The sequence below is a fragment of the Blautia wexlerae genome (assembly GCF_013300825.1).
GTDB lineage: Bacteria > Bacillota > Clostridia > Lachnospirales > Lachnospiraceae > Blautia_A > Blautia_A wexlerae_B.
This window is the reverse complement of sequence record NZ_JAAIMY010000008.1, coordinates 1-57,671: the sequence shown is the minus strand read 5'-3', so window position 1 is coordinate 57,671 and position 57,671 is coordinate 1. Positions and strand designations below refer to the sequence as shown.

The following is a 57,671-nucleotide window of genomic DNA, read 5'->3' as shown; positions in this document are numbered from 1 at the left end:
CCATTACCCTGTGGTCTTCCTCCCTGACGGTTTCCATCGCCCTGTGGTCTTCCCTGACCGAAACGTCCTCCCTGACGATTTCCATCGCCCTGGAATCTTCCGCCCGGACGGCTCTGGCCATCGCCCTGGGATCTTCCCTGACCGAAACGTCCTCCCTGACGGTTATCGCCCTGAGATCTTCCTTCACCCTGAGGTCTTCCCTGACGGTTCTGTCCGTCCGTTCTTCTGTTGCCTGTACCTGGGCGGTCATTATTATTTCTTCTTGGTCTGTCACCGTCTGTTCTTGAACTGTCGGAATTTCTTCCTTCTGTATTTCTTGGTGAACCTGTTCTCTCGCCTTCAGCTTTCACAGGTTTCTTTCTTGGTTTTCCTCCGTCACTTGCATTCTGTGCATGAAAAACGCGGATAATATTTTTTTTCTTTTTAGGTGTTTCAGTTTTATCTCCTTCAGATTTTGCTGTTACAACCTTTTCTTCTGTCTTGGGAGTATCCAATTTCGCAATATGCTCCTTTCCCCTGTTATTATTGTCTTTTCTGAATCTATTCTTTACTTCCGAAACCGCAGACTCATCCACCATACTCATATGGCTTCTCACATCAACGCCTTTTGATTTCAGAAACTCGATCACTTCTCTGTTCTGTCGTCCAAGCTCTCTGGCCAGCTCATGTACTCTTAATTTTGACAATCGCTATACCTCCTTCATGATTGCTTTCGCAAAGTTCTCATCCTGGACAGCCAGACAGGCACGGTACTCCTTTCCCATTGCTCTGCCTAAGCTCTCTTTATCTGAGAAGAAGAAAATCGGAACTTCATAAAAACTGCACATATTCCTGAATTTCTTCTTTGTATTTTCGGAAGCGTCCTCGGCCACGATCACAAGCAGTCCTTTTCTGGTCTTTACAGATTTCTCTGTGGAAAATTCTCCGCTTACGGTCTTTCCTGCTTTGGTAGCCAGCCCTATCAGCGACAGTACTCTGTTATTTTTCAATATCTTCCAGCTCCTTCTTAAGTCGTTCGTATACCTCATCCGGAACTGCAGTTTTCAGTGAACGCTCAAGTCCATGATTTTTGATTGCTTTATCCAGACATTCTCTGGAAAAACACAGATACGCGCCTCTGCCGTTTTTCTTACCGGTAGTATCAAGCACGATCTCATCTTCTGTAGTCTTAAGAACTCTGAGCATCTCTTTCTTGCTTTTCATTTCCCTGCAGCCGGTACACTGGCGCATGGGAATCTTATTCTTCGTCTTCATTCTCTCCTGCTTCCTGAGCCTGCGGCTCTTCTTCTACAGGAACTTCCTCTGAAGCTTCTTCTGCTTCGGTTTCTTCTGTCAGGGAATCTTCTGCTGAAGTTTCCTTTGCTGATGCCTCAGCTGCATCTTCTGCAGTCTCGTCATCATCATAATCATAGAAATCACCGGCTTCTTTTGCCTGAGTCTCACTCTTGATGTCAATCTTAAATCCTGTAAGTCTTGCAGCAAGACGTGCGTTCTGACCTTCTTTACCGATTGCAAGGGACAGCTGATAATCAGGAACAACTACCAGAGCTGTCTTCTCATCAGGATCTGCCATAACTGCGATAACCTTTGCAGGGCTCAATGCATTCTCAATCAGGATCGCCGGATTCTCATCCCAGTTGATGATATCGATTTTTTCACCGCGAAGTTCCTCAACTACTGCATTGACACGTGCGCCGTTCATACCTACGCATGCACCAACTGCATCTACATCCGGATCGTTGCTCCATACAGCGATCTTTGTACGGGAACCTGCTTCTCGTGCGATACTCTTAATCTCAACGGTTCCGTCTTTTACTTCTGCAACTTCTGACTCAAAGAGACGTTTCACAAGTCCCGGATGAGTTCTGGATACCAGGATACGAGGTCCTTTCGGTGTATCCTTGACTTCAAGAATATATACCTTGATTCTCTCAGTCGGCTGGAAAGTTTCCCCTTTCACCTGCTCATTCTCACTTAATACTGCATCTGCCTTACCAAGATTGATGCTTACATTCTTACCCATCACACGCTGTACAATACCGGTTACTACTTCTTTCTCTTTTCCGTAATATTCATCAAACAGCACCTTACGTTCTTCCTCGCGGATTTTCTGCAGGATAACGTTCTTTGCATTCTGTGTCGCAATACGTCCGAATTCCTTAGACTGGATTGGAACCTGTATCATGCCGCCGATCTCAGCTCTTGATGTGATCTTCAAAGCATCTGCCAGAGAAATCTCCATTGCAGGATCCTCTACGTACTCTACAATACTTCTGTCTGCATACACTGAAAAATCGCAAGTTTCCGGATTAATAGTTACATGTACATTGTCAGCTTTTCCAAAATGGTTTTTGCAGGCCTGGATCAGAGACTGCTCAATTGCCTCAAGCAGAGTATCTTTGCTGATACTCTTCTCCTTTTCAAGGATATCCAGTGCCTCCTTTAACTCTCTGCTCATTTTTTTCTTATCCTCCCGAATTAACTAAAACTCTATTGCGAGGCGTATCAGGGCTGTGTCTTTCTTATCAAAAACACGCTCGGTTCCATCCTCATCGATTGTCACACTGTTACTATCATATGCGGTCAAAATCCCGCAGAACTCTTTTTGCTTCTCGATTGGCCGGTAGGTACGGATTTCCACCAGTTTTCCCATGTTTCTCTCAAAGTCTTTGTCTTTCTTCAGCGGTCTGTCCAGTCCCGGTGAACTGATTTCCATAATATAACTGTCTTCAATAAAATCATTCTCATCCAGTTTGTCACTGAAAGCTCTGCTGACTGTCTCACAGTCATTTACTGTAATTCCGCCTGGTTTGTCAATGTATCCTCTCAGATACCAGTTTCCTGCTTCCTTTACATATTCTACATCAACCAGTTCAAAGCCGTTAAGTTCTACGATCGGTGCCAGAAGTTCCTCTGCGCGCTTTTCATATTCTTCCCGTCTGCTCATTTTCCCACCTGCCTTTCCATGCAACAAATAAGAGTGGGCTCACGCCCACTCCTTTGTCAACAAGTTCTAATTTAGATGTATTGTAACACCAATTTCCGGCAATTGCAAGGCTTTTCCTGCAAAAACCTTGATTTTAGCGGATTTGTTGGTTTTATATACGTGGTTTTGTTCCTTTACTGTCCCGTTTGGACAGTTTTACCCTGTTGAGAACATAAGGTTTATCATGGTAAGTAATGGTATATTCCTGACGGCTTTCCAGAAGATATGCATGATCCAGCTTATCTCCTTCTGCCAGTTTCATTCCACGCACCCCGATAGATGTTTTCTTCATAGTAGAAATATCCTGTTTCTGAAATCTCAAGAAATATCCTCCCTCACTCTGGAATACCACCTGTTCCATTTCATCTGCTGAACCCACAAAGATCAGAGAATCCTCTTCAGCAAGTTTGGTAGACACGATCGTTCTCTTCGCCACATCAAACTCTGCACCGCTCACCAGCTTACACATGGATGCAGCAGTGACAAACAGAAGTGTATTTTCTTTTATAGATGCCAGCGGTGCTACATAAAGCATACGTTCCTGTGCACTGTCATAATTGCTCAGGTTATCTGCCGGTGTCCCCTTATCCCTGAAACGAACCAGCGGAATATCTGCCACCTTGATGCTGTGCATCTTTCCATTATCTGTAAAGATACAGATCTTATCTGTATTCATACAATTAAACACATATTTGTTCTCTGCATTGGCAGCGTCTTTATTTCTCTCATATGCAGACTTATCAATGGTCCGCATATATCCGAAGCGATCCATAAGGAAGGTGACTTCCATCTCCTCCATCTTCTTTTCTTCATAGACAACTTCTTCTGCATTTTCGATCACTGTGCGGCGTTTCGTACCGTACTCTTTCTTGATCTGATCCAGTTCTTTCATGATCACTTCTGCCATGGAATCATAATTATTCAGGATATCTTCATAAATGGCAATGTTCTTCATTGTTTCTGCATAATCCGCCTGAAGTGCCTCGATTTCCAGACCGATCAGTTTGTACAGACGCATATCCAGGATCGCAGCTGCCTGTTTTTCTGAGAAATGCAGCTTCTGCGCAGCTTTATCGCTTGATTTGCTCTTGAATCTGATTCCTTCTGTCACACCGTCAACCAGGCATTTCTTTACCTGTTCTCTATTCTTGCTTCCGCGCAGGATCTCGATGATCAGGTCAATCACATCACATGCCTTGATCAGACCTTCCTGGATTTCTTTCTTCTCCTGCTCTTTATTCAGAAGTGTGGTGTACTTTCTGGTCGTGACATCGAATACGAAATCCACGTGATGCTCGATCACCTGCTTCAGGCTCAGGGTCTCCGGTCTGCCATCCGCAACTGCCAGCATATTCACGCCAAAAGTATCTTCCAGCTTTGTCTTCTTATAGAGCATATTTGTAAGGTTCTCTACATCTGCGTCACGCTTCAGGTCAAGAACAATGCGGATTCCCTCTTTGGAAGACTGGTTGGAGATATCCACGATATCTGTTGTCTTCTTGTTTTCCACAAGAGACGCAATATCATTCAGGAATTTTCCAATATTTGCACCGATCATTGTGTAAGGAATCTCTGTGATCACAAGCTGCTGTCTGCCGCCTTTGAGCTTCACTGTCTCCACTTTACCTCTGACACGCAGCTTACCTGTTCCTGTCTCGTAAATCCTGAGCAGGTCATCTTTATTTACTACCAGACCACCTGTCGGAAAGTCTGGTCCCTTTAGATAGCGCATCAGCCCTTTAACACTGATGTCGTTATTCTTCATATATGCCTTTACCGCATCTACAACCTCTCCCAGATTGTGAGGCGGAATACTGGTTGCCATGCCGACAGCGATACCATCCGCCCCGTTTACCAGCAGATTCGGGATTCTGACAGGAAGTACCACCGGCTCCTTCTCTGTCTCATCAAAGTTTGGCATAAAATCTACTACATTCTTATCCAGATCTTCGAGGAATACATCCTGCGTCAGTTTCTCCAGTCTGGCTTCTGTATATCGCATGGCAGCTGCACCGTCACCCTCGATAGAACCGAAGTTTCCATGTCCGTCGACCAGTGTTTTGCCTTTCTTAAAATCCTGAGCCATTACCACAAGTGCTTCGTAGATAGAACTGTCACCATGAGGGTGATATTTACCCATGGTATCACCTACAATACGGGCACATTTTCTGTATGGCCTGTCATAACGGATGCCCAGTTCATACATATCATACAGGGTTCTTCTCTGTACGGGCTTCAATCCGTCACGCACATCCGGCAGGGCTCTGGAAATAATAACACTCATGGCATAATCTATATAGGATTTCTGCATGACCTCCGCATAGTCGGTAGGAATCACATTCTCCTGTTTTGTTTCCATTTAATTTCTTTCCTCCATCTCAGACACATATCCATGTATCTGTCTTAATTTCCACATAACACTCCGGCAAAATCAGATGTCCAGCTCTGCATCCTGTGCATGCTCATAGATAAACTTCTTTCTCGGCGGAACATCGCTTCCCATCAGGATCTCTGTCACGCTTGATGCAAGTCTCGCATCCTCAATCTCCACTCGCTTCATCATTCTTGTCTCCGGATTCAGAGTAGTCTCCCAGAGCTGCTCCGCATCCATCTCGCCCAGACCTTTATATCTCTGAAGAGTAAAGCTTCCCGGTTTATGGGCACGTCTGTATCTCTCCAGTGCCTTATCATCATACAGGTATTCCTCCTGCCCCTTCTTAGGCATGACTTTATATAATGGCGGCATGGCAATATACACATGTCCCTCAGTGATCAGATCCGGCATGAAACGGTAGAATAAAGTCAGGAGCAGTGTGGAAATATGTGCCCCATCCACATCGGCATCAGCCATAATCACAATCTTGTCGTAACGAAGCTTCGTAATATCAAAGTCATTTCCGTATCCTTCGGAAAATCCACATCCAAATGCATTGATCATGGTCTTGATCTCCGCATTGGCAAGCACTTTATCAATGGTTGCTTTCTCCACATTCAGGATCTTGCCTCTGATAGGAAGGATTGCCTGATAATTACGATTACGGGCAGTCTTTGCGGAACCTCCCGCAGAATCTCCCTCTACGATAAAGATCTCACACTGGGACGGATCCTTTTTCTCACAGTTTGCCAGCTTTCCGTTAGAGTCAAAGGAATATTTCTGCTTTGTCAGAAGATTGGTCTTGGCTCTCTCCTCTGTCTTGCGGATTTTGGCAGCTTTCTCCGCGCAGGAAAGGATTGTCTTAAGAGTCTCCAGATTTCTGTCAAAATAAAGTACCATCTGCTCTCCTACAACCTTTCCGGTTGCGCGTGATGCATCCTGATTATCCAGCTTTGTCTTGGTCTGTCCCTCGAAACGAGGTTCCGGATGCTTGATGGAAACAACTGCTGTCATTCCGTTACGGATATCTGCACCTGTGAAGTTCGGATCCTTGTCTTTAAGAACACCAATCTCTCTCGCATAAGTATTCATGACTGTAGTAAATGTAGTCTTAAATCCGGTCAGATGAGTACCGCCCTCTGCATTGTAAATGTTATTACAGAAGCCCAGTACATTCTCACGAAATTCATTGGTAAACTGAAATGCCACCTCTACCTGAATACCGTCTGCTTCCCCTTTCAGGTAAACCGGATCATGCAGGACTTCCGCGCTGTGGTTCAGATCCTTGATAAATCCAATGATACCGTCCGGCTCATGATAGGTAATATCCTCGACCTCTGCACCTCTTTTATCCTCAAAATGAATGGTCAGTTCCGGATTCAGATATGCAGTCTCATGAAGTCTGCTCTTTACTTCTGTTGCAGAAAATCTTGTCTTTTCAAAAATCTCCGGGTCAGGAAGGAAATTGATACTTGTTCCGGTCTGTCTGGTCTTACCCAGCTTCGGCAGCAACCCTTCCTCAAGTTCAATGGTCGGGATTCCCCGTTCATAGTGATCATGATGCACATATCCGTCACGACTGATCTTAATGTCCAGATATGTAGACAGGGCATTCACAACCGAAGAGCCTACTCCATGAAGTCCTCCGCTGGTCTTATAGGCAGAATTATCAAATTTACCGCCTGCATGAAGAGTTGTAAATACAAGTCTCTCTGCCGACACTCCTTTCTCATGCATATCTACCGGAATTCCTCTTCCATTATCCGTAACCGTACAGGAACCATCCTTCTCCAGAATCACATGGATCAGACTGCAGTATCCTGCCAGATGTTCATCTACTGCGTTATCTACGATCTCATAAATGAGATGATTTAATCCTTTTCGTGAAACACTTCCGATGTACATTCCCGGACGCTTACGAACCGCCTCCAGACCTTCCAGGACAGAAATGCTCCCTGCATCATAGGTGTTTTTCTTTGCCATGTCTGTTACATTTCCTTTCTTTCTATATATCAACATCAACCAGATTGCTTACTGCAAATCAGGAAATAAATTTTATATTGCAAACATTTGTTCGTATTATAACCGAATTTTTATTTTTTTTCAAGCCTAAACCTTCCTTGTCAATGGAATAAAACACAAAAAAATAATCAGAACCGAAATTCTGATCCTTTTCTGCCTGTAAGCCTGTTCTGTTATAATTTGAGTGCATTTATCTTATCATTGGTTTTTTCAACTGTCAACTTTTTCTTTCTATTCAGCTATAAATCTTCTGAGCGCAAAAAATAACCAGAGCCTATGCTCTGGTTATTTTCTCACTATTTTGTTAGCAGCCAGTACGGGAATCGAACCCGTGTTTTCGCCGTGAGAGGGCGACGTCTTAACCCCTTGACCAACTGGCCATTTGTTTGTTTGTCGTTTGCTCTTCGCTGTCGACTCGTTTAATATACACCATCTTTTTCTAAAATGCAAGTACTTTTTTAAAAAAATTTCAATTTTTTTATTTTTCGCGAATTTTTCGTTCAAAAAGCCCTGTATTTATGCGGCTTTTGCCACAAAAAGGAGTTTATTTTTTAGAGAAGAAATGCCATGGCAGTTCCACCGCTTTCCATGGCATTTCCCAGTTATTTATTTCTGTTTCTGACTGTTTCTTATTCCTCTATATCCTCCGCAGGCTCTGCCGGAATGAATACGCGAGATTTCTTTTCTTCGTGTTTATGAAGTGCTGCTTTCTCAGTTGCCTCAATACAGAATTCCATCTGAGAGTTAATCTGGGCTTTGCCTCGTTTATCCGGCTTCACATAAGTTCCATCCGGCTGCAGGATATGAGCTTTTACATTATCCTTAAATTCCAGATCAAGTACGTGTTCCAGCTCTTTCTTAATCTTCTCATCTTCCACAGGGAAAACAATCTCTACCCTGCGGTCAAGGTTACGCGGCATCCAATCCGCACTTCCCATATAGATTTCCGGGTTTCCGCCGTTTTCAAAATAGAAAATACGGCTATGCTCCAGAAATTCCCCTACAATAGAACGGACATGAATATTCTCACTGATTCCCGGCACTCCTACTTTCAGACAGCAGATCCCCCTTACCAGAAGCTCCACCTGAACTCCGCAGGAAGATGCATAATACAATCCTGCAATAATCTTCGGATCACAGAGGGAATTCATCTTTGCGCGGATCAACGCCGGAAGTCCTTTCTTTGCATTCTCCGCCTCACGTTCGATCAGGCTTAAGAATCTGTCTTTCATCCAGATTGGTGCTACGATCAGCTTATTCCAGCTTTTTGGTTCTGAATACCCGGAGAGCATGTTAAATACTGCTGTTGCATCTTCACCGAAACGTTCATCGCAGGTAAAGATACCGCAGTCTGTATAGAGTTTTGCAGTGGAATCATTGTAGTTTCCGGTCGCCAGATGCACATAACGGCGGATTCCTGTCTCTTCCCTGCGCACAACCAGCGTGATCTTGCTGTGTGTCTTAAGACCTACCAGACCATAGATTACATGACATCCTGCCTTCTCCAGCTTCTTCGCCCATACAATATTATTTTCTTCATCAAAACGTGCTTTCAGCTCTACCAGTACGGAAACCTGTTTGCCGTTTTCTGCTGCCTGCGCAAGGGCAGCAATAATCGGTGAATTGCCGCTGACGCGATACAGAGTCTGTTTAATAGCCAGAACATCCGGATCTTTTGCTGCCTGACGTACAAAATTTACAACAGGATCGAAGCTCATATAAGGATGATGCAGGAATACATCGCCCTCACGTATCACCTGGAAAATATCCTTCTCATTCTGAAATTCCGGTACAGGTGCCGGCTGATATCTCGGTGTCTTGTAAGCATCAAAGCCCTCCGCACCATATACTTTCATCAGCATGGTAAGATCCAGAGGTCCGTTTATCTCAAAAACATCTGCCTCTTTGATGTCAAATTCCGTTTTCAGAATCTTCAGCAGGCGTTCATCCATGTTATCCTCTACTTCCAGACGGATAACCTCACCCCACTGACGTTTCTTTAACTGGCGCTGGATCTCCACCAGCAGATCCTCTGCCTCATCTTCATCGATGGTAAGATCCGCATTACGCATAATACGGTAAGGATGGGCACATATCACATCATAACTCAGGAAAAGTTTGTCAATATTTCTTTCAATAATCTCTTCCAGCAGGATCACTGTGGTATCTCCATCCTTCTTTGACGGAATCTGCACCACCCTTGGAAGCACAGACGGAACCTGCACTGTAGCAAACAGAAGTTCTCCTGTTTTATCCTTTTTGCTGAGTTTATCACTCTTCTCCTTCTTGGAGATCAGAGCACCAATATTTAATGTCTTGTTTCTGATCAGCGGAAACGGTCTGGAAGAATCCATCGCCATCGGTGTAAGTACCGGATATACATTATCCTCAAAGTATCTGTCTACAAATACACTCTGTGCTTCTGTAAGATTCTCATGGGCTGCCACCAGGTGCATTCCGGCTTTCTCAAGCGCAGGGATCAGAGAACGGTTCAGTGTATTATACTGTACATGAACCAGTTCATGGGTACGGACACTGATTTCTTTTAACTGCTCCTTGGCTGTCATTCCTGCAATGTCTGTTTTATGATATCCTGCATGTACCTGATCCTTAAGAGACGCCACACGCACCATAAAGAATTCATCCAGATTGGATGCGGTAATACTTAAGAACTTCAGTCTGTCAAACAAAGGAAGATTTTTATCTCTTGCTTCACTCAGAACACGCTCATCAAATTTGAGCCAGCTCAGCTCGCGATTCACGAAATATTCTTTCTTTTCAAATTTTTCAAAGTCCATAAGTTCATCCTCCTTTACGCTCTGCCCTTGCGTCTGAGAACCAGACGAATGCCAAATACTTCTTCAAAAAATGCCTCTTTATCTTTCAGCAGTCCCAGTTCCAGGGAAATGTCCTGTGCAGAATCCACGATCATCTGCAGTTCTCTGTCTTTGAGCACTGCTTTGATTCCTTTTACTTTCTGATAATGACTTCTGTCCATGGCATTCGCCAGACGAAGGATTGCAGTCATCTTTACCACCTTGATATAGCTCTCTCTGTCTATAGCGATTCCCATACTGTAAAGTTCATCGTAATAAACAAACGCAGAATTATTGAATCTGACCGCACATGCGATCATCTGGCGCTCCATAGAGGACAGACCAATAATATCTGTAGACATAATGATCTGATAGGAACACTCAGAACCCTTTTCCATACTGATATATTTGCCACAGTCATGAAGCAGTGCCGCGATCTGCAATAACAGACGTTCTCTTGCTCCCATGCCATGAACTTTCTTCATACTGTCAAAGATATTCAGGCAAAGATTCATAGTTCCCTGGATATGGCTCTTACTGCTGGAATAGCGTTTTGCAATGTTCTTTGATGTAACCAGAATGTCATTCTCAAAATTGTGGACACTTTTGAGAAATTTTTTCTTCTCTGCAAAATCATAGGCAATTCCATCCAGCAGGGAAACACCTGGTGCCCAGAGAGACTCTGCATTGAAAATATCAATAAAATTTCTGCACACTACCATAGTCGGCACAACAAGGGATGCATATTCTGGATCAATCTCCATCTCCTGTGCCAATAAGTCAACAGATTTTCCAACTGTATCCTCATAGCGTTTCATAAATTCTTCCCTTGTAATGATCCTGTCTTCCATTTCCTCCTGGAAGATCATATCTGTAATAAAATCTCCCATCAGGATCACATTCCTGATATCCTTATCCTTCAGATACAGACGCTGAAAGCTCATCAGGTCATTTCGGATAAATTCCTCAACCAACTTGTCATAATGAATGGTTGTTTTCTCCAGTTCCTGCAGACGCTGGCGGATTCTTAAACTTCCCATTTTAAGTCCCTGGGTAGTGACCAGTGCATCCTTGTCAAAGAGGGAAACCTGAAGGCTGCCGCCGCCCACATCCAGGATCGCGGTGCCTTTCTGGATCATCTTTTTGAATCCCTTTTCTATGGCAGCGATTGATTTATATCCAAGGAAATGCTGTTCTGCACTGCTTAATATTTCAATTTTCATTCCTGTACGCTGATAGATCTGTTCAATGATCAGCAGCGGATTCACAAGTTCTCTGAATGCACTGGTGCCGCAGGCACGATACTCTTCCACCCCAAAGTCCTGCATCAGCCTCTTAAAGTCGTTCAGCACCTCACATAAAACATTCAGCATTTCTGAGTCAATCTTTCCGTCAGAATAGACACCCTTTCCAATTTCCAGACTGTATCTGACATCATTCAGTTCACGAAAACCAATTCTTTTTGACATCTCAAAGATCTTCATGCTGACTTCATAAGATCCGATGTCAATGGCTGCAAATGTCATGACTGCCATATGCGTTCCCCCTTTACCATTCATCTATTTGCTTTTTTATTCCTTCTCCACACCCAGCAGATGGTCGATAAACTGCTGTGCAGTTCGTCCTGTAAGTCCTCCATGGGAAAGCTCCCACTTATTTGCTTCCAGAAGCAGTTCGTCCTCCGGCATGGTAATTCCGTTTCTCTCTGCGAGAGCTTTCACAATTGTCTGGAATTCTTTTTTGCTCGGTGCGCCATAGTAAATACGGACACCAAAACGATAAACCAGTGAAAGCTTCTCCTGCACTGTATCGGAGGAATGCAGATCGTCATCATCCATGATTTCCAGTTTGTCACTGGACTTCTCTCTTACCAGATGTCTTCTGTTACTTGTTGCATAGATCAGGATATTGTCCGGTTTCTTCTCCAGACCGCCTTCGATCACTGCCTTCAGATATTTATATTCGATTTCAAATTCCTCAAATGACAGGTCATCCATATAAATAATAAATTTGTAGTTTCGATTCTTGATCTGGGCGATCACATCATTCAGATCCTGAAACTGATGCTTATACACCTCGATAATACGAAGTCCCTCATCATAATAACGGTTCAGGATTCCCTTGATACTTGAGGATTTACCTGTACCTGCATCACCAAAAAGCAGACAGTTGTTTGCCTTTCTGCCTCTTACGAAAGCTTCTGTATTCTCGATCAGTTTCTGCTTCGGGATTTCATATCCGACCAGGTCCTCCAGTTTCACATGAGCGATCCTTGTAATCGGCTGGATCTCCACATTATCATTCTCATCATGGCCTACACGAAAGGCCTTATGTAATCCCAGCTTACCCACACCAAAATCCTTATAAAACTGTACCATATCCTTCATGAATTCCTCTGTGGACTCCGCTGCTGCCAGCGTTTTGCTCAGATCACAGATACGGTCTCTGATACGGGAATTAAACATCTTGCTGTTACTTCCGGTGTTGGTATAATCACCGAGAACCTTACAGCAGGAAATTCCAAATGCCTCATCCAGTACAGTCAGGTCAAAATCATACAGTTCTTTAAACACACCGAAATCATTCAGTGCCAGTTCATTAATACTTCCGTTGACAGCCCCTCTGATCTCACAGGCTGTACTAAATGCATTTTCATTATTTACCAGAAGAAATGTCAGATAACAGTGCCATAAATTTCCGGAAAAGCCATAAGCGCCGGCAGTTTCCACCAGTCCGTTGGCACACTCAAAAAACAGCCCTTCCTTTTCTTTCAGATCAGGTGCTTTCTGTTCCCAGGCATTCATCAGTTCTGCCATTTTATCAAGGATTTCTCCATGTTCAAAGTTACGGTATAAGATGCATTCATTTAATCTAGCCATTTTTATTACTTCCTTCTTACCTTGTTGTTTTATCTTATTGTTCTGCTGTGAGTGGTATAATTATTTCGAAAACGATGTACCAGAGTGTGTTTGAAAAATGCTTTACGCAAAATATGCCGCAAAGTGGGACGTGCAGATTGTGGAAATGATTTTTCAAACACGCTCTGGCATTATGGAAATGATTTTTAATAATTTCCCAAAATTCTCATTCTGTCAGCTTCTGCCTCAATTCCTCTCAGGGCATTCTTCACGGCACTGTCCTTTAAATTCCCTTCAAAATCAACAAAAAAACGGTACTGCCAGTTCTTCCCTGTGATCGGGCGGGATTCTATCTTCGTCATATTCAGTCCATTATAAATAATGTGAGACAGCATATTGTAAAGAGTTCCGCTCTCATGATGCAGTTCAAAGAAAATGCTGATCTTATGTGCATCCTTCACATAGATTGGTTTCTTACTCACAATCACAAAACGTGTGGCATTCTGTCCGTTATAGCAGATATTCTCAGCCAGGATCTTCAGTCCGTAAAGATCTCCTGCCTGTCTGCTGGCAATAGCAGCCTGCGTCTTGTCATTGTCTTCTTTTATCTTCTTGGCAGAACCGGCAGTATTTTCCATCTCTTTCTTCTTCCAGTCCGGATGAGATTCCAGATATTTTCCACACTGGGAAAGCGCCTGAGGATGAGAACATACCTGTCTGATATCCTCCAGTTCAGCATCCGGCAGTCCCAGAAGTACATGCTCCGGACGGATGATCTGTTCTCCTACAATACTCAGCTCATACTCTGTAAGAAGATCATAAATATCAGCCACAATACCGGCAGTTGTATTCTCAATGGGAAGTACCGCATAGTCTGCTCTTCCCTCCACAACTGCTTCCATTGCATCGCGCCAGGTTTTTACATGAAAACTCTCAATATCGTCCTGGAAATATTCCCTCATTGCAGCATAGCTGTATGCACCTTCCACACCCTGAAAGACAACTCTTACATCTTTCAACGGAAGTGCATCTACCATTTCCAGTTTCTCATCATCCTCGATTCCATGCTCTGTGAGAAGCTGATACTGTCTCTTACGGCTGATCGCCATGATCTGCTGAAAAAGCTCCTGCGCACCAAGCTGATTAAATTCTCCATGCGCCTTACCTCTCAGGACCTCCAGCTTCTGTCTTTCTCTTTCCGGATCCAGAACCTTCTTTCCTGTACGTATCTTATATTCTGCAACATCCTCACACACCTTCATTCTCTGTTCAAAAAGACGTATGATATCGCTGTCAATCTTATCTATTTCATTTCTGCATTCCTGTAAATCTATCATTTATGTTATACCTTTTTACTTTCACAAATTCTCTACAATGTCAGTCATCTCTCCGATAAAGGAAAGAGAGCCAAAAGCAATGATCACATCCTGTTCCCCGGCAAGTGAAAAAGCCTCCTCCACTGCATCTTTAATCGTATCCATTGCCTGTACATTGGGATTGTATTCACTGACAGTCTTCGCCAGCTCTCCGGCAGGCAGCGCCCTTATATTATCCGGAGTCTGGATCGTAAGTATCCGGTCTGCAAAGTGCGCAGTTTTCTGAATGACACTTCTGTAATCCTTATCTGCAAACACTCCCATAATATAGATGATCCGTTTTCCCTTAAAATAATGCTCTATTGAAGCTGCCATCATATCCGCAGCAGCAGGATTATGAGCACCATCTACCACAAACAGCGGTTTTTTACAGATAACTGTAAACCGTCCGTTCCAGTTTACTGTGCGAAGCCCTTCTTTTTTCTGCTCCGCAGCAGTGGAAAAGCCCAGCTCATCCAATACTTTTAAAGCATTCAGTGCAACTACTGCATTTTCCTTCTGATAAACACCTGCCAGCGGAATCTCATACTCTTCACCCCTGTATCGGATTGTCTGTCCAAGGCAGCTTTCCTTTAACATCTCTGCCTCAGAAGCATCTGCTATGGTACATTTTGCACCGTGTTCTCTGCTGATCCTCTCGATCACCTGCATTGCTTCCGGCTTCTGTCTGGCAGTCACCACTCTGCAGCCGTCTTTGATGATCCCGGCTTTCTTCTCTGCGATCTGTGCCAGAGTATTTCCAAGAAAAGACATATGATCCATACTGATTGATACCAGCACTGCCAGCAGCGTATTCTTAATAATATTTGTGGCGTCCAGATTTCCGCCCATTCCCACTTCCAGCAAAACGAGATCACAATTCTCTTTTTTAAAGAACAGAAATGCCACCGCAGTCTCTATTTCAAATGCAGTGGGATGAGGATAACCATCCTTTGTCATAGCAGCAATAACATCAGACACCTGTGTAATATAAGCAGCAAAGTCCTCTCTGCTGATCCTGCTTCCCGAAACTTCCATCCTGCCTCTGTAGGAATACAGGGTAGGCGAAACATATCTTCCAATGCGATATCCCGCACCGGATAAAACAGAATACAAAAAAGCAATGACAGAACCCTTGCCATTGGTACCGGCTATATGCACATATTTCAGATCATCCTGTGGATTTCCAAGACGTTTCATCAGCTCACGCATATGATCCAGTCCCAGGACACTGGGAATTTCCCGGGTGATTTTATCTATGTACTCCCGGCTTTCCTGATAATTCATAATAAACTCCTCTTATTTCCATGAGATCCCCTCCACACGTTCCTTTTGCGCATAAGGCACCTCATTGCTATAGTGTAATAACGTGTTCTCATTATATCCTACGTGTATGTTTTTTTCAAGGCAGGCAATACTAGAATCATAGAAATTTATACAGGAGCGTTACCTATGAAAAAAGCTTTTATTCTCTGCGGTCTGACGGGCTGGTGCATGGAAATCCTCTGGACCGGACTGCATTCCATCCTTTTAGGAGAACTTACCATGACAGGAAAAACTTCCCTTTTAATGTTTCCCATTTACGGATGCGGTGCCATCATCCGCCCGCTCTCCGGTAAACTTTCTGCTGTCCCGCTTTTTGTCCGCGGCTGCATTTATACTGTCGGATTTTTTTTCGTGGAATTTATCAGCGGTACTCTTTTACGCTGTTTCCATATGTGTCCCTGGGACTACAGCAACACTCCTCTGAATTACCGGGGACTGATAAGACCGGACTACGCTCCCCTCTGGTTCGGAGCCGGACTTTTTTTTGAGAAAATACTTGGAAAACTCTCTTGAAAAAAGCACCTGATTATTATATGATATTAAGAAGGATTACGTAAACAATTCCTGAACCAGTAAAATATGGAGGTATGAAATGAGACACTTAATGAGTCCGCTGGATCTGTCTGTTGATGAGTTAAATACTCTTCTTGACTTGGCCAGCGATATTGAGAAACACCCTGATAAATACGCACATGTCTGCGATGATAAAAGACTGGCAACTTTATTCTATGAGCCAAGCACCCGTACCCGTCTCAGCTTTGAAGCTGCTATGATGAACCTTGGCGGTAAAGTTCTTGGTTTTTCATCAGCTGATTCCAGTTCCGCTTCAAAGGGTGAAAGTGTTGCCGATACAATCCGCGTTGTATCCTGTTACGCTGACATCTGTGCTATGCGCCACCCGAAAGAAGGTGCTCCGTTAGTAGCTTCTATGGCTTCTTCTATTCCTGTTATCAACGCCGGCGACGGTGGTCATCAACATCCTACCCAGACATTAACCGACTTACTTACCATCCGTTCCCTGAAAGGACGTCTGGACAATCTGACCATTGGTCTGTGCGGCGACCTGAAATTCGGACGTACAGTTCACTCCCTGATCGAAGCACTTGTACGTTACACAAATGTAAAATTCATTCTGATTTCACCGGAAGAGCTTCGCATCCCAAGCTATATCCGCGAGGACGTTCTGAAAAAGAACAATATCGAATTTCAGGAAGTAGAGAGACTGGAAGATGCCTTACCGGATCTTGATATCCTCTACATGACACGTGTACAGAAAGAACGTTTCTTCAACGAAGAAGACTATGTCCGCATGAAGGATTTCTACATTCTGGACAAACAGAAAATGGAACTTGCCAAAAAAGACATGTACGTTCTTCATCCGCTTCCACGTGTAAATGAAATCTCAACAGAGGTGGATGCAGACCCGAGAGCAGCTTATTTCAAACAGGTACAGTACGGTGTATATGTACGTATGGCCCTGATTCTCACATTACTGGAGGTAAAATTACCATGTTAAATGTTGGAGCACTTCGCGAAGGTTATGTATTAGACCATATCAAAGCAGGCAAGGCCATGACTATCTATCATGATCTGAAGCTTGATAAACTTGACTGCACCGTTGCCATCATCAAGAACGCACGCAGCAACAAAATGGGTAAGAAAGATATCATCAAGGTTGAATGCCCGGTTGAGAATCTCGATCTTGACATTCTCGGCTTTATCGATCATAACATTACTGTAAACGTAATCAAGGACGAGAAGATCGTTGCCAAAAAAGAACTGAAACTTCCGAATCAGGTTGTCAACGTGATCAAATGCAAGAATCCACGCTGCATCACTTCCATTGAACAGGGACTCGACCAGATCTTTGTTCTTGCAGATAAAGAGAAAGAAGTTTACAGATGTAAATACTGCGAAGAGAAATATACAGGTAAACGCAATAAATAATAAAACAAATATCAAAAAACAGAACGGAAGAAATCCGTTCTGTTTTTTTGTACGCAATCAGACCGATAAGCCGGGTTATGTCATTGGGTAATCATCTGTCTAGGCCTTACGTTGCCATAAGGCTCAAGCGACCCACCTGAAAGCACGACGGGCAGCCGTATCGCTTTCTATTCGGTCTTGCTTCGAATGGAGTTTACATGTGCCCGGCCTGTTACCAGGACGGCGGTAGTCTCTTACACTGCCTTTCCACCCTTACCTCAGCAAGTGAGGCGGTTTATTTCTGTTGCACTGGTCTGGGAGTCACCTCCACCGGACGTTATCCGGCATCCTGCCCTGCGAAGCCCGGACTTTCCTCGTCTGAACCCTTTCGTCTGTTCAGCCGCGATTACCTGGCCTGGTTGCGCAAGTGCTATTCTAGCACGTTTTTTTGCACTTGTAAAGAAATTTCATTCTACTATTTTACACATTAAAGCAGCTTCCACCGATAAATTCTCTTAAAATCGAATTATTCGGCACTGCCTCGCTTGGCACCGGAACAAAATATTCAAAGAACTTCAGCAGCCTCTTCGCCTCTGTATACTCCGGTTCGTCCTTGGCAATCCCAAACAAAAGCGGTTCCGCATATACTTTCAGGCATGCCAGTTCATAGATCAGCGCAGAATTAAACATTACATCTGCATCCTCCTGGAAGGGAAAGATATTCTGTTCTTCACCTCTGCGCACAGACGGCCATCTTGCAATTGTCTCTTTCGCGGAAGTCCCTCTGGTGCGGGCATCTCTTACAATTCTGCGGATCAGACGGCCATCCGTAGTAGGAATCCTGTTATGTTCATCAATATTCAGCTGAGTCAGAGCGCTTAGATAAATCTTAAATTTGCTCTCCTTTGGCAGCGCATAGCTGAGCCTGTCATTCAATCCATGAATTCCCTCGATCACCAGAATATCGTCTTTATCCAGCTGCAGAAAATCACCTTTATATTCTCTGGTTCCTGTTTTGAAATTGAAAACCGGCATCTCTACCCTTTTTCCTTCCAAAAGCTCAAGCATATCTTTATTAAACTGCTCCACATCAATCGCTTCCAGACACTCAAAATTCTTTTCCCCAAACTCATCTACAGGAGTCAGATGCCTGTCAATGAAATAATTATCCACTGCGATCGGATGCGGTTTCATTCCATGGGCAGCTAGCTGAATGGACAGCCTGTGTGAAAACGTAGTCTTTCCGGAAGAAGACGGACCTGCGATCATAACAAACTTCTTGTTTCCGGCAGCGGCAATCTCAGATGCGATTTCCGAAATCTTTGCCTCCTGCATAGCCTCCTGGATCAGCAAAATATCCTGGATACCGCCTCTGGTAACCTTTTCATTCAGATCACCGACTGTCGCAATATCCAGTTTATCTCCCCATTCCTGCGATTCCTTCTGCACACGAAAAATCTTCTCCCTCGGTTTAAATTCAGGTATCCGGTCCGGTTCATTCTGAGTCGGAAGCTGCAGTACGAAACCGCCCTCATACAAAAACAGATCAAACGTCTTAATATATCCCGTATGGTTCGCCATAAAACCGTAGAAATAATCCTCAAAACTTCCAATACTGTAAAGATTCACCGCAGAGCTTCTGCGGTAATTAAACAGTTTCTCTTTGTCATACATATGATGCTTATGAAAAAGTGCAACTGCCTCACTGGTGCTTACGCTTCGCTTTACAATTGGAAGATTCTCGTCCACGATCCTGTGCATCTGCGCCTTTACCTTATCAATAAATTCCTGATCCAGCGCCATAGGTCCTTTCATTGTAAAATAATAGCCGCTGCCCACAGAATAATGGATCACTACACTGTCTATATTTTCCTGCCCTGCCACATCATAAATTGCTTTCAGAAGAATCAGACTTGCACTTCTGCAATAAGTTTTGTGTCCGATCGGATCTTTGGATGTCACAAATTCAATCTCACAGTCTGCCTTGAGATGCTTATGCAGTTCTCTCAGCCTGCCATTTACGATCACCAGCATTACAGGTGCATCCGTACTTCCTTCGTATTCCTTTACAATCTCGCTGTAAGGAATCTTCTCAGGATATTGTTTTGTTATTCCCTGTATCGTAACGTTATACATTTTCTGTCCCATAAATCCTGCCTCCATTTCTGCTATACCGACAAGTAAATACAGTTATCGGCTCCGCTGCCAACAGGCAGATCAGCCAATTTTCATTTATAATTTCATTATTATATGGTAAGAACCCGTATCACAGAATCGTGTACGGGCTCTTTACCTCTGCACAGGAGATTTTCAGTTTCGGAAATGCCTGTGTCAGTTCTTTTTTCATTGCATCCATAAAAATATATTCTGTTCCGTAGTGTCCGGCATCGATCAGCGCCAGTCCCTGCGCAACCGTATCAATTCCTGTATGGTGGTCGATATCACCGGTCACATACACATCCGCACCGGCCTTAATGACATCCTTGATCATGCTCTTGCCTGATCCTGTACATACAGCAGCACATTTTACCATGCTGTCCAGATTCCCATAAACCTTTACATCATTTAACTTCAGAGACTCTTTGACAAGCTGTGCATACTCTCTCAGCGTCATTTCCCGAGAAAGTTTCCCAACTCTGCCAAAGCCCTGTACTTCCCCATCTCTCTCTTCAGTTACGGAAAGGACTGTGGTATCATGCATCTTCGTATAGTCTGCACTCAGATCTGCCATACCCAGCACATCATAATTGGTATGCATCGCATAATAAACAATTCCTTTTTGTATCAGCGTAAGGATCTTTCTTCCTGTAAAGCTGTGATTATTGATCTTCTTAATTCCGGAAAAGATCATGGGATGATGGGTAATGATCATATCTGCCCCATCCTCTATGGCCTCAGCCAGTGTTTCCTCTGTCAGATCCAGAGCCAGAAATACATGGCTGATCTCATTTGTATCATCTCCTGCGAGAAGTCCTACGTTATCCCAGTCCTCTGCTGCATCTGACGGGTACTTCTTCTCCAGCCAGGAGGTCAGTTCATATGCCTTCATATTCCTCTAAAGCAGCAATAACTGCCTGCTTTTCCTCCTCTATCTCGCCCGCACGCTTCTCTGCATTGGGCGCATTCTTTAATCTGTCAAGAATCTCATTGCGGATGCGAAGCTCTCTTTCCAGATACTCCCGCAGAACAGGATGCTTTCTTTCCAGAAGCATTCTTCCAAACCACTCATCTAAAGTATAAGGAGTATCTTCTGAAATATGCATCTTTTCTCCATGAATTACCTTCATCATAGGATAAAACTTGCCATCCTCCAGAACCATCTCCTCCTCTGTGATCTGCCAGCCGATTTTTCTGACAAATCTGCGGAAATGGGGGATATCTGACTGAGGCTGCAGGATCATTTCCCGAAAGCTCTCCCTGACTTCTGCCCCGTCAGTAAGAATCCTCTCCATGAGAGGGCCGCCCATTCCTGCGATCACAAGAGTGTCGCCCTCTCCCGGTTTCAAAGCCTCAAGTCCGTCTGAAAGCCGGGTTTCTATGTATGCGTCCAGTCCATACTGAGAAATATGTTCTTGCGCTCTGGACAACGGGCCTTTTCTTACATCCATGGCAATCGCACCCGGAATCTTTCCATCCAGATAAAGCGAAACCGGCAGGTATCCATGATCGCATCCCACATCCACAAGTCTGTTTCCCCTGGTCACCAGGCCTGCTATTGCAGACAAACGTAATGAAAGCTGCATAACAGGCTCCTTAGTCCAGATAATCCTTCAGTTTACGGCTACGGCTCGGATGACGAAGCTTGCGGAGCGCCTTTGCCTCAATCTGACGGATACGTTCTCTTGTTACATTAAATTCCTTACCAACTTCCTCCAGAGTTCTGGCACGTCCATCGTCCAGGCCAAAACGCAGGCGCAATACTTTCTGCTCTCTGTCTGTCAATGTGCTCAGAACCTCTACCAGCTGCTCTTTCAGCAAAGTAAATGCTGCTGCATCTGCAGGTACAGGTACATTGTCATCCTGGATAAAGTCTCCAAGGTGGCTGTCCTCTTCCTCACCGATAGGTGTCTCCAGAGATACAGGTTCCTGGGAGATCTTAAGGATCTCACGTACACGCTCTACAGACATATCCATCTCTTTTGCAATTTCTTCCGGCGTAGGTTCACGTCCAAGCTCCTGCAGTAACTGACGGGAAACGCGGATCAGTTTGTTAATAGTCTCAACCATATGCACCGGAATACGGATGGTACGTGCCTGGTCTGCGATTGCTCTGGTGATCGCCTGACGGATCCACCATGTAGCATAGGTACTGAATTTATAACCCTTGCGGTAATCAAATTTCTCAACCGCCTTGATAAGACCCAAGTTACCTTCCTGGATCAGGTCAAGGAAAAGCATTCCACGTCCCACATATCTCTTTGCAATGCTGACAACAAGACGAAGGTTTGCTTCTGCCAGACGTTTCTTGGCAGCCTCATCCCCATTCTCCATTCTCTTTGCAAGTTCGATTTCCTCTTCTGCTGAAAGAAGCGGAACCTTACCAATTTCCTTCAGATACATACGTACCGGATCCTCGATGCTTACACCTTCAGGAACAGAAAGATCGATCTTGTCAAGTTCAATCTCTTCTTCATCCAGCTTATCAATGTCTGCATCGTCATCATCCAGGATCATATCATCTGCATTACTATCTGTAATCCTAAGCACATCCACTCCACTGGCTTCCAGAAAGTCAAATACTTTCTCCATCTGTTCAACTCCCAGTGGCTGATCCTTAAAGAAGTCATTGATTTCCTGGTATTCCAGTACATTCTTTTTCTTCTTGGCAAGCTCCAGAAGTTCTACCAGTTTTTCACTGAATTTACCCATATTCATTTCCATATGTGCTCTATACCTCCATATAGTGTTTATATTTTATCCTTATTCGAAAGAAATATGCAGCTGCTGCCGCTTTCTTCCAAGCTCTTCCAGTTCTTTCTTTGCTTTTACAAGTTCCTGCAGTCCCTGTATATCTGTGGGATCCCAGGTTCTGTTTCTCTCTTTCAGACTCTCATCCTTAATCCTGATCACAGCATCCGAGAAAGCCCGGTTCTGTTCCTCCGGAGTCTCCAGATGGATCGTTGCATTAAAAAGGGATGAAACCTCTCTCTGCTCTTCACTGTCAATGAAAGCATTCATCAGCCTTGCAGGATTCACATCGCCATCCCTGTGCTGCTGGTAAAGCATCTCTGCCACCTGCCTGTACAGAGGAACCACGAAATCTGAAGGCTGGATATATTTTTCCACTGTGTCAAATATGCCCGGATAAGTTACCAGCCAGGTAAGCATCAGCTTCTGTGCTTTCTCTGCTGCACTCTCCTTCTTCTTTTGCTGACCTGCTCCCACAGGTTTAGGCTGAATTCTCTGCTCTGCCGGAGTTCCCTTCATTGCAAGAGCTCCGACTCTCTTTTTCAGATTCTCCACACTGATCCCACTGCTTCTGTAATCCTTTACGATTGCTTCTATATAAAGATTTCTCTCCAGTTCATCGGAAAGCTCCAGAAGCATCTGCGCACATCGCTCAAAGAAACGGTTCTGTCCCTGGGGTTCCTCCATTGGAAATTCCCGCTCTGCCATATGTACGCGGAACATAAAGCTGTCCATAGCCTGCTCCAGACGTTTCTCAAACTCTTCCGCTCCAAGTGCCTTGATAAATTCATCCGGATCTTTATGCGGCTTAAGATTTACCACTCTCGAAGAAACACCTGCTTCCCTCAGAATAGGAATGGCACGAAGGGCAGCCCTCACGCCTGCATCATCACTGTCATACAGAAGCAATACCTCCTGAGTATAACGCTTCAGCAGACTTGCATGTCCGGAAGTAAGTGCCGTTCCCAGCGATGCAACCGCATTGGTAAACCCTGCCTGATGCATGGATATCACATCCATATATCCTTCACACAGGATCAGATAATTTTTTCTCGTGGTTCTTGCAACATTCAGCCCGTACAGATTCCGGCTTTTATCAAAAATCATAGTCTCCGGCGAGTTCAGGTACTTCGGCTTTCCGTCACCCATCACTCTGCCTCCAAATCCGATCACGCGGTTATTCACATCCATGATTGGGAAAATAACCCTGTTCCAGAACTTGTCATACATTCCCCTGCGTTCATCCACATTGAACAGGCCGGAATCCCGCAGCAGTTCGTCACTGTAATTCTTTGACTTCAGATATTTGTACAGATCGTCACTGTACTTATCCGAATATCCCAGGCCAAACTTCCTGATCGTCTCCTCACTGAGTCCTCTGCCTGTCAGATATTCATGTGCCTGTCTGCCACTCTCACGACGCAGCTGATAATAGAAATATCCTGCTGCAAGCTTATTGATCTCCAAAAGGGCAGCCCGACGTTCTGCTTTCTTCTTTGCTTCTCCGGAATATTCAATCTTCGGAAGCTGCACCCCTGCCCTGTCTGCCAGATGCTTCAGTGCCTCCCCAAAGGTATAATTCTCATATTCCATCACAAAATTAAATACATTCCCGCCTGCTCCGCATCCGAAGCAGTAATACATCTGCTTCGCCGGTGTTACCGAAAAAGAGGGCGTTTTCTCATTATGGAACGGACACAGCCCGAAATAGGTACTTCCTCTTTTGTTCAGCTTCACATACTGGGATACAACATCTACAATATCATTCTTCATCCTGACTTCTTCAATGATATCGTCTGAATAACGCATGCTTCGTCCTCCTTCTTGATGATTAATAGACTTCCCATGCTTTTGGTATGTAAATCTCCCGGAATTTCTTTATTGAATACTGGTCTGTCATTCCTGAGAGATAGTCACATACTGCCTGTTCCTTCTTCTCTCCACGCACGATCAGCTCCCTGTATTCTGTTGACATTGCTTCCGGGTGTTCGACATAATATTCATATAACTCCGTCAGCATCTTCACTACCTTTTCCTCTTCCTTATGGGCTGCCGGATTCTCATATACATTCTGAAACATGAGAGCCCGCAGATCCATCATTGCCTCGTAGATCTCTGCTGACATCTTTATGGTATCCTGCTCAAGACTGTTCTCTATCACATCATGAACAAATGTATTGAGCCGCTCTCTGGTTGTATAACCGAGCAGCATCCGAAGCGTGATCGGAATATCATCCTCAGAAATAATCCCCGCCCGCTGTGCATCATCCATATCATGATGAATATAGGCGATCTTGTCCGAAAGTCTTACTACCTGCCCTTCGAGAGTAGACGGATTCCCACTGGTTCTGTGATTCAGGATACCATCCCGGACCTCCCATGTGAGATTCAACCCTTCGCCGTTCTTCTCCAGTACCTGTACGACCCTGACGCTCTGTTTATAGTGGGCAAAGCCATCCGGATTCACTGCATCAAGAGCCCTCTCACCTGCATGTCCAAAGGGAGTATGTCCCAGGTCATGTCCAAGTGCGATCGCTTCTACAAGATCTTCATTCAGTCTCAGTGCCTTCGCTATTGTTCTGGCAATCTGTGATACCTCAAGAGTATGTGTCAGTCTGGTCCTGTAATGGTCACCCTGGGGCGCCACAAAAACCTGTGTCTTATCCTTCATCCTGCGAAAAGCTTTACTATGAAGGATCCTGTCCCTGTCTCTCTGATAGACAGTCCGTACATCGCATTCTTCCTCCTGCCGCTCTCTGCCTCTGGAACAAAGACTCAAAGCAGCATAAGGACTGAGCATCTTTTGTTCACGCTGTTCCATGCTTTCTCTGATATTCATAAGCGATACCTCCACAAGCTGACAAAATACCTCTTATTAATTATATTCTACATAAAATTTCAAATTCCTCTTTTTTTCAAAAAAAAATTGAAATTTTTTTATATTTTTTTCAAAAAGGTGTTGACATTAGCTTTTACATTTGATATAGTATCACTTGTCGCGAGGGAGAGCAAAAGAATCCCAGAGAAATGCGATATGCGGAAGTGTCGGAACTGGCAGACGAGCAAGACTAAGGATCTTGTGAGCATTGCGCTCGTGTGGGTTCAAGTCCCATCTTCCGCATTTAAAGAATGAGGAACTATGAGAAGTCATGGTGCCTTATTTTTTTATTCTTTTTTCTACAATAATTCTTTTCTCAGGTAACCATTTTCCGGTCCCCTGCATAATTTATCAGGAAAGCATTATCTACAGGAGCTTGTATGGCTTTTTATCATATGCAGATGCAGCAGGAAAATATAGATACAGGACAATATCAGGTTACCGTATCAGACCGGCTGAACAATCGTCCCATAGAAAACGCACGCGTCAGAATCTCCTACACAGGAGCACCCGACAGTACCATTGAAGAAGTGGCAACAGATTCCTCCGGACGCACTCCTGTCATTGAACTTAAGACTCCACCTCTGGAATATAGTATGGAACCGGTTGAACAGCAGCCATACTCAGAATATACCATTCAGATCGAAGCAGAAGGCTTTGAGCCCAAAGAAATCGCAGGAAGCCAGGTATTAGCAGATACTTTATCCAGACAGCCAACAACGCTGAATGTCATGGAATCCGGCGAAACTTTCCAGAGAATTGTAATTCCTCCGCATACATTGTTCTATGAATATCCTCCCAAAATCGAAGAAGCCGAGATAAAACCAATAAATGAAAACGGCGAAATTGTATTAAGCAAAGTCGTTATCCCTGAATATATAGTGGTACACGACGGACCTGTCAACGATTCCGCTGCGGGCAATTATTATGTACGCTACAAAGATTACATCAAAAATGTAGCCAGCAGCGAAATCTATGCCACCTGGCCCGACGACACCATCCGGGCAAATATTCTGGCTATCATGTCTTTTACTCTGAACAGGGTTTATACGGAATGGTACCGGAACAAAGGTTATGACTTTACGATTACTTCCTCAACTGCCTATGATCACAAATGGATCTATGGCAGAAATATTTTTGCCAGCATTGACCGCATTGTAGATGAACTGTTTGAGAATTATCTTTCCAGACCAAATGTACGTCAGCCAATCCTTACCCAGTACTGTGACGGCAAACAGGTACAATGCCGAACCAGGGGCTGGATGACACAATGGGGAAGCAAGGCACTGGGCGATCAGGGATACTCTGCCATTGAAATCCTCCGGGCTTTTTACGGAAATGATATGTATATCAATGTGGCGGAAGCAATCTCCGGGATTCCCTCCTCCTGGCCGGGATATGACCTGGATATCGGTGCATCCGGAAATAAGGTGAGACAGATTCAGGAGCAGTTAAATACAATTGCTGAGGCCTATCCTGCTGTCCCTGTTGTTACCGCAGATGGAATTTACGGACCTGAGACCCAAAATTCCGTCAGGATTTTCCAGAGTATTTTCGGTCTGGACCAGACAGGGATCGTAGACTATCCAACCTGGTATAAAATTCAGGAGATTTACGTGGCAGTCAGCAGGATTGCTGAGCTACGTTAGAGCTGTAGCAAAGCAGACAAAATATGCGCATCAGCCTGCAAAGAACTGATGCGCAAGAATCTATCACCTATTCCTTTCCCTTTTCAGATATCATCTTTTTAAGATTACCTCATTCCTTATAAATTTTCGACAACTACCTTGCATTTCTTCTTACAAAAAGCAATTCCATATGCCAGAATATCATTTCTGTCCTCATTACGAAACCGTTCATCATAACGCAGCTCCCGAATCTGGTTCATTGCTTTTTCACAGGCTTTTTCCAGTCCGACATACCGACATAAACTCCTGATTTCGTTATCTGAAAAAATTATAGCACCATTGTATTTCTATGTCTATGTTTCTCTTATACGTTTTGACTACATTTTGTATTCCGCAATCGCAGTTCTTGTTCTAAGTTTTCGAGCAGTTGATCTAATATCCGGATTACTTCCATCAACTGTTCCTTTTCCAGATTATCATAATGTACTCCTGCCAGCACAGACACCGGTTGTTTGACAAGTTCCCATATCTGCTCAGCCCATTTTCTGGTAATGACATCTTCTTTGTGTCCGGGTAATACGATAGTCTGCAAGTCTCCCTGTTCATCTGACACAGTAACAGCTCCTACATGAGAGCGCTGACCGCCCAGAATTCTTATTTCATATCCATAATCCAACTGCTGACAATATACTGCAATATCACAATTCAGGAAATTTTTATGTAATTCTGTTTTTCTTTTTTCCTGTGCCTGTTTTAACATACTTTCGCATCTTCCTTTCCTGCTCATTTCATCTACCCAATCACTTTTCCATCCACCGATGGAACTCCTGTCCTTCCAAATCAAACTGATCCAGTATTTTCCCCACAATATGCCTGTTGCAGTCCTCTATTGTCTTTGGATGATTATAATAACTAAGCACTGGCGGAATGATGACCGCACCAAGCTGGCTGGCTTCATACATATTTCTGAGATGAACGGTTCCAAGCGGCGCTTCCCTTGTCACAAGAACCAGTTTCCGTCGTTCTTTCAAAGTTACATCTGCTGCCCGCAGAACAAGGTTATCACTGTACCCGCTTACGATTCCCGCCAGAGTTTTCATACTGCACGGAATCACGATCATTCCTATCGTACGGTAGCTTCCACTCGCCTGTAATGACTATCGTCAGCTCTCCCCTGCCGGAAAATCATTCTGGAATTATGCCTGTGACAAATTTTCAGCTGATACATATCAGGATACTAACGGAAGTACATAAGTCACCCAGAACCATGACATCGGCATGATCAACACCATAGCCGGTATCATATCCGCTGTCGGGAAGTTTTTCAGTTTCACCATACGGAATCCTGTTGCAAGCATCAGAAATCCACCGCAAGCTTTAAAGTCATTGATCATCCCTGGTGTTGTCAGCGGGAAAATAGCTGTTGCCGCAAAGAACAGAATGAGGAAAATAATCACCTGCGGAATCGCAATCATACACACAACCATTCCTAAACTGCACGCAAAAATGGCCGCTGTAAATAAATCCAGAATGGATTTGGAAATCAGCACAGAATGATCCCCGCTCATTCCGGATACGATAGAACCATAAATTCCGGTTCCACTGGCACAGAACAACACGATAATTGTAACCAGCGTATTCATAAATTCATCTTCCGACAGCTCTGAATTTGAATTCTTGATAAATTTGCTGATTACTCTCTGCATCGCACCTGCACCGGCGTTAATTTTTTCCCCAAGGTGAATCGCAAGACCGATTCCTGTTCCGATTACGATGGAAAAAATAACCGCCGGCATATTTTCCATCAGACCAATAGTGCTGATTCCCATTCCCATGGAACATACACCGAATACCAGGGTAATGTCTGCCTTGAATTTCGGACTTAATTTATGTCCCACAAGGGCACCCAGGATTCCTCCGATAACCACAGATAATGCATTGATAATTACTCCAATAGGCATAACTTTTTTTCTCTCCTTTACCTGATTTCAGGCAGATGCCGCTTTTTCTGACATCTGCCTGAAGCTTTTTCTTATTATTTAAAACATATCCGGCAGCCAGTGTTTCGGATCTACATCCATAAACTGTGCTCTCTGGAAACGCTCCTTCTGATCGAACGGTACGGTGCAGTCAAAAATTGCCTTGCATGCCACACCACGTTCGCGGATTTCTGGATGGTATGCCGGATTGTTGGACGGATCCAACGGATGACATTGTACTCCCGGAATCGTGATCAGGTCAACATCTGCCTGGAATCTGGTTGTCATCGCCCACATCACATCATTGATGTCAAAAATATCCACATCCTCATCCACCAGAATCACGTGTTTCAGTTCCGCAAATGCAGAGAATGCAAGCAGTGCGGCCTGACGCTGACGCCCTTCGTCTGACGGCATTGTCTTCTTAAACTGCATGATCGGGTTCTTTCTTGTTGTGATAGCTTTTACCTTAATGATCGGAAGTTCCGGATTTGCAGGTCCGCAATAGCCCGGAAACTCTGGCATTGCTTTTCCAGTGTTGGAATTCTGATCTTCGCGGACACGTACATTCGGCAGGATTTCTCCCTCGATAACATATTCCGCATTGGCAATGGCACGCTCGTTGATTGTGAGACACTGCACCAGTTCTACCGGCTTATTACGGATAGCGCCTGCTGCCTGTAACTCGTCATAGCCAAGAGGTGTTGTCGGCGGCTCGAAACAGGATGCAATCTCAATGGCAGGATCGACACCAATGCTGACAGAAATCGGAAGCGGCTCTCCTGCTGCTTCTGCCAGTTCGCGGAAATATCCGATATGACGTGCTCCCGGCATCAGGAAAATAGAAATCTCGTCTTTGGACTGTAAACACATTCTGTGTATTGTCACATCTGATTCTCCTGTTTTCGGGTTTGATGCATAGCACATTCCAAGCGTAATGTACGGGCCGGCATCCTCCGGTGTATTTGTCGGAGCCGGAAGAAGTTTACGGATATCAAAGCCTTCCTCTGTTGCCAGATGAACCACTTCCTGACATTTCGCCTGCTCATTCGGAATTACGACTGGTGTTACCGGATGTTCTACGGTTCCGCCTGCGCCTACATGTCTGTATACGCCTGATAATTCTGCGTTTGGATCTACTTCCACATCTGTCTCCACAAACTGTCCCGGAATAGATTCCAGCAGCTCAAGAGCAGAACGCAGGTCATTGACTTCCACATTTTTCATTTTGCTTGTTCCTCCTGGATGTTATATATCAATCAGACGGTGTCAAGCGGATAAAATCATCCGCTTTTGCTATATAAACTCTATACCAAATAACTGCTCCACAATTTAATTCGGTTAAATTATTATCGTCTGACATTTTCTAACAGATAAAATAACATTTTTCTCCGGAGAGCTTCAATTCAAAAAGCAAAAAGACTTATTCCAGACTGGAATAGTAACATAGAAACATCAATACAGAGACAAAGACAATCAAACGTGTCACAAAAACTATGCGCACCAGCCAGAAAACCAGTGCGCATTTTCTTCTTTATTCTTCTTTTCACATGGATTATTCCAACAAGAAATTTTCATCTGCTATTTTTTATACCAAAATTTCTTACATTTCACAAGTACCTTTCCATCCGGAGCATCTGCCATCCTTCCGATTTTAAACCTGTAATTTTTTGTCTTTCCGGCCGGAATATTTACATTGTAGATTTTGGTCGGTGTTGCAGTTTCATCCAGTGGTATCTCAAAATACATCGTTACCTTTGTAATCGTATAACTGGAAGTGTTCTGCATACGGGCAGTTATATACAGCTCTCCTGTGTTCGGATTGTACTCATATCCCTTGTAGCTGACTTTGAGCTGGTTTAGCTTAGGTGTCGCTGACTTATACCAGAACGATAAGCATTTTACCTTCGGCGCTTTATATGGCTGCTGAGTCATTTTTCCAATATAAACCGTCTTATTCACTGTCTTTCCAGGATTAATCGTTACACTGAAGGTCTGGGTTATGGTTCCATCCTCCATAATAGGTATCTCATATCCCATTTTCACTTTTGTAATCGTGTAACTCGAAGTATTTTTCAGCCTCAGCTTCAAATATAACTTTGCTGTATCATTGTCATATTCGAATCCTCTGTAAGTTACTTTAAGCTGTTTGGTAGTTGGCTTGGAAGCAGCTGATGCTACCCTTGGGAAAAATAAAAGTGCTGCAAATGCCGCCAGAAGAAAAAATACCAGATAACTTCTGCTTTTTCTTACAAATCGGTCTTTCATACTCATAAAAATCTCCTCCTCTCCTGATATGGTATTATAATTTCAGGCAAATATCAGGAAATGTTTTTGATACACACCTGATACTTTGCTCAGTTTTATTATATATTTACAATACAATATCAGAAAGGATTTTTCTACTAACTATTGGTTAGTTTTTTAATAAGCAGCCTTATAAATCTCCAGCACCTGCTCTTCTGAAAGTTCTACATAATTATTCTTCAGCCTGTAATTCATTGTATTCCTGTGAAGGAACATGGTTTCTGCTGTTTTCTTTGCATTACAGTCATGTGCAAGATAATTCTCCAGTGTCTCACAGAGATTCCCTGTATTTATCTCATCATATCTGAACAGTTTTCCTAACTGTTTTCCCACATATTCGTCCAGTACCCTGGTATCGTCCACGTGCGAGATCAGTGTGTAGATTCCCTGATCTTTATAAAAATAAACCGGTCCCTGCATGTCTGTGACTGCAGCAACCCTGATTGCGGCAGCAGCTTCATTTCTGCTGCGCTTTGCCTCATCCGGATATGCAATACTGTTTCCAACTCCCACACACAGTTTCATTTCATTTTCTCTCTGCACGCGCTCCACAATCCGTATAAGAATCTTCCTTACCTCTATCTTTATCTTTTTTCTTCTTCGTAAATATTATACCCATCTCTGCCATTCTGTTTTGTCTTATATAATGCAGTATCTGCATTTTTATACAGATCAAAATATCCTGTTCCATGTTCCGGAGCAAATGCCATTCCGACACTAATGGTAATATTCTTTCCATTCATTTCCGTAAACGATAATTCTTCAACCTTTTTTATCAGACTTTCGATTCTGGAAACAGCAACTTCTCTGCTGTCCGTTTTCCTCATATATACTACAAATTCATCACCACCAATCCTGCCAACAATGTCTCCTTCACGAAAATGTTCATGAAGCACTTCACCAAATTTGTACAGGACTTTGTCCCCTGTAATGTGTCCATATATATCATTTACTTCCTTAAAATGATCCACATCCATGATCACAAAAGTTCCCGGTTCCTGCGGGTGTTCCTGCAGAACATTATGGATCCGTTCTTCTGTGCTTCTCTTATTGTACGCGCTGGTCAGTGCATCTGTCTCGGCTGCCTGAATAAGCTGTTTATTTTTTGATCTGTTCTTAACAAATCCCCAAAGGAACAACATGCTTGCCATAACACAAAACCCGATTGTAAAAATCAGTTCATATCTTCGTACAAAGTTATAAGATTTCTGTGCTTCAAGAACAGGGATAACATAACAAATCATCCAGTCATTCAATCCCATATCTGTATAGGCCAGATAACGGTCTGAATTATAATCATTTCCAATTCTTATTTTCATCAGTCCATCGGCACCCACTGTAAAATCTTTTTTCATTTCTGTCAGGGACGAACCAAAAATAAGTGTCTGATCATCATAAAATTCAAAGAAGTTATCGCCATATTCAATCTCATGATAGGCAAAATCACCATCATACGCAATAATCTCACCATCACTGGTAGTGATCAGTGTATATCCTACATCTTCAAAGAAATCGTTAAACAGCATACGGCTTAATGCAGTTACGTTATAAGAACCACCCAGAACTCCTATCACTTTTCCGTTTTTCCAGACCGGTACGCCCAGAATTACACGGGTTTCTTTATCTACGCTGCTCTCCAGTGGATCGCTTAGTGTTTCTTTTCCCTCCATTCCTTCCTTAAAATATCTCCTCGAAGATACATTCTTCTCTGCTCCGTTATCATAATGAGCCGTACCGTCTGCTTCAATCAGTGCTGTACGCTCTAAAACAGTTTCCTCTTCAAGTGATATTAACATTTCCATATTTTCATCCGACACAAGTTCTTCGGATTTTCCAATCTCTTTTGCTATACCCCTCAGATATCCATAATGAATATCCAGAATTGCTTTGATATGTTCACTCTGTCTGGAAACATTTGTCTTAATTACTTTCTGCGTGCTACGTTCAATAGAATGCTGTGTGCATACCAGAAATATGCCCAGACTTACTGCTACCGCACACACAAATATAAGAGCAGCAGCTACATACTCAGTGATTTCATTTTTCTTTCTCATAAACATCTCCTTTCACCCCACATTTTTCTGTTTGTCTTTTGTTGGGTTACATTATACACACACTTTCCCGAAACTGCAGTCAAAATACTTTCACTGTTAATCCTCTGTAACAGATTTGTGTAATACATATATCTGTCGCTTAAACCTTCAGGACAATTTTAATATATCAAATCGAACTGTGAAAATCCAGATAAATCGTCAAATTTTCGTCAAAAAAAGACAGACTCTCTATTTTCTTTCAAGATATCTGTCTTTTTAATCATATACATTATATTGGTTCTAAAGTGTGTTTAAAAAATGCTTTACGCAAGATATGCGTCACATTTTGTGGGAGATTTTTTCAAACCCACACTGGTATGCCAGATGATCAGATCAGCTTAACAATATCATTATACATAACAAATACCATCAGCGCCATCAACAGCATCAGCCCTGCGAAATGGATGCCGCCCTCCACCTGTCTGTTAATCGGTTTTCTGCGGATTGCCTCTATGACAAGGAATACCAGCCGTCCACCGTCCAGTGCCGGAAACGGAAGGAGGTTCATAACTCCAAGGTTTGCAGAGAGCAGAACTGCCAGATTAAGCATATTCATCCACAGGATCATGGTTCCTTCGCTTTTGCTTTCCTCATACGTAGTTCCGATTGCATCCACAATTCCGACCGGACCACTCAGATCTTTCATTCCAAGCTTTCCGCTGACCAGCTCTTTCAGGCTGAGAATCGTTGTACGTACCATATATTTTACTTCTACGGCACCATATTTGACTACATTCAGCCCTTTTGCTTTTTCAGAATACATATTGTAGGTAAATCCTGATTCTGCCGTACGGTATTCTTTTGGTGTAACCGTAATATCATATTCCTGTCCGTCCCTGGAATAGGTAAGCTTTACAGACTTTTCTGTCAGCGGATTCTCCTGAATATATTTCTGGTAATCTGCTGCATTTGTAATCTTCACTCCATTAATGGATGTGATCACATCTCCCTGCTGAATCCCTGCTTCCTGCAACGGCATTCCATCCATTACAGATTCCACTGTCATGGCAGAAGTATCATCCCCGTTGAAATTGCAGCCCAGAAGGTATCTCACATTTGTATCCGACTTATAGGAAATGTCCATCTTCTTTCCGTCACGCTTAACAGTCAGGTTAATGGTATCTCCCTCTTTCAGCTGGTTCAGATAGGAATATACATAGATATCTTTTCCCAGATCAATGTGATATCCCTGATAACCGGTAATAATATCTCCCTCTTTCAGTCCTGCCGCCTCAGCCGCAGAACCTTCCTTCACGGAAAGAACTCTGGATGGTTCATATCCTACAGTACCTACAATGATCACAGACAATACAAATGCCATGATAAAGTTAAATACCGGTCCTGCGGCAACTACGGAAATCCTGCCCCACACAGACGCACTGTTAAAAGTTCCCGGTTCATTCTCTATGTCCGTATCCTCCCCCAGCATGGCACAGGAGCCACCGATAGGAAGAAGTTTCAGTGAATATCTGGTATCTCCTTTCTCAAAACTGAAAAGTCTTGGTCCCATTCCCAAAGAGAATTCTGTGACCACGATCTTATTCAGCTTTGCAAAAAGAAAATGTCCCAGCTCATGAAAGAGAATGATTGCACTGAATATGACAATTGCAATAATAATTTTCAATCTACCACCTGCTTTCAATCCAACGATAAGTTTCTTTCTCAATCTCCAGAATCTGATCCAGGTCCGGATCCTTTACTGCTGTATGTCTGCTCATAGATTGCCCGATAATCTCGTAAATATCCAGAAAGCTGATTTTTTTCTGAAGAAATTTGCGGACTGCCAGCTCATTTGCGGCATTAAAAACGGTTGGCATACTGCCGCCTGCTTTTGCCGCTTCCACCGCCATTGGAAGACCTTTAAAAGTTTTCCTGTCCGGCTCCTCGAAGGTGATCTGCTTCAACATATGAAAATCCAGTCTGTCGCCTTTTAAAAATCTTCTGTCCGGATAGCATAATGCATACTGTATCGGAAGTCTCATATCCGGTGTTCCAAGCTGCGCTATCACTGCACCATCCTCGAATTCCACCATAGAATGGATAATACTCTGCGGCTGAACCACAACCTGAATATGATCCAGATCTATATCAAAAAGCCATCTGGCTTCCATAACTTCCAGACCTTTATTTACCAGAGTTGCAGAGTCTACTGTAATCTTCTGTCCCATTACCCAGTTCGGATGCTTCAGCGTATCCTCCAGAGTCACATTCTCCAGATCTGCTGTTTTCTTTCCGCGGAAAGGACCGCCGGATGCAGTGATGAGCAGTTTATGTATTTGCTCTCTTTTCTCTCCATGAAGTGCCTGGAAAATAGCACTGTGTTCGCTGTCTACAGGCAGGATCTGCACACCGAACTGCTTTGCCAGCGGCATAATCAGATGTCCGGCTGTTACCAGTGTTTCCTTATTTGCCAGAGCAATATCCTTACCTGCAAGGATTGCTTCCATAGTTGGTCTGATTCCTATCATTCCTACGATAGCGGTCACCAGAATGTCTGATTCCTCCATTCTGGCAAGTTCGATAAGACCACCCATCTGGCTTACGATTTTTACATCCAGATCCTGCACACGTACTGCCAGATCTCTGGCTGCCTCTTCTTTCCAGACTGCAACCAGTCTGGGATGAAATTCACGTATCTGCTTCTCCAGCATTTCTACATTACTGCCTGCTGCAAGACCAACTACTTCCAGGTCATCATTTGCACGTACCACATCCAGTGTCTGTGTTCCGATCGAACCTGTAGAACCTAAGACTGCTACTTTTTTCATATTGTACCTCATTTCAATACTTATACAACAATTTTATAAAATTACTTCTGACCTGACAGTTCTCATATCAAAAAATACTGTAAACATGTATATCAGAAAAATATATGCTCCGTTAGATCTCAATCATCACAAGAGAGAGGAAATAAATAACCGGTGCTGTGAAGATCACACTGTCAAATCTGTCAAGGATTCCTCCATGTCCCGGAATTAATTTTCCATAATCTTTAATCCCCTGATTTCTCTTGATTGCAGATGCAGCCAGATCGCCTACCATGGAGATCAGTGCTCCGATTGCACAGATCACAGCATATTCCAGCATCGGTCCCTGAGTGGCCGCTGCATAGATCACACCAAGAAGTGCAGCTCCTGCCACACCGCCCACAGCTCCCTCCACAGATTTCTTAGGACTGAGGACAGGTGCCATTTTATGTTTACCGATCAGCATTCCCACACAGTATGCGCAAGTATCACATCCCCATGAGCACAGAAAGATCAGCCATACGTGGAACTTTCCACCAGGAAGTTCTCTGGTAAGATAAATAAACGACAGCATAACTGCCACATACACGATACCAAACAGTGCAGGCATTACCTGCCCAGCCTCATAGGTCGGATAAGTGAACACGTATGCAAACATGAGCAGCACAAGTCCGAAAATAATAGCTAGCACTCCATATCTCTCAAAATCAAGCAGTACTGCCAGATAATATAATACTGCGCCTAAATAGCCTGCTGCCGCCAGCAGATTTATCTTCTCATCCTGCACCTTCATTGCTCTGTACAATTCTCTCATTCCAATGAGAGAAACCGCAAGAAGTGTGAAAAACAGCACGTAATCACCGCTGATAATAGTGGCAAGCGCAATAATCACAAGCAGGATTCCGCTTAAGAGTCTTGTCTTAAACATTCTTTACTCCTCCTTAACTCCGCCGTATCTTCTGTCTCTCTGATTATATTTCTCAATAGCCTTAATCAGCTCTGCTTTATTAAAATCCGGCCATGCCACATCTGTGAAATAAAATTCTGTATAAGCCATCTGCCATAACAGAAAATTGGAAAGTCTCAATTCCCCACTTGTGCGTATCATCAGATCCGGATCAGGTATTCCTGCCGTATCCAGGTAATTGTCAAAAACATGCTCATCAATTTCTTCCGGCTTTACTTTTCCATCTGCAGCATCCTGAGCAAGTTTGCGGATACCTCTTATGATCTCATCTCTGCTGCCGTAGTTTAATGCGATCTGGAAATAGATTTCATCATATTTCTGAGAATATTGTTCCAAACGTGCAATACTTTCCTGAATATCCTGATCAAATGCCGAAACCTCTCCGATCACCCGGACACGCATTTTGTTCTTATCTGCCAGTTTAATGCATTTTTTCAGATAACTGCGGAACAGTTTCATCAGACCGTCTACTTCATCTTTGGAACGTTTCCAGTTCTCTGTAGAAAAAGCATATACAGTCACATATTTGACTCCCAGTTCCTTCATATAGTCACAGACTGTTTCCAGATTTGCACAGCCCTTCACATGTCCGTAGCTTCTGGGCATTCCCTTTGCTTTCGCCCAGCGTCCATTGCCATCCAGAATAATGGCAATATGATTTGGTACATTCATACTCTTTCGTTTCCTTTTCTTATTCTGTTATTCCTTTAACCTTACTGTCTCATCATAATGAGCCGCAGTTTCCGGTCCATTATCTCATTCAGATAAAAAGAGAGCCCGCATTCATGGAGCTCTCCCTTTCGTTTCCCTTATACGGTCATGATTTCTTTGCTCTTTGCATCCACTGCCGCATCAACTTCTTTGATATATTTATCTGTACTCTTCTGGATTTTCTCCTCAAGCTCTTTGATCTCATCCTCAGATACATCCTGTTTTGCAAGTTTCTTAAATGCATCATTTGCATCACGACGAATGTTGCGGACTGCTACTTTGGCTGCTTCGCCTTTTTTCTTGACATCTTTAACCAGTTCCTTACGGCGTTCCTCTGTAAGTTCCGGAAATACAAGACGGATTACTTTACCATCGTTACTTGGATTTAATCCAAGATCAGAGGTAAGGATTGCTTTCTCAATTCCTTTGATCAGGCTGCTTTCCCATGGCTGAATCTGGATCATACGAGCTTCCGGGACAGTGATATTTGCCACCTGCTGAAGAGGTGTTGGAGCTCCGTAATAATCTACGGTGAGTTTGTCAAGGATATGCGGGTTTGCACGTCCTGCACGAATTGTAACCAGCTCGCTCTCAAGGCTTGCCAATGTCTTTTTCATCTTCTCTTCATATTTCTGAATTCTCTCATCCATTAGGTTCGTCTCCCTCTTTTTATAGTTTTTATATTACACTTTCTCTGTAAACTCACTTATAAGCCTTACTTATACAGTAACCTTAGTTCCGACAAATTTGCCATGTACCGCATTGATGATACTGTCCTTCTCATCCAGTGCAAATACCAGCATCGGCATCTTCTGTTCCATACACATAATCGATGCTGTCAGATCCATAGCTGCCAGTTTCTTTGCAACTACTTCTTCAATGGAAATTTCATCATATTTTACTGCATTCGGGTTTGTCTTCGGATCACTGTCATAAATTCCGTCAACAGCTTTTGCAAGAAGGATTGCTTCTGCTTCAATCTCTACTGCGCGAAGTACAGTGGCTGTATCTGTGGAGAAGTAAGGATGTCCTGTACCGCCTGCAAAGAATACGATCTTACCCTGTGCAAAGCTTGCTTCCACTGCATCCTTAGAGTAAAGGCTTGTAAATGCACCGCATACAAATGGTGTGAAGATTTCTGTCTTTAATCCAAGGTATCTGCAGATATCAGATACATAAATACAGTTCATAACTGTTGCAAGCATACCAATCTGATCAGCCTTATTTCTGTCGATAGTCTCGCTGGTGCGTCCTCTCCAGAAATTACCTCCGCCGATCACGATGCCGATTTCCAGTCCTTCCTCAGCAATTGTCTTGATCTGCTTTGCAACTTCAATAACAGTTGCCTCGTCAAATCCGGTCTTTTTCTCACCGGCAAGAGCTTCACCGCTTAATTTTAATAATACACGTTTCATAGTAACTGTCTCCTGAAATTAATTTTATCGCAGGTAACAGAGGATCGGAATACTTTTTCTCTCTTCTGTTACATTCGTAATTTTATTTTACCATATTCCGGCAACAATTTCATTACCATTTTCATCAACTGTTGTAGAAACTGTAAAATTACTGTAATAATGGAATCCTGTTTTACCTGTCTCAGGATCATCCTCATAACTGCTGCCCTGTGGGGAACCGCATGCGCCCTCCAGCGCATCCAGAGACTGACCGATATACTGTTCTGCTGTAGAAATCATATCGCCGCCACTATTATCCTGATCTGTGTTTCCACCATTTTCATTATCCGTGCTTCCACCATTTCCATCATCCGTACTTCCATCATTTCCATCATCAGAACCATTATTGCTGCCATTTCCATTGTCATCTGTATTCTGGTCACCACTGTTATTATTATCTGCAGAATCAGAATTATCTGCAGAATTCTGATCACTGTCGTCTGTGGAATCTGATTCTGACTCACTGTCATCTATAATGCCAAGACGTTTCTTTACCGCATCAAGCGTGGATACTTCTTTTGTTGATGTACCTGTCAGATATTTTGCATATGGGATTGCATCATCGTCTGTGCCGTCCATGCATAATGTAATCTTCGAAATTGTTCCAAGCGGAATATCGCGGAAAAAGCATTCATTCTTGTCCTCATCAGTATATGCAATACGGATATCATAGGAAGCTGTACTCTTGTTGGATGTTGTCTGTGTACCTGATGTCTGTGTATTTGCAGTCTGCATATAATACAGTGCCTTGTCCTTATCTGTCAGAGTAAACATTCCATTGATAAGATCATCTCCCCATCCTCCATCCTCATCCTCATCTGCATCCTCATCTGCATCATAATCCTCACTGTCTTCATCCACATGAGTCCGGATATAGAGTGATTGGATGGCATCCCCTGTATTATTTACAAATACAATCTTAGATGCTGTGGAAGTTTTTTCTCCCATTATGTTCTTTATATCTTCATCTGCTGTCTGCTGCATATCCACCATATCGACTGCCTTGGTTACTTCAGGAGTCGGAGTAGCTGTTACCTCTACAGGTGCTGTCTCTGTTGTCTTTTTCTTGCCACATCCGGCAACTGCCACTGTCATTACCAGCAGACCTGCCAGTATTAAATAACGTTTCTTCATAATATATTCCCTCCTGCTATATGGAATATCTTTTTTCTTTTTAACAATGCCATTTTTCAATTTCCTATTATTGCAGAGTATTGAAAACTTGTCAACTAAGCCTCTGCCGATTTCATACAATTTTAAGACTTTCAGCTTTTAAAATCTCTGCCTGCGGACGTATTCTTATGAAAAAATCACATTTTTCCTACTTCATATTATTGCACAAAAGGAAGCGCTCACTGTAATCAGCGGATACTCACCAGAAAGGACGTTACTGTGACTTTCACTCGCAAAAAACACCTCGCGGAATATTACCAGTGAACAGTAACGAAAGGACTACCATGTTGCTCTGGCAGTCCTTTCTCATCCCTTTGTGGTCATATTTAATATATTTCTATTCTGCCAGCTTCATCAGAAGTTCCACGCATTCTTCCTCTGATAAAACCGAAGTATTCAGGCAGATATCATAATTTTCCATTTTTCCCCATTCATGTCCTGTATAAAAGTTATAATAATCTCTTCTCTGACGGTCTTTATACGCAATTCTGTCAAGTGCCTCCTTCTGAGAAATATGCTTATTTTTCTTAATCCGTTTAATACGGTCTTCCATATCAGATGCATAAATATACACGCGAAGCAGCTGATTATCATCCTTCAGGATTTGGTCTGCACATCTTCCCACAAAAATGCATGGACCTTCCTGTGCCAGGCGCTTCACTGTCTCTTTCTGCGCATGAAACATCTTCTCCGGAATCGTCAGGCGTTTTTTATCCTGCGATTCTTCTGACATCATTACTCCGATTGCATAAAGAAGACTGGTCTTGCCTTTAAATTCATTGATGATTTCCTGACTGATTCCATGCCTCTCTGCTTCCTTCAGCAAAAGTTTACTGTCGTAACAGGGAACTCCCATTTTTTCTGAAAGCAAAGCTGCAATATATCTTCCACCGCTTCCATACTGTCTGCTGATCGTGATTGTTTTCATAGGGCACCACTCCTTTCAGCTCATCTGCCTGAAAATGAATTGTTATTTTTTTATCTATATGATAGATTATAAGAATTTTCGAATATTTTTGCAATATCCATTAATTTTTTCATAACATTTCACAATTTTGAGCCAAAGGATTTAGTAATATTATCAATATAGATTCTTAACCTTAAATTCACGCTCTGCTTCTCTTCTCTGGTCTTTCTTTGCGATATCCTGTCTCTTGTCATAAAGTTTCTTGCCTCGAGCCATTCCAATTTCCACTTTTACCAGACTGTCTTTGAAATAAACTTTCAGGGGTACTAAAGTTAACCCTTTTTCTTTGAGCTTTGCTTCAATCTTATTGATCTCATATCTGTGAAGCAGAAGCTTACGGATTCTCAGCGGGTCTTTGTTGAAAATATTGCCTTTTTCATAAGGGCTGATATGCATTCCGTAGATGTAAACCTCTCCGTTCTCTACACGGATAAAGGATTCCTTGATGCTGCATTTGCCCATACGCAGGGATTTTACTTCTGTTCCTGCAAGGGCAATACCGGCTTCATAAGTATCTTCTATAAAATAATCATGAAATGCCTTTTTATTATTGGCAATCAGCTTCATTCCTTTTTTCTTTGCCATAATATCCTCCAAGCCATTTTTATTTAATTCTCTTCTTCATCATTCCAGATATCAGCAACCAGCTCAAAGTCTACTGTTTTGAGCATTTTATCTGCATCTGCCACACGGACACGGACTTTATCTCCCAATTTGTAGACTTTCTTTGTCATCTCTCCGCGGAGTTCGTAGGTTTCCTGGTCGAAGATATAGTAGTCATCCCGCAGAGTGTTAACATGTACCAGACCTTCTACTGTATTTGGGAGTTCTACGTAAAGCCCCCATCCGGTAACGCCTGAGATAATTCCCTCGAATTCCTCTCCCAGATGGTAGGACATATATTCTGCTTTCTTCAGCTTGTCTGATTCACGTTCTGCCTCATCTGCACGGCGTTCACATACACTGGACTGTCTCGCAACTTCATCAAGAATTTCAGCATAGTGTTCGGTTCTGCCTTCACGCATCAGTCTGCCTCGTAAGTTATCCTTAATAATCCTGTGGATCTGCAGATCAGGGTATCTTCTGATCGGAGATGTGAAATGGCAGTAATATTTCGCCGCCAGTCCGAAGTGACCGCTGCATTCTGTGGTATATTTTGCCTGTTTCATGGAACGCAATACCAGGCGGCTGATCATTGCTTCATTCGGAAGCCCTTCGATACTTTCGATGATCTGCTGAATTTCTTTTGGAGTGATCTCTTCTTTTGCTTTCTGAATCTTCACACCCTGATTGTGAAGTAATGTCAGAAGACTCTCCACTTTCTCCGGATCCGGGTTATCATGGGTTCTGTATACAAACGGAATCTCTTCTGTGCAGTATTCCTGTGCCACAGTCTCATTTGCCATCAGCATGAAATCTTCAATGATTTTGGTTGCCACATTTGCTTCATATGGCTTAACATCGATTGCTTTTCCTGCTGCATTAAGAATAATCTTGCTCTCCGGAAAATCAAAGTCAATGGAACCCCTGTGATGGCGGCTGTTTCGTAAGATTCCGGACAGTTCTTTCATCATAAAGAACATCGGGATAAGTGCATCATACCGTTTCTTTGCTTCTTCGTCTGTGTCCTCAAGAATGTTCTTTACATCAGTGTAGCACATTCTCTCATTTACGTTAATCACTGTTTCCGCGATCTGATGGGAAACTACCTTACCCTTTTCGTTAATGTCCATCAGGCAGCTCAACGCCAGTCTGTCCTCTCCCTGATTCAGAGAACAGATTCCATTGGAAAGACGTTCCGGCAGCATTGGCACAACGCGGTCTGCCAGATAAACACTGGTTCCACGTTTCAGTGCTTCCCTGTCCAGAGCACTGTTGTACTGTACATAGTTGCTTACATCTGCGATATGGACTCCCAGATGGTAAATGTCCCCCTCTTTTGTCAGGGAAATCGCATCATCAAGGTCTTTGGCATCTTCGCCATCAATAGTGACTGTCTGCAGATGTCTCAGATCCAGTCTTCCATCTCTGTCTGCATCCAACACATGATCCGGAACACGCTGAGCCTGCTTCATTACTTTCTCAGGAAATTCACTTGGGATTCCGAAGCTCTTGACGATTGCCAGGATATCTGTACCCGGTGTTCGGATATTTCCCAGATTCTCCTTAATTTTTCCTTCAGGATTCTTATTTCCGGAGCCATAATCTGTAATCACCGCGATTACTTTATCACCATTTTTTATTCCTGCCGCTTCTTTTCTCGGAATGAAGATATCTTTGGAAAATTTCGGATTATCACTGATCACAAAACCGAAATCCCGATTTAACTGATAAGTTCCTACAATTTCAGGCATACCACGCTCCAGAACCTTCACAACTACGCCTTCCTGGCGTTTTCCCTCTTTTTTGTCATTTCTGATGATGATCCTTACTTTATCCTGATGCATAGCTGTTCCTGTATCACTTTCAGGAATAAAGATATCCTCATCCTGCCCTTCAATTTCTACGAAACCGAAACCTTTGGGATGTCCGATAAATGTTCCCTCAGCCTGGATTCCCTCCAGCTGCTCTTTTTTATTTTTATCTTTCTTCTTTCTGCCATACTCTAATCCGTATTCTTCTCTCCGGTCATCGTAATAACGGTCATCTTTTTTCTTTTTCCATTTTCCTTTGACCTTTTCATATCTGCCCTTGCAGTCTACAGATACTTTTCCTTCCTCGCAAAGTTCGTCCAGAACATCATACAGCTCTCTTTTCTCTTCTTTTGAAAGTCTCAGAAGAGAAGAAATCTCGCGGAGTCTCATTGGCTGATAAATAGGATCTCCCATCAGTTCCAGGATAAACTTTTTTCTTCTGTCCATATTTTTTTTACTCATATTACTCCTCACAGCCTCCGCAGAGGACTTTTATCTGATTCAGCTCTTTATGACACAAAAAACACTCTTGCACATAACAAGAGTGTTTCAAATTTCTTTTCTGATTAACCAAGCATATTTAATGCTACAGAAATTACAAAAAATAAAATTCCCATAATAGTGGTTGCCTTAACAAGTCCGCCCTCCATGGAACGTCCCTTGTTCTTACCCCAGTATGTTTCTGCTGCTCCGGCGATAGCACCAAGTCCCTGCTGCTTACCTTCCTGCATAAGAACTACTACTGTAAGAGCGATGCAATCTATTATGAAAATGACACTCAGAATGATCTTAATAATCTGCACTTCGTTACACCTCCTAATCAACTGAGTTTCATTGTAACATAGCCGGATGGGGATTTCAACCACAATTCAGAGTTTTTGTCAGGTTTCTTAACAATTTTTTTCATTTTCTTTAAAAGGATTTTCATACACTGCCAGTTCTCCCAAGGCCTCATGGATACGAAGAAGCTGGTTATATTTGGCATTTCGGTCCGAACGGCAGGGTGCACCTGTCTTAATCTGTCCGGCACCTGTGGCAACTGCCAGATCTGCGATAAATGAATCTTCCGATTCTCCTGATCTGTGAGAAATTACTGCCCTGTATCCCGCTTTCTGTGCCATTTCCACTGCATCCAATGCTTCTGAAAGTGTTCCTATCTGGTTTAATTTTATCAGAATGGCATTTGCCGCTCCCAGTTTGATACCACATGCAAGACGTTTGATATTCGTGACAAACAGATCATCACCCACGAGCTGTATTTTATCTCCCAGTCTTTTTGTCACCTGTTTCCAGCCTTCCCAGTCATCTTCCTCAAGTCCATCTTCAATGGAAACAATCGGGAACTTCTCTGCAAGTTTTTCATAATATTCTATCATCTCGCCGGAATCCCTGAGAACTTCTTCCCCTTTCATTTTTCCTTCTCCAGGAAAAACATAAACACCTCTTTCTTCATCGTACAGTTCACTTGCCGCAGCATCAATTGCAATGCTAATATCCTTTCCGGGTTCATATCCCGCCTTTTTTACTGCTTCAAAAATCACTTCCAGGACGCTTTCTGAATCGGGAAGATCCGGTGCGAAACCTCCCTCATCCCCGACTGCTGTTGACAGACCTTTTTGTTTCAGGATAATTCTGAGAAACTGATATACTTCCGCACACATTCGGATCGCATGCTCCATATTTTCCGCTCCCGTCGGCATGATCATGAATTCCTGTAAATCCACTGTATTATCAGCATGACGTCCCCCATTTAAGATATTCATCATCGGTACAGGCATCTGTCTGGTATGGCAGCCGCCAAGATACTGATATAAAGGAACGCGAAGAGCTGCTGCCGCCGCCCTTGCTACTGCCAGGGATACTCCCAGTGCCGCATTTGCCCCTACATTACTTTTATTGTCCGTGCCGTCTGTTTCTATGATTTTTTTATCAATATAGGACTGATCCAGAGCATTTTCTCCAAGAATTGCTTCTGCCAGCTTTGTATTTACATTCTCCACTGCTTTGCGGACACCAAGTCCGGTGTAGCAGTCTTTTTCTCCGTCACGAAGCTCCACTGCCTCGAACTTTCCTGTGGAAGCTCCCGAAGGGACGATTGCCCTCCCCGTATATCCATTTATCCCGATCACACCTTCTCCTACTGTCACTTCTACTTCCACTGTAGGATTTCCTCTGGAATCAAGTACCTGTCTTGCGTGAACCCTTCTTACAGGCAGATAACGTAACATATTAGAACCTCCTGATCATTTTAATAAACCGGTAACTGTTCCATATTTTCACAGTTACAGTTCAACCTTAAGTCAAAATTACTTTCAGTAACGTAATTTGACTTGTATATCTTTACAACCATATTTTTACCCAATATGCTTCCGGCTATGCGTTGTCTATATCTGTTATTATTTTCAGAATATTTTATCAATGCAAATAATTTTAATATTATCTTTTAAATATTTTTGCAAATTTTCTATTTTTATTCTTGACATTTCATTCTTTATCTGTTATATTAAGTTCATAAAACAAAAGGGATTACGAAAAACAAAAAAGTAAAGGAGTGAGACCACCGAAAACATAATCTTTTCTTCATAATTTAAGAAAGCGAGGTACAGACCACCAGAATAGCAAAGTTTCAAATTCATGACTTATAAGAAAGGCAGGTACGGACCACCAAGAACTTAAGCTTTTAAATCCAATTAAGTTTTATAAGTAGTTCCTATCAAACAAGGAAGGTACAGTCCGATGGAAACCTAACAATTTATCTTATTTTGAACGTAACAGTTAAACATTCTAAAGAAGGTACGGTCCAATGGAAATTTAATGATTTACCTTATTTTTAAAGTGACATTCAATCAAAATAAGGAAGGTACAGTCCAATGAAACGTTAACGATTTACCCTATTATAAAACGTAACCGTTCATTTACATGAAGAAGGTACAGTCCAATGAAAGCTTAACGATTTACCCTATGAAACTATAAAAGGAAGGTACAGACCAATGGGACAGTAAGTTGAACCGTTAATTTCATAATTCAAATTCATACAATTTCATAATTTATTTTACAGAAAGTGAGGTATCATCCCTTGGATACAGAATCTTAACAGGAGCCACGATGAAATATAAATCTGTGGCTCTTTTATTTGTCATCCAGCTTCTATAGCTCCCCTCTTTCTCATATATTAAACTAATATCATTCCGTTCTGAGGTTAATACTCTCTATGCATCTCAAATACATATCCTCCACTCGGATTTTCTCTTCCAGATTTACCAAGATTTTTCTTCTTTTCTGTGCTTGTGCATTTATAGGTTCCTCTGTAGGAAAAATCGTATCGCACAACACTGCCAGACAGACTGCTGCTTCTGCCCAAAGTTCCAACTGGGGACTCAGTTTTCAAGAAGAAGGCAAACGTCCTGTTGGAAATGCAACGATAGAAGAACTGGCTCAGTACAATGCCTTTTTTGCTGAAGATACCGAAGAAAAGAAAATCTATCTCACCTTTGACGCAGGCTTTGAAAATGGAAATACTCCTGCTATTTTGGATGCACTGAAAAAACATCAGGCACCTGCTACATTTTTTGTGGTTGGAAATTTCATTTCGGAAAACAAAGATCTGATCAAACGAATGGAAACGGAAGGGCATATTGTCGGCAATCATACTATGACGCACCCGGATATGTCAAAAATTTCCACAAAAGAATCTTTTCAGAAAGAATTATCCGATGTAGAAAAAATTTACAGGAAAATTACAGGAAAAGAAATGACAAAATTTTACCGCCCCCCACAGGGCATCTACAGTACACAGAATCTGTCTATGGCCAGAGAACTGGGATACCACACATTTTTCTGGAGCCTTGCCTATGTAGACTGGTATCAGGATAACCAGCCAGATCCGCAGGAAGCTATTGCAAAACTGACGAAACGGATTCATCCGGGAGCTATTGTACTGCTGCACAGCACTTCTTCCACTAATGCGCAGATTCTGGATGAACTGTTGGATAAATGGGAAGAGATGGGATATTCCTTTCATTCTCTGAACGAATTATGAACATTTAACACTTTCCCATTTGCAAAGTCACATACAAAAATAACAGAATTTTGAAATATCTGACACACTTGCAATAAACAAAAATTGATCATTATCTCAAAATGAAACGCACTCCACAGGGATGTCCTAATGGAGTGCGTCTCATTTTGTTTATAAATCAATACTTTAGAGAATATCAAAATTGTAACTTTTATATTGCATTTACACTGCTTATTCAGCGTCTGCTGCCTCTGTCTCTTCCGGTTCTTCTGTTGTTTCCGCTTCTTTAGTGTCATCAGAGGCTGCATCAGAATCTTCTGTCTCCGCTGCATCTTCAGCTTTCTCTTCGCCGTCTACAACACCACCTTCAACTACCAGGTCATCTGGATTGATGTTATCACCGTATACAGGTTTCAGGGTTTCTTCGAAATCTTTATGGAAGAACTGTTCATCTGCCAGAGATTTGATTTCATCGTTGATTGCATTCAGAAGGTCTGTGTTGCCCTTCTGTACTGCTGGTGCAATTGTATCAATATCACCAAGAGATTCGATTCCTACAGAGAATCCTTCATTCTGCTGAGCCCATGCAAGTACTTCTGTATTGTCTGTGGAGAATGCATCTCCTCTTCCGTCAAGAAGTGCATCGTACGCTTCCTGGTATTCATCAAATTTTACAAGTTCAATATCCGGATAGTTATCTGTAAAATATGTCTCTGCTGTTGTTCCTTTTACAACAATCAGCTTCTTGCCTTCCAGATCTTTTACATCTTTGATCAACGCATCATCAGGAGAAACAACTCCAAGAGCTACCTTCATATATGGAAGTGCGAAATCTACTTTCTCTGCTCTGTCATCTGTTACTGTAAAGTTTGCAAGGATCACATCAACCTTTGCAGACTGTAGATATTCTACGCGGCTTGCCGCCTCTACATAAGTAAATTCTGCATCGTCTTCACTTCCCAGAAGGTCTTTTGCAAGTCTTTTTCCAAAGTAAATATCGTATCCCTGAACATCACCATTTTCATCTACATATCCAAATGGATTCTTGTCGCTGAATACACCGATTTTGATCTTTCCGTCTTTTTTGATCTCATCCAGAGTACGGGCCTGTGCAGTGTTTCCTCCGTCATCTGCCGCACTTACAAGAATACTTCCGCCAAGAAGTGTTGTTGCTGCTACACCTGTTGCTAATAAGACTGCTAATATTTTTTTCTTCATGTTCTTTTCCTCCATGTTTTAAAAAATTTTGATTTTATTATAATTTTTATAACCAGTTCTTGTGATATCCTGCTATTTCATGGGTTATTATCATCCATTTCAGGATTAATACAATATTCTGTTTTCCTCTATTCTATTTTTTCACTGTTTCATAATGGAAACTGTTCAGGAACTGTTTTGCCCTGTCAGTCTCCGGATTATCAAAGAACTGTTCCGGAGTGTTCTCTTCTACAATGTTTCCCTTATCCATAAAGATTACTCTGTCTGCTACGGAACGGGCAAATTCCATCTCATGAGTGACGATCAACATTGTCATTCCTGTCTTTGCAAGTTCCAGTACTACCTGAAGTACTTCTCTTACCATCTCAGGATCAAGTGCTGCTGTAATCTCATCCAGAAGCATGATCTCCGGATGCATCAGCATGGCACGTACAATGGCAACTCGCTGTTTCTGACCACCGGAGAGCTGCCTTGGATAATTATCTTTCTTATCCAGAAGACCAACTCTGTCAAGAAGCTGCTCCGCTTCCTTTTTCACTTCTTCTTTATTTCTTTTCTGTACTTTCATTGGTGCCAGAAGAAGATTATTTAAAATTGTCATATTCGGGAAAAGATCATAGCTCTGGAAAACCATTCCTATCTTCTCTCTGACTTTGCTTATATTCTTTTTTTCTTTCTCATAGCTTACACCGTTAAGCTTCAGTACACCGGTGTCAATCTCTTCCAGGCGGTTGATACATCGCAGGAAGGTACTTTTTCCACATCCGGAAGGTCCTACAATCACCACCACTTCTCCCTTTTGCAGAGAGAAGGAAACATCATCCAGAATAGGAACATTGTTTACATATGATTTCTTTAAATGTTCTACTTCTAAAATCGGCTGTCCCATTCATTTATCCTCATTTCTCTATTAATCAGCAAACTTCTTTTCCAGTACTCTGGAGAGTCTGGAAAATGGAAAACATATGATAAAATACATAAAGAATACTGCACCGTATACCCAGAGGGCCGCTGTCGGATTTGTATAACGTGATGCATCTATGATCTGTTTTCCAACTTTTAACACCTCTACTACTCCGATAAGAGCTACCAGTGATGTGGTCTTGATCATTCGGGTAAGAAGATTCACTGCGGATGGAAGAAGTCTTCTTATAGTCTGCGGAAGGATAATATAAAGATAGACCTGCCATTTGTTTAATCCAAGACCGTATCCGCTGTCATACTGGTGTTTAGGAATGGAGATCAGCGCACTTCGCACCAGATCACCCATTTCAGCAGTTCCCCAGAATGTAAATACAATGACCGCCGCTGTCTCACCGGAAAGATTCATCCCCAGATGCTTGGCCGCTCCGAAATATACCAGGAACAAAAGCACCAGCTGCGGCATGATTCTTACTATTTCAAGGTAAATGCGGCAGATAAACTTAATGATTTTATTTGGGATATTCATTACCATCCCAAGAAGAAATCCAAGGATTATTGAAAATACCATGGAAATCAGTGCAATTCTTATTGTTACCCACAAGCCCTGCCAGAGTCTTAATGAGTTGATTCCCTTAAAAAGAACCTCAATCCCCATATTCTGCATAGCGGACTCTCCTTTCTACAAATGAACAGATAAGTGAGATTGGTAAAAGTATGATCAGATATGCGATTACCAGCATAAACAGGGCTTCATCTGTTTTGTAATAAATTCCGATCAGGTCTTTTGTCACAAACATCAGGTCTGCAAGTGCTACTGCACTGAATACGGAGGTTTCCTTAATAAGAAAGATCGCATTTGCACAGAATGCCGGAATAGAATTGGATACCGCCTGGGGCAGGATAATGTTTGTAAATACCTGACTCTTACTCATTCCAAGGCTTAATGCGGATTCCACCTGAATGGGCGGAACATTGTCCAGGCCGCTTCGGAAGGCTTCTGCCATATAACTGCCTCCGAGAAAGGTCAGTCCTGTGATCGCACACTGTTCTGAACTGAGGACAATCCCTATTTTCGGAAGACCGAAATACAGGAAAAACAACTGGATCAACAATGGTGTATTTCTGGACAGTTCAATGTAACATTCCACGATCTGACGAAGTACAGGAATCCTGAAATACTTAATCATGCTGCAGACAAGCCCAACCACAATGGCAAGCAGCACACCAATCACCGCCATGTGAAGTGTAAGCTTTGCTGCCTCAATATAAAGAGGTGTCTGCTCGCGGATAAACTCAAAATCCATGGTTACTTTATTCTCCTTCTATTATTATGATTTAGAGCATATTTGAAGAACGCTCTGATGTGCCTGTGCCGCTTATTACTTTTCAATCCACTGCTATTTCGGTTAAAGCAGGTAGTTTACTTGATTTAGTTAAAGCGTTACATCTGCACATCTGTGAACTATCATAACATTTCATGCTTCATCCTGCAAGCTTTTCATAAATTGCATCTGCAAGTCTGCTATGTCCCAGTTCATCCAGATGCTCCTGATCGGCTTCTCCCGGTCGGGCAAATTCTGAAGCCGGAAGATAAGAAATATTTCTTCTTCTGGCGATTTTCTCATACACCCGGGGTAGATTCCATGATACTTCGATAGAATTCTTATCGAATTCCGGATCAAAATCCTCTTCCCAGATTCTCTCCCCAAGGTAGATTGGAGATACCAACAATATTTTAGCATCCGGATTTACTGTGTTGATCTGATCAAGGAGCTGTTCAATCCCCTGTCCGATCACTTCCGGGGTTGCGCTGTATACGCTTTTACAATCGTTCGTGCCAAGCATGAGAACGATAGTGTCTACTGGTCTGTGGCTCTCAAGGATTGCCGGAAGCATTTCCGTTCCTCTTCTTTCTGTTCGGAATGGATCGTCAAATACGGTGGTTCTTCCGCAGAGTCCTTCTTCGATTACTCTGTAGCCTTTTGTTCTTACTTTGTCATCCAGGATGCTGGTCCAGCGGGTACCCCATCCATATCTCTGATTAGTAGTTCCCGGGATCAATCCGTATGTATTGGAATCACCGAAACATAAGATTTGTTTCATGTCTTGTCACCTTCTTAACTGATTTTTTTAGTTCAGGTTTTTGCTTTTTCCTGTTTTCATATCTATTTGATAGGAATACTATACAATCTTTATTTTTGTTTGTCAATCCCTTTTTTGTTTTTTTTGAAAATGTTTATTTGTACTTCATAAGTCATAAAGGAATGCTCAGAAATATTTTATTTTCCGTGCGGTTTCGGAACCTATAGCAATCCTCGTAAATAATCAAAAAAACTTTTGATACCGATATTATTTCCAGTCCTGAACTTTATATTTTTTATATTTTGCAGGTGTGGTACCTGTATATTTTTTGAAAATTTTTATAAAATAGCTCTGTGTGGAAAAGCAAAGATATTCACTGATCTGTGCTGCTGTATAATCTGAATAGGTCAGCATATTACAGGCAGCTTCTATCCGTTCTTTCTGAATATAGTCGACAAAAAGCATTCCTGTTTCTTTTTTAAACAATCTGGAAAGATAACTGGCACTGATCCCTGCTGCCTCTGCAGTTTCTTCCAGTGTAACGGGAACATGCAGATGAAGATGAATATATTTTACTGCCGCTTCAATTTCTCTGCTGTAATGTCTCATTCCGGACTTTTGCACTTCCTGGGCAAATCTCAGAGCTGCTTTTTGTGATAACTTTTCTATGGAAGATTTACTGGTACACTCTTCCACTGTCTGAATATAGCCATCGCTTAATGCATAAGCAGTTTCTTCAGGTACGCCACCTTCAATCGCAGCTCTGGTAAACAGCGTAATTCCTGCGATAAACATATTCTTACTGTTTCGCAGTTCATTTCTGGACAGTATTCCAGGAGTTCCATCCGGTGTGATCTGAAAAACGGACTGTATTCTGTCTGTCTGACCATTCCTGATAGCATCATACTGCCGACGCTCACTTGCATAAGATTCATGTTTCTGTAAATTCTCACGTCTCTCAAATAGAGTATTCCTGCTTCGGTTCTCTGCAACCTGTTGTTCTTTTTCATTGTATTCCTTACTTTTCTCCTGCATCTTTATTCCTCTCGCATACGCAGCAATATTTTGTTATTTATATCAATATTTTACTATATTTTATCATTTGAAGGTGATATAGTCCAGATAAAGGCAACACAAACAATCTGTTCAACATATATTAATAAACTTATGGAGGAATTTATTATGAAGCGTGATTTAAAGAAAATCATCAGCCAGATGACTCTGGAAGAAAAAGCAGGCATGTGCTCAGGTCTTGATTTCTGGCATCTGAAGAGTGTGGAAAGACTCGGAATCCCGGAGGTAATGGTAAGCGACGGTCCTCACGGGCTTCGTAAACAGGATGACAAAGGAGATCATCTTGGAATGAACGACAGTATCAAAGCAGTCTGCTTCCCTCCTGCTGCTTTAAGTGCCTGCTCTTTTGACCGTGAATTAATGGAATCCATGGGCGAGACTATTGGCAGAGAAGCTCAGGCAAATGACGTATCTGTTGTTTTAGGACCGGCTGTCAATATTAAACGTTCTCCGCTCTGCGGAAGAAACTTCGAATACTATTCAGAAGATCCATACCTTGCTGGTGAAGTTGCTGCTGCATTTATCAATGGTGTACAGTCCCAGCATGTAGGAACTTCCATCAAGCATTTTGCAGCTAACAATCAGGAATATCACCGCATGAGCAATTCTTCTGAAGCAGATGAAAGAACACTCCGCGAAATTTATTTTCCTGCATTTGAAACTGCAGTAAAAAAGGCTCAGCCATATACATTTATGTGCTCCTACAATCAGATCAACGGTACTTTTGCTTCCGAGAATAAATGGCTTCTTACCGATGTTCTCCGCAATGACTGGGGCTTTGAAGGATATGTTATGTCTGACTGGGGTGCTGTCAATGACCGTGTGAAGGGTCTGGAGGCCGGCCTGGATCTGGAAATGCCAGGTTCCAACGGAACAAACGATGCTCTGATCATGGAAGCCGTAAAAAATGGCACTCTGAAGGAAGAAGTTCTGGATCAGGCTGTAGAACGTATCCTGAATATTATTTACAAATATGCGGACCACCGTGCACCGCAGGAATTTACCATGGAAAAAGACCATGAAGAGGCACGCCGTATTGCGGAAGAATCTATGGTCCTTCTGAAAAACGCAGACCAGATTCTGCCTCTGAAGACCTCTGAGAAAGTAGCTTTTGTAGGTGGTTTTGCCAAAAAACCTCGTTTCCAGGGCGGCGGAAGCTCTCATATTAACTGCTTTAAAATTACCAATGCACTGGAAGCTGTTCCTGCTGATGCACAGGTTATTTACGCAGAAGGATTTCCTGCTGATAAAGATTTATACGATGAAAAACTGGCTTCTGAAGCACTTCAGGCTGCAAAAGCTGCTGATAAGGTTGTGATCTTCGCCGGACTTCCGGATAGTTTTGAGTCTGAAGGATATGACCGTTCTCATATGAGACTGCCAGAATGCCAGAACCGTCTTATTGCTGAGATCCTTGAAGTTCAGCCAAATACTGTGATCGTTCTTCACAATGGTTCTCCTGTGGAAATGCCATGGATCAATAATGTGAAAGGTATTCTGGAAGCTTACCTTGGCGGACAGGCAGGCGGAGCTGCTGTTGCAAATATCCTCTATGGTATTGTAAATCCAAGCGGTAAACTGGCCGAGACAATCCCAGTTAAGCTAGCTGATAATCCATCCTACCTGAACTTCGGTGGTGGCGATAAAGTGGAATACCGTGAAGGTGTATTTGTAGGATATCGTTATTATGACACCAAACAGATGGAAGTTGCCTATCCATTCGGATACGGACTCTCCTATACTACTTTTACATACAGCAATCTGCAAATTTCCAACACAAATCCAACAGAAAAAGATACTATCATTGTTTCTGTAGATGTAACAAATACAGGCAGCATTACAGGAAAAGAAATTGTCCAGCTCTATGTGAAAGACATGACAGCATCCACGACCCGTCCCGAAAAAGAACTGAAAGGCTTTGAAAAAGTCCAGCTTGCTCCCGGCGAAACCAAAACAGTTACTATGGAACTGGATAAGCGCAGCTTTGCATGGTACAACACCCAATTACATGACTGGTATGCAGCAAGCGGCAAATATGAGATCCTGATCGGTGCGTCCTCCAGAGATATCTGTCTCTCTGAAACCATTGAACTCTCCAGCAGCCAGGTAATTCCCATGCATATTCATATGAACACAACACTGGGTGAGCTTTTCAATAATCCAAACACAAAAGAAGCAGCAAAAGAACTGACTTCCAGATATATTGCTGCAATGAATGGCGGTTCAGACACAGCTTCCGAATCTGCTGCAGAAGCTATTACAGAAGAAATGGTAGCAGCAATGACAGATTCCATGCCACTTCGCTCTCTGTGCAGCTTTGGCGGATTCTCCCGGGCTGAGATCCAGGAGATGATTGACAAACTGCAGGCAATCTAAAACAAAAAACTACTGTATATAAGCCGAATTTTTTCAGCTTTATACAGTAGTTTTTATTTATTTTTCTCTAAACCATTCCTTCATCACATCAAAAATTCTTATAAGCTCTTCGTCACTGATCACATATGGAACCATAGATAACCGGGCTTGATCTTGATAAAAATACTATCTGTCAAACGAACTGAATAAAAAAATCAAAAAAATTTCAAGGCAGTACTTCCATACAACATTTTTTTACCATACAAAAACGGCAGAACCCCAATAAAATCAAGGGATTCTGCCATTTTATTTTTCATCAACTGTCGAAAACGGGTATGTGTCATTTCATCGGGAATTTCTTTCTTGCCAGGTCAGTTCTGCTTTTTCCTTACAGTTCTCAGAAAATAACAGATCGACCACGCAATACTCATTCCTGCTGCAATTCCAAAAGCAAAAAGAAACGTATCCCGTCCATATTCCAATGCTCGAACAGTATTTCCTTCCACAATGCTGTTCATACAATAATAAAGAGTACTTCCGGGAATCAGAGGGATTACGGAAGTAACAAAAAAAGATGTAGATGTTTCTTTACAGATTCTTGCAAGAATTTCTGCATACACATCTGTAACAAAGCCAGCCATCAGAGTCGGAAGAAAAACATTTCCCCAGAATTCTTTTCCTAGAAGGAACACCAGCCAGCTAAGGAAGCCGCCAACTGCTGCCAGAGGCAAATATTTCTTTTTTATATGAAAAAGAATTCCAAATCCTACAGAGCCAATGGCTCCGGTAATTAATTGTATCATGATTGCTGCAGTCAAAGTCCAAACCTCCCAAATAAAATAATTGCCCCCATAAATCCAAGTGCCAGTGCCGCAGCAAGTAGTAAAGCAGCAATTAGACGGATGATTCCAGAGAGTGTATCACCAATAAGTACATCCCTGATTGCATTTGTCGACATCAACCCCGGAATCAAAAGCATAATGTCACCGATCATAATCTTATCCATGCGAAGGAATGGGCACAGCAAGGTTAATCCACAGATTGCACAGCCTGTAAAAAAAGACGCCACAAACTGAAAAGTCACTTCATTCATGCATACCGGACGAAGATATTGCTGTAATCCCCAGATCAGAACAGCCCCAAATCCTGCTGCAACAGCATCCGGAATACTTCCACCATAAAAAAAAGCAAAACTGCATGCAGCCAGAAGGCTTCCAAGAAGTTTCCATAACGGTTTCGTCTTATTTATGTTAATTTTATCAAATTCTTTCCGAAGCTCTGCCGCAGGGACAGGATGATTACAGAAACGACGGCTCAGATCATTTAACTGCTCCAATTTTGTAAAATCATTTCCACCACTTTCCCTGATCCGTCGGGTCTGTGTCCGCGCTCCTTCTTCTGGAAATTCCATGGTAATAACGATACTGGATGTGATCACAAAAACATTCATCTGTGCAGCACCACAGGCATAACCCATTCGGTTCAGCGTATCCTCCACTCGAAAAATCTCTGCACCGCTGTTTAACAATGCGTCACCCATATCAAGAAAAATATGTAAAAAATCTTTAGATGTCTGCATAGGATTACTCCTTTAATTTTGCAGAAAAGAGTCCGGCATAATATACGCCAGTGTCTTACTTCTGCACTTTTGTATTCTGAAGATAGCTTTAGTATAAGGCTTAATTGCAGTTAATACAACTTCTATTTTATAGCGCTTTCATAAAATAGTTCCAGGTGAACCTCACATGGCTAAAGTCACGTGCTTCCGGACGCTTTAGGCGTCAGACTAAATATCGGCGGATACGCCTGTAACTTAGGTCTGCACAGTTATGTGCTTTTTCCATGCCAGATATGGCTGGTTCCCACATTACAGGTAGTCCGCTGTATATCTGCCTGTATCTATGCTGCTTTTAAGAGTTCCATTTCTGAATGGAGTTTCCTCAGATCTGCATAAACGCATGAGGTTCTACGCTTTATAGGAGGGACTTTTGCCTCCAGTAAAGACCTTTCCGTTGCCGGAAGGGGTTTTAAAAGTTCCCTTATAAAATATCTCGCCCCTATATTATAGGATGCTGACAGGTCACAATTATATCGTTTTCCTGTCTGGAAAG

Annotated in this window: 50 protein-coding genes, 2 tRNA genes, 1 other RNA gene and 4 pseudogenes (1 of these 57 running past the window's edge); 8 read left to right on the top strand and 49 right to left on the bottom strand. The window is 42.6% G+C overall.

The genetic code is table 11. The features are described 5' to 3' along the window. The 11 genes from infB to G4417_RS06140 all read right to left on the bottom strand — a co-directional run. A protein-coding gene (gene infB, locus G4417_RS06190; RefSeq protein WP_173682989.1) for a translation initiation factor IF-2 crosses the window boundary here: on the bottom strand, positions 1-686 show its 5' end (the start). Its footprint begins 2,062 nt before the window's first position; 686 of the gene's 2,748 nt are visible here — the first part of the coding sequence; the start codon lies at positions 684-686; its stop codon lies beyond the left edge, outside the window. A 3-nt stretch (positions 687-689) separates the two neighbouring features. Continuing rightward, a complete protein-coding gene (locus tag G4417_RS06185) occupies positions 690-1,028 on the bottom strand; it encodes a L7Ae/L30e/S12e/Gadd45 family ribosomal protein (RefSeq protein WP_420314188.1) in 339 nt (112 codons plus the stop codon). After that, positions 979-1,254 carry an RNase P modulator RnpM gene (gene rnpM, locus G4417_RS06180; RefSeq protein WP_173682987.1) on the bottom strand — a complete coding sequence of 92 codons (276 nt, stop codon included), beginning with the start codon at positions 1,252-1,254 and terminating at the stop codon, positions 979-981. Before rnpM ends, G4417_RS06185 begins: the two co-directional genes overlap by 50 nt. Further along, entirely contained in the window at positions 1,238-2,458 is a 1,221-nt protein-coding gene (gene nusA / locus G4417_RS06175) for a transcription termination factor NusA (protein ID WP_173682986.1), read from the bottom strand. The genes rnpM and nusA overlap by 17 nt, the downstream gene beginning before the upstream one ends. Positions 2,459-2,482: 24 nt before the next feature. After that, positions 2,483-2,947, bottom strand: coding sequence for a ribosome maturation factor RimP (rimP, locus tag G4417_RS06170; RefSeq protein ID WP_008707593.1), 465 nt, complete (start codon positions 2,945-2,947; stop codon positions 2,483-2,485). Between the two features lie 151 nt (positions 2,948-3,098). After that, positions 3,099-5,345, bottom strand: coding sequence for a DNA gyrase/topoisomerase IV subunit A (locus G4417_RS06165; RefSeq protein WP_173682985.1), 2,247 nt, complete (start codon positions 5,343-5,345; stop codon positions 3,099-3,101). A gap of 72 nt (positions 5,346-5,417) precedes the next feature. Further along, on the bottom strand, positions 5,418-7,343 hold the full coding sequence (locus G4417_RS06160) for a DNA gyrase/topoisomerase IV subunit B (protein ID WP_118575614.1): 1,926 nt from the start codon (positions 7,341-7,343) through the stop codon (positions 5,418-5,420). A gap of 347 nt (positions 7,344-7,690) precedes the next feature. After that, positions 7,691-7,762: transfer RNA gene (locus G4417_RS06155), tRNA-Glu, on the bottom strand. A 249-nt stretch (positions 7,763-8,011) separates the two neighbouring features. Further along, positions 8,012-10,180, bottom strand: a complete 2,169-nt coding sequence (locus tag G4417_RS06150) for an RNA degradosome polyphosphate kinase (RefSeq protein WP_173682984.1) — start codon at positions 10,178-10,180, stop codon at positions 8,012-8,014. A gap of 14 nt (positions 10,181-10,194) precedes the next feature. Next, positions 10,195-11,733 (bottom strand): HD domain-containing protein, encoded by a 1,539-nt coding sequence (locus G4417_RS06145; RefSeq protein ID WP_173682983.1) that lies wholly within the window; start codon positions 11,731-11,733, stop codon positions 10,195-10,197. 36 nt (positions 11,734-11,769) lie between these two features. Then, positions 11,770-13,077, bottom strand: a complete 1,308-nt coding sequence (locus G4417_RS06140; protein ID WP_008707619.1) for an ATP-binding protein — start codon at positions 13,075-13,077, stop codon at positions 11,770-11,772. Between the two features lie 97 nt (positions 13,078-13,174). Between G4417_RS06140 and G4417_RS17710 the strand changes: the two are divergent. Further along, positions 13,175-13,243 (top strand): annotated as a pseudogene (locus G4417_RS17710) (DUF6783 domain-containing protein); the annotation flags it as partial. 19 nt (positions 13,244-13,262) lie between these two features. On the opposite strand, the gene pheA reads toward G4417_RS17710, so the two are convergent. Then, on the bottom strand, positions 13,263-14,393 hold the full coding sequence (gene pheA, locus G4417_RS06135; protein WP_173682982.1) for a prephenate dehydratase: 1,131 nt from the start codon (positions 14,391-14,393) through the stop codon (positions 13,263-13,265). Between the two features lie 21 nt (positions 14,394-14,414). After that, the gene (locus tag G4417_RS06130; RefSeq protein ID WP_055058718.1) at positions 14,415-15,698 is read right to left on the bottom strand and encodes a bifunctional folylpolyglutamate synthase/dihydrofolate synthase; all 1,284 of its coding nucleotides are present in this window, start codon (positions 15,696-15,698) and stop codon (positions 14,415-14,417) included. Positions 15,699-15,863: 165 nt separating this feature from the next. On the opposite strand from G4417_RS06130, the gene G4417_RS06125 reads away from it, so the two are divergent. The 3 genes from G4417_RS06125 (at position 15,864) to G4417_RS06115 (ending at position 17,684) form a co-directional block, all read left to right on the top strand. Continuing rightward, entirely contained in the window at positions 15,864-16,250 is a 387-nt protein-coding gene (locus G4417_RS06125) for a putative ABC transporter permease (RefSeq protein ID WP_173682981.1), read from the top strand. Positions 16,251-16,329: 79 nt separating this feature from the next. Next, positions 16,330-17,253 (top strand): aspartate carbamoyltransferase, encoded by a 924-nt coding sequence (gene pyrB, locus G4417_RS06120; RefSeq protein WP_022379948.1) that lies wholly within the window; start codon positions 16,330-16,332, stop codon positions 17,251-17,253. After that, the gene (locus G4417_RS06115) at positions 17,247-17,684 is read left to right on the top strand and encodes an aspartate carbamoyltransferase regulatory subunit (protein ID WP_008707627.1); all 438 of its coding nucleotides are present in this window, start codon (positions 17,247-17,249) and stop codon (positions 17,682-17,684) included. Before pyrB ends, G4417_RS06115 begins: the two co-directional genes overlap by 7 nt. A 50-nt stretch (positions 17,685-17,734) precedes the next feature. On the opposite strand, the gene rnpB is transcribed toward G4417_RS06115, so the two are convergent. The 7 genes from rnpB to G4417_RS06080 all read right to left on the bottom strand — a co-directional run bounded on the left by rnpB (position 17,735) and on the right by G4417_RS06080 (position 25,410). Next, an RNA gene (gene rnpB / locus G4417_RS06110) (RNase P RNA component class A) lies at positions 17,735-18,085 on the bottom strand. A gap of 58 nt (positions 18,086-18,143) precedes the next feature. Then, positions 18,144-19,811, bottom strand: a complete 1,668-nt coding sequence (locus G4417_RS06105; protein ID WP_022380710.1) for a nucleoside kinase — start codon at positions 19,809-19,811, stop codon at positions 18,144-18,146. A 118-nt stretch (positions 19,812-19,929) separates the two neighbouring features. Further along, complete coding sequence (locus tag G4417_RS06100; protein WP_173682980.1) at positions 19,930-20,712, bottom strand: Nif3-like dinuclear metal center hexameric protein; 783 nt, start codon at positions 20,710-20,712, stop codon at positions 19,930-19,932. Further along, entirely contained in the window at positions 20,699-21,406 is a 708-nt protein-coding gene (locus tag G4417_RS06095) for a tRNA (adenine(22)-N(1))-methyltransferase (protein ID WP_173682979.1), read from the bottom strand. The genes G4417_RS06100 and G4417_RS06095 overlap by 14 nt, the downstream gene beginning before the upstream one ends. Before the next feature lie 10 nt (positions 21,407-21,416). Beyond that, positions 21,417-22,544 (bottom strand): RNA polymerase sigma factor RpoD, encoded by a 1,128-nt coding sequence (gene rpoD / locus G4417_RS06090; RefSeq protein WP_008707631.1) that lies wholly within the window; start codon positions 22,542-22,544, stop codon positions 21,417-21,419. 39 nt (positions 22,545-22,583) lie between these two features. Further along, positions 22,584-24,380, bottom strand: a complete 1,797-nt coding sequence (gene dnaG / locus G4417_RS06085) for a DNA primase (RefSeq protein ID WP_173682978.1) — start codon at positions 24,378-24,380, stop codon at positions 22,584-22,586. A gap of 22 nt (positions 24,381-24,402) precedes the next feature. Beyond that, a complete protein-coding gene (locus G4417_RS06080) occupies positions 24,403-25,410 on the bottom strand; it encodes a deoxyguanosinetriphosphate triphosphohydrolase (RefSeq protein WP_173682977.1) in 1,008 nt (335 codons plus the stop codon). Between the two features lie 197 nt (positions 25,411-25,607). Between G4417_RS06080 and G4417_RS06075 the strand changes: the two genes are divergently transcribed. Together G4417_RS06075 and G4417_RS06070 are read left to right on the top strand one after the other, a co-directional pair. Then, positions 25,608-25,692 (top strand) — tRNA-Leu (locus tag G4417_RS06075). Between the two features lie 137 nt (positions 25,693-25,829). Next, on the top strand, positions 25,830-27,098 hold the full coding sequence (locus tag G4417_RS06070; protein ID WP_173682976.1) for a peptidoglycan-binding protein: 1,269 nt from the start codon (positions 25,830-25,832) through the stop codon (positions 27,096-27,098). 116 nt (positions 27,099-27,214) lie between these two features. Here G4417_RS06070 and G4417_RS06065 read toward each other — a convergent pair whose 3' ends face one another. The 20 genes and pseudogenes from G4417_RS06065 to eno form a co-directional block, all read right to left on the bottom strand. Then, on the bottom strand, positions 27,215-27,337 hold the full coding sequence (locus tag G4417_RS06065; protein WP_330598181.1) for a hypothetical protein: 123 nt from the start codon (positions 27,335-27,337) through the stop codon (positions 27,215-27,217). Positions 27,338-27,441: 104 nt separating this feature from the next. Next, positions 27,442-27,864 (bottom strand): hypothetical protein, encoded by a 423-nt coding sequence (locus G4417_RS06060; protein WP_173717669.1) that lies wholly within the window; start codon positions 27,862-27,864, stop codon positions 27,442-27,444. Positions 27,865-27,877: 13 nt separating this feature from the next. Beyond that, positions 27,878-28,213, bottom strand: a pseudogene (locus tag G4417_RS06055) (UbiX family flavin prenyltransferase); the annotation flags it as partial. A gap of 93 nt (positions 28,214-28,306) precedes the next feature. Beyond that, entirely contained in the window at positions 28,307-29,038 is a 732-nt protein-coding gene (locus G4417_RS06050; protein WP_173682973.1) for a DUF554 domain-containing protein, read from the bottom strand. A gap of 78 nt (positions 29,039-29,116) precedes the next feature. After that, positions 29,117-30,283, bottom strand: a complete 1,167-nt coding sequence (locus tag G4417_RS06045) for a UbiD family decarboxylase (protein ID WP_173682972.1) — start codon at positions 30,281-30,283, stop codon at positions 29,117-29,119. Between the two features lie 354 nt (positions 30,284-30,637). Then, positions 30,638-31,330, bottom strand: a complete 693-nt coding sequence (locus tag G4417_RS06040) for a hypothetical protein (protein WP_173682971.1) — start codon at positions 31,328-31,330, stop codon at positions 30,638-30,640. A 150-nt stretch (positions 31,331-31,480) separates the two neighbouring features. Further along, positions 31,481-31,906, bottom strand: a complete 426-nt coding sequence (locus tag G4417_RS06035) for a PucR family transcriptional regulator (protein ID WP_173717668.1) — start codon at positions 31,904-31,906, stop codon at positions 31,481-31,483. A 41-nt stretch (positions 31,907-31,947) separates the two neighbouring features. After that, a complete protein-coding gene (locus G4417_RS06030) occupies positions 31,948-33,417 on the bottom strand; it encodes a sensor domain-containing diguanylate cyclase (RefSeq protein ID WP_173682969.1) in 1,470 nt (489 codons plus the stop codon). Positions 33,418-33,784: 367 nt separating this feature from the next. Continuing rightward, a complete protein-coding gene (gene rseP / locus G4417_RS06025) occupies positions 33,785-35,122 on the bottom strand; it encodes an RIP metalloprotease RseP (RefSeq protein ID WP_330598700.1) in 1,338 nt (445 codons plus the stop codon). Continuing rightward, a complete protein-coding gene (dxr, locus tag G4417_RS06020; protein WP_173682967.1) occupies positions 35,082-36,224 on the bottom strand; it encodes a 1-deoxy-D-xylulose-5-phosphate reductoisomerase in 1,143 nt (380 codons plus the stop codon). The genes rseP and dxr overlap by 41 nt, the downstream gene beginning before the upstream one ends. Positions 36,225-36,336: 112 nt before the next feature. Then, positions 36,337-37,131 (bottom strand): phosphatidate cytidylyltransferase, encoded by a 795-nt coding sequence (locus G4417_RS06015; protein WP_173682966.1) that lies wholly within the window; start codon positions 37,129-37,131, stop codon positions 36,337-36,339. 3 nt (positions 37,132-37,134) lie between these two features. Next, positions 37,135-37,854: pseudogene (locus tag G4417_RS06010) on the bottom strand (isoprenyl transferase); the annotation flags it as partial. Positions 37,855-37,979: 125 nt separating this feature from the next. Further along, complete coding sequence (gene frr, locus G4417_RS06005; protein ID WP_173682965.1) at positions 37,980-38,531, bottom strand: ribosome recycling factor; 552 nt, start codon at positions 38,529-38,531, stop codon at positions 37,980-37,982. 69 nt (positions 38,532-38,600) lie between these two features. Next, positions 38,601-39,296, bottom strand: a complete 696-nt coding sequence (pyrH, locus tag G4417_RS06000; RefSeq protein WP_173682964.1) for a UMP kinase — start codon at positions 39,294-39,296, stop codon at positions 38,601-38,603. 87 nt (positions 39,297-39,383) lie between these two features. Beyond that, positions 39,384-40,469, bottom strand: a complete 1,086-nt coding sequence (locus G4417_RS05995; protein WP_173682963.1) for a hypothetical protein — start codon at positions 40,467-40,469, stop codon at positions 39,384-39,386. Between the two features lie 376 nt (positions 40,470-40,845). Next, positions 40,846-41,436, bottom strand: coding sequence for an AAA family ATPase (locus G4417_RS05990; RefSeq protein WP_173682962.1), 591 nt, complete (start codon positions 41,434-41,436; stop codon positions 40,846-40,848). A gap of 153 nt (positions 41,437-41,589) precedes the next feature. Further along, on the bottom strand, positions 41,590-42,060 hold the full coding sequence (smpB, locus tag G4417_RS05985) for an SsrA-binding protein SmpB (protein WP_020993664.1): 471 nt from the start codon (positions 42,058-42,060) through the stop codon (positions 41,590-41,592). Positions 42,061-42,083: 23 nt separating this feature from the next. After that, on the bottom strand, positions 42,084-44,351 hold the full coding sequence (gene rnr, locus G4417_RS05980; protein ID WP_173682961.1) for a ribonuclease R: 2,268 nt from the start codon (positions 44,349-44,351) through the stop codon (positions 42,084-42,086). A gap of 104 nt (positions 44,352-44,455) precedes the next feature. Next, positions 44,456-44,692 carry a preprotein translocase subunit SecG gene (gene secG / locus G4417_RS05975; protein ID WP_008707669.1) on the bottom strand — a complete coding sequence of 79 codons (237 nt, stop codon included), beginning with the start codon at positions 44,690-44,692 and terminating at the stop codon, positions 44,456-44,458. 87 nt (positions 44,693-44,779) lie between these two features. Further along, on the bottom strand, positions 44,780-46,117 hold the full coding sequence (gene eno, locus G4417_RS05970; protein ID WP_173682960.1) for a phosphopyruvate hydratase: 1,338 nt from the start codon (positions 46,115-46,117) through the stop codon (positions 44,780-44,782). A gap of 983 nt (positions 46,118-47,100) precedes the next feature. Between eno and G4417_RS05965 the strand changes: the two genes are divergently transcribed. Next, on the top strand, positions 47,101-47,928 hold the full coding sequence (locus G4417_RS05965; RefSeq protein ID WP_173682959.1) for a polysaccharide deacetylase family protein: 828 nt from the start codon (positions 47,101-47,103) through the stop codon (positions 47,926-47,928). 210 nt (positions 47,929-48,138) lie between these two features. Here G4417_RS05965 and G4417_RS05960 read toward each other — a convergent pair whose 3' ends face one another. The 6 genes from G4417_RS05960 to G4417_RS05935 form a co-directional block, all read right to left on the bottom strand. Then, a complete protein-coding gene (locus tag G4417_RS05960) occupies positions 48,139-49,125 on the bottom strand; it encodes a cysteine ABC transporter substrate-binding protein (RefSeq protein ID WP_173682958.1) in 987 nt (328 codons plus the stop codon). 133 nt (positions 49,126-49,258) lie between these two features. Continuing rightward, positions 49,259-50,014, bottom strand: a complete 756-nt coding sequence (locus tag G4417_RS05955; protein ID WP_008708208.1) for an amino acid ABC transporter ATP-binding protein — start codon at positions 50,012-50,014, stop codon at positions 49,259-49,261. 21 nt (positions 50,015-50,035) lie between these two features. Next, entirely contained in the window at positions 50,036-50,713 is a 678-nt protein-coding gene (locus G4417_RS05950; RefSeq protein ID WP_008708209.1) for an amino acid ABC transporter permease, read from the bottom strand. After that, positions 50,694-51,353 carry an amino acid ABC transporter permease gene (locus G4417_RS05945; RefSeq protein ID WP_008708210.1) on the bottom strand — a complete coding sequence of 220 codons (660 nt, stop codon included), beginning with the start codon at positions 51,351-51,353 and terminating at the stop codon, positions 50,694-50,696. Before G4417_RS05945 ends, G4417_RS05950 begins: the two co-directional genes overlap by 20 nt. Positions 51,354-51,531: 178 nt before the next feature. Continuing rightward, entirely contained in the window at positions 51,532-52,152 is a 621-nt protein-coding gene (locus tag G4417_RS05940; RefSeq protein WP_008708211.1) for a GDSL-type esterase/lipase family protein, read from the bottom strand. Positions 52,153-52,398: 246 nt separating this feature from the next. Then, the gene (locus G4417_RS05935) at positions 52,399-53,166 is read right to left on the bottom strand and encodes a helix-turn-helix domain-containing protein (protein ID WP_173682957.1); all 768 of its coding nucleotides are present in this window, start codon (positions 53,164-53,166) and stop codon (positions 52,399-52,401) included. A 147-nt stretch (positions 53,167-53,313) separates the two neighbouring features. On the opposite strand from G4417_RS05935, the gene G4417_RS05930 reads away from it, so the two are divergent. After that, positions 53,314-55,581 (top strand): glycoside hydrolase family 3 C-terminal domain-containing protein, encoded by a 2,268-nt coding sequence (locus G4417_RS05930; protein ID WP_173682956.1) that lies wholly within the window; start codon positions 53,314-53,316, stop codon positions 55,579-55,581. Positions 55,582-55,931: 350 nt separating this feature from the next. Here G4417_RS05930 and G4417_RS05925 read toward each other — a convergent pair whose 3' ends face one another. The 3 genes and pseudogenes from G4417_RS05925 to G4417_RS16770 all read right to left on the bottom strand — a co-directional run. Next, a complete protein-coding gene (locus tag G4417_RS05925; RefSeq protein WP_055053851.1) occupies positions 55,932-56,363 on the bottom strand; it encodes a threonine/serine exporter family protein in 432 nt (143 codons plus the stop codon). Between the two features lie 11 nt (positions 56,364-56,374). Continuing rightward, complete coding sequence (locus G4417_RS05920; protein ID WP_055053850.1) at positions 56,375-57,139, bottom strand: threonine/serine exporter family protein; 765 nt, start codon at positions 57,137-57,139, stop codon at positions 56,375-56,377. Positions 57,140-57,459: 320 nt separating this feature from the next. Next, a pseudogene (locus G4417_RS16770) lies at positions 57,460-57,671 on the bottom strand (IS200/IS605 family accessory protein TnpB-related protein); the annotation flags it as partial.

What these genes read in the sequence shown, in the direction of transcription:
- G4417_RS06165 (WP_173682985.1), bottom strand. Translation starts at nt 5,345, where the DNA reads ATGGAAACAAAACAGGAGAATGTGATTCCTACCGACTATGCGGAGGTC.
- G4417_RS06065 (WP_330598181.1), bottom strand. Translation starts at nt 27,337, where the DNA reads ATGAACCAGATTCGGGAGCTGCGTTATGATGAACGGTTTCGTAATGAG.
- G4417_RS05945 (WP_008708210.1), bottom strand. Translation starts at nt 51,353, where the DNA reads ATGGATTTTGAGTTTATCCGCGAGCAGACACCTCTTTATATTGAGGCA.
- G4417_RS06050 (WP_173682973.1), bottom strand. Translation starts at nt 29,038, where the DNA reads ATGCCTATTGGAGTAATTATCAATGCATTATCTGTGGTTATCGGAGGA.
- dxr (WP_173682967.1), bottom strand. Translation starts at nt 36,224, where the DNA reads ATGAAAAAAGTAGCAGTCTTAGGTTCTACAGGTTCGATCGGAACACAG.
- G4417_RS06015 (WP_173682966.1), bottom strand. Translation starts at nt 37,131, where the DNA reads ATGTTTAAGACAAGACTCTTAAGCGGAATCCTGCTTGTGATTATTGCG.
- G4417_RS06105 (WP_022380710.1), bottom strand. Translation starts at nt 19,811, where the DNA reads ATGGGACAGAAAATGTATAACGTTACGATACAGGGAATAACAAAACAA.
- G4417_RS05990 (WP_173682962.1), bottom strand. Translation starts at nt 41,436, where the DNA reads ATGAAAACAATCACGATCAGCAGACAGTATGGAAGCGGTGGAAGATAT.
- G4417_RS05950 (WP_008708209.1), bottom strand. Translation starts at nt 50,713, where the DNA reads ATGCAGAATATGGGGATTGAGGTTCTTTTTAAGGGAATCAACTCATTA.
- G4417_RS06045 (WP_173682972.1), bottom strand. Translation starts at nt 30,283, where the DNA reads ATGAAAAATGTGGAAGTCAATGACCTGCGTTCTGCTCTTGAGCTGCTG.
- G4417_RS05965 (WP_173682959.1), top strand. Translation starts at nt 47,101, where the DNA reads ATGCATCTCAAATACATATCCTCCACTCGGATTTTCTCTTCCAGATTT.
- nusA (WP_173682986.1), bottom strand. Translation starts at nt 2,458, where the DNA reads ATGAGCAGAGAGTTAAAGGAGGCACTGGATATCCTTGAAAAGGAGAAG.
- G4417_RS06150 (WP_173682984.1), bottom strand. Translation starts at nt 10,180, where the DNA reads ATGGACTTTGAAAAATTTGAAAAGAAAGAATATTTCGTGAATCGCGAG.
- G4417_RS06040 (WP_173682971.1), bottom strand. Translation starts at nt 31,330, where the DNA reads ATGAGTATGAAAGACCGATTTGTAAGAAAAAGCAGAAGTTATCTGGTA.
- G4417_RS05935 (WP_173682957.1), bottom strand. Translation starts at nt 53,166, where the DNA reads ATGCAGGAGAAAAGTAAGGAATACAATGAAAAAGAACAACAGGTTGCA.
- G4417_RS05960 (WP_173682958.1), bottom strand. Translation starts at nt 49,125, where the DNA reads ATGAAGAAAAAAATATTAGCAGTCTTATTAGCAACAGGTGTAGCAGCA.
- rnr (WP_173682961.1), bottom strand. Translation starts at nt 44,351, where the DNA reads ATGAGTAAAAAAAATATGGACAGAAGAAAAAAGTTTATCCTGGAACTG.
- pheA (WP_173682982.1), bottom strand. Translation starts at nt 14,393, where the DNA reads ATGATAGATTTACAGGAATGCAGAAATGAAATAGATAAGATTGACAGC.
- frr (WP_173682965.1), bottom strand. Translation starts at nt 38,531, where the DNA reads ATGGATGAGAGAATTCAGAAATATGAAGAGAAGATGAAAAAGACATTG.
- G4417_RS06070 (WP_173682976.1), top strand. Translation starts at nt 25,830, where the DNA reads ATGGCTTTTTATCATATGCAGATGCAGCAGGAAAATATAGATACAGGA.
- G4417_RS06095 (WP_173682979.1), bottom strand. Translation starts at nt 21,406, where the DNA reads ATGCAGCTTTCATTACGTTTGTCTGCAATAGCAGGCCTGGTGACCAGG.
- G4417_RS06115 (WP_008707627.1), top strand. Translation starts at nt 17,247, where the DNA reads ATGTTAAATGTTGGAGCACTTCGCGAAGGTTATGTATTAGACCATATC.
- G4417_RS05995 (WP_173682963.1), bottom strand. Translation starts at nt 40,469, where the DNA reads ATGAAGAAACGTTATTTAATACTGGCAGGTCTGCTGGTAATGACAGTG.
- G4417_RS05920 (WP_055053850.1), bottom strand. Translation starts at nt 57,139, where the DNA reads ATGCAGACATCTAAAGATTTTTTACATATTTTTCTTGATATGGGTGAC.
- G4417_RS06125 (WP_173682981.1), top strand. Translation starts at nt 15,864, where the DNA reads ATGAAAAAAGCTTTTATTCTCTGCGGTCTGACGGGCTGGTGCATGGAA.
- G4417_RS05925 (WP_055053851.1), bottom strand. Translation starts at nt 56,363, where the DNA reads ATGATACAATTAATTACCGGAGCCATTGGCTCTGTAGGATTTGGAATT.
- dnaG (WP_173682978.1), bottom strand. Translation starts at nt 24,380, where the DNA reads ATGCGTTATTCAGACGATATCATTGAAGAAGTCAGGATGAAGAATGAT.
- G4417_RS06160 (WP_118575614.1), bottom strand. Translation starts at nt 7,343, where the DNA reads ATGGCAAAGAAAAACACCTATGATGCAGGGAGCATTTCTGTCCTGGAA.
- G4417_RS05940 (WP_008708211.1), bottom strand. Translation starts at nt 52,152, where the DNA reads ATGAAACAAATCTTATGTTTCGGTGATTCCAATACATACGGATTGATC.
- pyrH (WP_173682964.1), bottom strand. Translation starts at nt 39,296, where the DNA reads ATGAAACGTGTATTATTAAAATTAAGCGGTGAAGCTCTTGCCGGTGAG.
- G4417_RS06100 (WP_173682980.1), bottom strand. Translation starts at nt 20,712, where the DNA reads ATGAAGGCATATGAACTGACCTCCTGGCTGGAGAAGAAGTACCCGTCA.
- G4417_RS06185 (WP_420314188.1), bottom strand. Translation starts at nt 1,028, where the DNA reads ATGAGGTATACGAACGACTTAAGAAGGAGCTGGAAGATATTGAAAAAT.
- rimP (WP_008707593.1), bottom strand. Translation starts at nt 2,947, where the DNA reads ATGAGCAGACGGGAAGAATATGAAAAGCGCGCAGAGGAACTTCTGGCA.
- G4417_RS06130 (WP_055058718.1), bottom strand. Translation starts at nt 15,698, where the DNA reads ATGAATTATCAGGAAAGCCGGGAGTACATAGATAAAATCACCCGGGAA.
- G4417_RS05930 (WP_173682956.1), top strand. Translation starts at nt 53,314, where the DNA reads ATGAAGCGTGATTTAAAGAAAATCATCAGCCAGATGACTCTGGAAGAA.
- G4417_RS05955 (WP_008708208.1), bottom strand. Translation starts at nt 50,014, where the DNA reads ATGGGACAGCCGATTTTAGAAGTAGAACATTTAAAGAAATCATATGTA.
- G4417_RS06140 (WP_008707619.1), bottom strand. Translation starts at nt 13,077, where the DNA reads ATGGCTAGATTAAATGAATGCATCTTATACCGTAACTTTGAACATGGA.
- G4417_RS06060 (WP_173717669.1), bottom strand. Translation starts at nt 27,864, where the DNA reads ATGAGCAGGAAAGGAAGATGCGAAAGTATGTTAAAACAGGCACAGGAA.
- pyrB (WP_022379948.1), top strand. Translation starts at nt 16,330, where the DNA reads ATGAGACACTTAATGAGTCCGCTGGATCTGTCTGTTGATGAGTTAAAT.
- smpB (WP_020993664.1), bottom strand. Translation starts at nt 42,060, where the DNA reads ATGGCAAAGAAAAAAGGAATGAAGCTGATTGCCAATAATAAAAAGGCA.
- eno (WP_173682960.1), bottom strand. Translation starts at nt 46,117, where the DNA reads ATGTTACGTTATCTGCCTGTAAGAAGGGTTCACGCAAGACAGGTACTT.
- G4417_RS06145 (WP_173682983.1), bottom strand. Translation starts at nt 11,733, where the DNA reads ATGGCAGTCATGACATTTGCAGCCATTGACATCGGATCTTATGAAGTC.
- rnpM (WP_173682987.1), bottom strand. Translation starts at nt 1,254, where the DNA reads ATGAAGACGAAGAATAAGATTCCCATGCGCCAGTGTACCGGCTGCAGG.
- G4417_RS06030 (WP_173682969.1), bottom strand. Translation starts at nt 33,417, where the DNA reads ATGAGAAAGAAAAATGAAATCACTGAGTATGTAGCTGCTGCTCTTATA.
- rpoD (WP_008707631.1), bottom strand. Translation starts at nt 22,544, where the DNA reads ATGGAAATGAATATGGGTAAATTCAGTGAAAAACTGGTAGAACTTCTG.
- G4417_RS06080 (WP_173682977.1), bottom strand. Translation starts at nt 25,410, where the DNA reads ATGAATATCAGAGAAAGCATGGAACAGCGTGAACAAAAGATGCTCAGT.